The sequence below is a fragment of the Cohnella cellulosilytica genome, assembly GCF_042431195.1.
In the GTDB taxonomy this organism is placed as follows: Bacteria; Bacillota; Bacilli; order Paenibacillales; family Paenibacillaceae; genus Cohnella; species Cohnella cellulosilytica.
In genome coordinates, this window is record NZ_JBHMDN010000011.1 from 77,351 (window position 1) to 135,021 (window position 57,671).

Here is a 57,671-nt window from a genome sequence, read left to right on the forward strand (position 1 = left end):
AGATGAATGGATATTAAACGACATTCCGATTTCGTCCTCTTAGTAAAAGTAAACTCGACCAGCTGTTACATTCGCATGTGGCATGGATTTTATAAGGCTGTTGAAATATCAAGCGCATGATATAGTGCTTCAACTAATGATTCAGTAGTAATAACTTCACCAAGATTATTATTTTATCCTCGTTCACAACAAATCCTGTTTTTCCCTAATAGTTGGAACTATACTATATCCGTTCTTAATGCCTGACCCGAACCGACTTGTGGGCATGTCTTTGATTAAAACGCTATATCCCAATGAGGGGAGTTATATCGATTCCAAAACCTATCATTATTGATTTGAATAACGCAAAGAAAAATAGCAATACAATAGCGATGAAACAATATTTAATTATATGAACACCAGCCTCAGCAATTGTTCGTCTCAGTACAATAACATAGAAACTCGCATTACCTGCGATTAACGAGAATGCCAGTGCAATTACTTTGACTGGAATCAAATACATATAATTAGGGATTCCTGTATTTATTAAAGAGATTGCATAACCAAACAGATAGAAAATCAAATAATATAATGCCTTCTGCTTAAACAAATCGAACCTCCTAACGGTTTTATATCTATAACCATTACTCGAATCAATTGTTATTTTAATGATCTTTGCGTCGCTAGTTGTCTGGCAGACAACTACATCCTCCGAATCCAAAAGACCATCAGGGTGATTTGGCGATTTTTCTTAATCAGTACTCGCTCATTCCTACTGTCGGCACATACCACTTTGACAGGTCGTAGACGACTCTTGGTGTAGAGGGCTACACCTACCAATTTGGCGGTGTGCTCGAATGGCCTCGTGGTAGTTGTAATGGTGGTCAAATAAAATGGAGAAGCATGTAAAGGCAACAATAACCTGGGTCCCTTTTGAATCAAGCAGGAGAAAATCATACCCTTCTGGCAAATACTCAACAGCAGCGCATTTAGAGATTTACCCGCCGGGGAGGCTTGGAGTGTACGACAATAGCTCATAGATGAGGCTCGACATGCGAATTTTTTGGCCTCGAGGTCCAGTTAACCGTCTCGCGCCCGCTGCCTGTTCCATTTTCATCTTTGCACCCATATATCGCCATATTTACATTATACGAAATTCGTTGCGGCAAAAACGTTACAAACAAGCAAAAGCGCCTGCGGCGATCTTCGGACGATGAACGCGTTATTGTCGGAGACCATTCAGATAGGATTAGCGAATTTTATACTTCCTGAAACGTCCAAAAGACCGTTAGGGAGCTTCTCCCTAACGGTCTTTTGTTCTCTCGCTATTGGTTAATTAAATCCGATTTCTGCAGCAGTCGCTGCATCATCGTCGCCACTTCCGCCCGCGTGACGCTAGCTTTCGGTGCGAGTCGACCGTTCGCTCTGCCCGAGACAAGACCTGCGCTTACACTGTCCGCCGCGCCCCTGACTGCCCAATCGGCAACTTGGCCGGCATCCTTGAATAGCTGCAGCTCCTCCACGTTCAAACCGGATGCTCCCGTTTGCAGCCCCGTCAACGCGATAGCTTGGGACAGCATCCGCATCGCCTGCTCCCGTGTAATCGACTCGTTCGGACGGAAGGAGCCGTCCTCATAGCCGTTCAGCAAGCCGTACGCATAGGCCGTACCGATTGCTCCGCTGTACCAATCCGTCGTCTTCACATCGGAGAAGTTCCCTGCGGCGCTGTTCGGCCTCAAACCCAGTCCCCGAATCAGAATCGCCGCAAACTCGGCGCGGGTAATGCTGCGATCCGGACCGAACAGGTTGTCGCCGATTCCGTTCACGACCATCCTCGAGCCCATATCGTTGATCGCTTCCTTGGCCCAGTGCTGCGCGGCGTCCTCGAACTCAAGCGGGTGCCAGATGACGGAGTAGGTGCTGTTCGTCAAGCTGTTGATGATCGCATAATAGGCGTCGTCGATCCTGGTCACCCGGGTCGGCACATGACGCACTGTACCGTCCGGATCGATCACGACCCCAGTCGTAATTCGATTAGGATCAACGCCGTCCGGAATGGCCAGCGTCCGCCGAACGTAAGCGTTAAACGACGCTACTTCCTCCGTTATGCCGTCGTAGACCGCTTTGACGCTGAAATCCAGCGGAGGCGCGACGATCGTCAGTCCCTTCGTGGCAGCGGAGCTCTCGGCCATCTGTACCGTCGCTGCCGAAGGAGCGGCAATCTCGATGCGAAGCTTGATATCTTGCAGCTCCGGATTCGCTCCGAAACGCTTCGCAAGCTCGTCCATATTGATCTGCAGAGCCGGAAGCGTGTAGGAGGCTTGCTTCGTACGGATCTCGATGATTGCCTGGCGCGCTTCCATGTCTTTCACCATGCGTCCGTTTAACTCTCCCACCACCGTCTCGCTGTCCGATTGGATCGGAATGGCGATAACGGCGCGGTCGCCCTCCGCTTCCAGACGCTGCTTCAGCCTGTCCTCGTCCACGGAAATTGTCGTCACGCGCCGCCCTTCCCGCTCCTCGGTCACGGCCGTTCCCGCATTTTCCGGCTTGCCGTTCACCAGCACCTCGACGCTTTCAGGCTTTGCCGGCGCAGTTGGAGAAGGCACGCTCGAATCAGGCGTCGAGCCGCCGTTATTATTGCTCGGAGGCGCGGTGGGCGTCACCGCATTGGACATCATTGAGGCTTCGCTCTTATCCGCTCCGTTAATCGCCTTCACTGTGAACGTGTAGCTTGTTCCGTTCGTCAGGCCTGTAATCGTGATTGGACTGCTTGAGCCGGCAGCCTTTATATTCCCCGGCATCGCGGTCGCTTCATAGCCGGTAATCGGGCTGCCGCCTGTTTCCGTTGGAGCTGTAAACGACACCGTTGCCCTGCCGTTGCCCGCAGTCGCCGATACCCCGGTGGGCGCTCCGGGCGCGATTGCCGGGATCGCTTGAATTTCTCCGGACTCTTCGAGAAGCTGGCCATCGGCAGCTTTGGCTTGAACCTTGAAATAGTAGGGCAGACCGTTAGTCAACCCGGTCATCGTGTAAGTGGCCGACGTTACAGTCGTTTCCGGCAGCGTCCCGTATTGTCCGGGTGCGGCAGCTTTATACACGTCGTATCCGGCTGCCCCGGCTACGGGATTCCACTCGAGCCGTATTTGACCGTTGCCCCCGGTCGCTTGCACGACGAACCCCGCCGGCTGCGCGCTGACCGTCAACGTCGCGACATTCGAAGTCACCGAACCGCCGTCGCCCGTCACGACTGCCCGGAAGCGCTGACCGTTCTGCTGCTCCGTCAGGTTAACGAGCGTCAGAGACGAGTTTGTGGACATCGGCATATTGATGAACGTACCGTTGCCAAGAGCGTCCAACTGCCACTGATACGTCAGATTCGCCCCCGTCGCCTGGACGGAGAAGGTGGCGCTTCCTCCGGGAGCACCCGTCGCGTCAACCGGATGACTTGTGATTGCCAGGATCAGCGAGTTCAGCTTGCCCGTCGCCAGCGAAGGCAGCAGCGATGCGGTCGCGGCGATGCGCACCCGCAAGTCCGCGCCGGACGCGCCGGCATCGATTGTCTCCGTGCCGTCGGCAATCCCGCCTGTCACCGCATGCCAAGTCGTGCCTCCGTCCGGACTGTACTCCATCGCCGTCGTCGCGCCCGTCAGCTTCACTGCGGACAAGCCCCCGCTCAGGTCCGCCCCAACGCTCGGGGCAGGAGCCTGTGCGGGAATGCTGCCGACCTTGCGCATATTGGACGGATTAGTCTTTTCCCTCACATACACATCCTGGCCCGGCCCAAAGGTAACAGACGTGCTATCCGCAGCCCCCGTCAGCCACGTCCCGTCTGTTCCGTCCGTGGAATCCAGACTGTACTCCATCTGCGCGCTCGTTCCCGTCAGCAAACCGGAAACCACATCGATGTCGACCGTGCTCAGATCAACAGGCGAAGCAGCCCGCGAAGATTGGATAATCGCTCCGTACCTGCCCACGGCTACAAAACCGCTGTCGCCATAGACAACTCTCAGCAGCTCCTTGTCGATGCCTGCTGGACGAATCGTCCAGTTGATGCCGTCAGGAGAAGTTGCAACCTGTCCCCTGTACCCGACGACCTGATTTCCTACGACATCGTACTCCGATCCAACGGCCAAGAACGTGTTGTCCGCATAGGTAACGCCGCCCCTGAAATAGACCGAAGCGGACTGAGGATGCAATTGCCAGGTTAAACCGTCCGTCGAAGTGGCGATCTTCCCTTGGCCGCCGACAGCGACGAAGACGCCGTTCGCATAAGCGACGTCGTAGTAATCCTTCATCGACTCGAGCTTCGTCCAGGTGCTTCCTCCATCTTTGGAAACGCCCATGGCAAGAGTACCGACCACGATAAACGTATCGTTGCCAAAGGCTGCGCCGCGATTGTAGTTCGCCACCCCCAACGAATGCTGCGTCCAGTTTGCCCCTTTGTCGTCAGAGACCAGTATGAGGTCGTTGCCGCCGAGTTCGCCTCCCGCTGCGACAAAGGCGCCGTCTCCGTATGTCACATCCAGAACGCTCGCATTGTTGATATTGGCGATATTCGGCAGCTGCATAGTTTGAACCTCGAAAGTCTCCCCGTCCGAAGAGATGACCTGGGTCCCCCTGTAACCGACCGCCATAAAAATGCCGTCGCCGAAAACGACCCCGGTAAGGGTCTGCCCTACGTCCGAAGAGCGAAAGGTCCACTCCTTCCCATCCGAGGAAGTGAGAATAACGCCGTTCTCCCCTACAGTCACGTAGGCTCCGTCATGATACGCCACATCGTTAAGAACATAGCCCGTCCCCTTGTTTCTTTGTATCCAATTTACAGCGTCCGCAGAGGTCACGATCGTGCCCCAGTCCCCCACCGCTGCATATATCCCATTGCCGTAAGCGGCAGCCTGCAAGCTAATCTGACCTTTATAAGGAATATTCAAAACGAGGTCGATCCAGTCTTCTCCGTCCTGAGACTCGACAAGAGTCGCAGCTCCTCCCGATATTAAAAGCTTGCCGTTAACGGAATCCACCCCGTAATAATGACGGACAACGGGAGGCGTCTTGCTTGACCAGCTTACCCCGTCGGCCGAGGCCAGTATCGTGCCGCTTAAACCGACCGCTGTAAAGCCGTAATCTCCGTAGACGACATCCGTAATGCTGAGGTTGGAAGCCACTCCGGAATTCTGAATCGTCCAATCGCTTCCATTGCTCGAGGTTAGTACCGTTCCTTGATATCCGACCGCGACAAATCCGACGTTCGGATTATAGGTCACCCCCATAAGATGGCTTGTCGTCGGCAAGCTCTGAACCTTCGTCCAAGCTTTTCCGTCCGGGGAAATGACGATAGCGCCGCTATCTCCAACGGCAACAAACAGACTGCCTCCGTACGCAACGTCGCGCAAGTAGCCGTTAACGTCGGAGGTACGGGTTGTCCAAACGCTGCCATCCTCCGAGGTCAGAATCGCGCCTTCCTCTCCTACAGCTACCAGGAGATCATCCGAATGTACAAGGGCAGTAAGGAGTTTCGAGACGCCCGAGCTTTGGCTTTGCCACTCGATTCCATCGCTCGAGGTGACAATCGTCCCCTCGCTTCCTGCCGCTATGAAGATTCCATTCGCAAAAATAACGTCCCTCAAGGCATTCGAACTCGGCAGCGGACTCCTGACGCTCCATGTATACGGGGAGTCTGCCGAACCTGCCGATGCGGGTACTGGCGCAATCAGTTCCATAAATAGCAACAACAAGGCCAGTACTCCGGCTGACAAACGTTTAATTGAGCGTGTAATGGGAACATTCTCCTTCCGAAAAAAACTCGTTAAGATTTTTGAATCCATTCGACAAATTTCATCTTGAGTATACAAAAAGCCACTAAACAAATAGTAAACAAATCAAACAACGGATACGGAGCAGACGCAATCGACACAGAAAATAGAGGCTATCTCTTCGTCATCTAAAAAGACGACTTAAGAGACAGCCTCTTCGAATTTAATGCTTACCTCAGCTCCCCGCCCCCCGATACCTTTTCACGCCATAATTCCAGAACGCGACGCCGAGCGTCAAGAAAACGATCCCGACGACCGGAGTCAGCCAAGGCATCCACCATTCCTCCAACCGGCCGAGGAAGAAAGACGCCGGGTACACGCCGACGAACGCGAACGGAAGCAGCCATGTCAGCAGAAACTTGATCGTTTTATTGTAGATTTCCACCGGGTAACGCCCGTAGTTCTGAATATTGTAGATGAGCGGACCGATGCCGGTCGGCGCGTCCGAGTAGAACGAGATCGCCGCCATTGCCGTATAGATGCCCATATAGATGAAGCAGGAGCCGAGCACCATGACGATCAGCACCAGCGGATCGTACCCATGGAACGGCAATCCGAGCGTCGCCCAGGACGAGATCAGAATCGCGAGGCCGACCAGCGAGCCGAAGATCGCAGGAGGGTCCATATTTTCCAGCATGACCTGCGTCAGAGAGTGCGCCGGACGGGTCAGCACCCGGTCCATCTCCCCTTTGACGATATATCGCTCGCTGAAATTCCAGGCGCTGAAGAACGTCGAGAAGATGCCCGAGGCCAGCATGAAATATCCGTAGACGAACACGATCTCCGCCTCGCTCCAGCCGCCGAGAGACGGCGTATGCATGAACACGATGAAGATGAAGACGAGGTTCAACCCGTTGTACAGCAGATCCGACAGCACCTCGATCCAGAAATCGGCGCGGTAGCTCAGCTTCGTCTTCAAATAGTTGGCTAGATAATCCCGATACAAGCCCAACGTAAACGCGAATCGGCTCATTTTCTCCTCAACCCCCTTGCACGAACAGGCGGCGCCGCGCCGCGCGCCACACGAGCATAATCGGCACGATCAGCACGACCGTCCAAGCGACCTGCACGAGCAGCGCGTTCCACACGTCCGCCCCTTGAATACGACCCGTAAACACCGAGCCCGGCAAATACGTAATCGCCTGAAACGGCAGCCAATTCATCACCGAAATCGCCCATCCCGGGAAAAAAGCGATCGGAACGACGACACCGGACAGCAAGTCGACCATAATTCTTTTCATCGACATGATGCCCTGATTGTTCTCGAAGAAGAACGCCCCCAGCCCCGTCAGCAGGTTAAGCTGCGTATTAATCAGAAAGCTGAACCAGATCATCACGAAGAAAACGATCCACTGCACCGGATCGGTCGGCAGTTCCAGCGGAAAAATAAACGAAACGACGATCATCCCCGGAATCATGAACAGCAGCAGACGGAACAGCCCTTCGCCGAAGCCCTGCATCATTTTCACGAACAAATAAGAGTACGGTCGGATAATCTGGATCGCCACGCTGCCGTCGACGATCTCGTTCGAGATTTCCCGGTCCAGGTTGTTAAAATAAAACGCCCGCGCCATCCACGACACGGCCACGTACGTAGACATCTGAATGACGGTAAACCCCTGCAGCGTCTCCGCCTCGCCGAAAATCGCCTTCCACAGAAAATAATACGCCCCGATATTGATCGCATAGATTACAATGCCGCTGTAGTAATTGACCCGGTACGCGAGCATCATCAGGAAGCGGATGCGGACGAAATCCAAGTACATGCTCATCATCGCGCCGCTCCCGCCCCCGTCTTCTCGGTCTCGCTCTTTGTCTCGCGGTCCCCGACGGTTGTCTCCCCTTCGCTCAGGGCGGACAGATCGCGTGGCGCCTCGGCGCTGCCCGACTGGTAAATCTCGCGCACGATCTCGTCGGTGTTCGTCTCGAAAATCTTGATGTCGCTAATATCAAGCCGGCCCACGACGCGGGACAGCACCTCGGATACGTTCATCTCGCGGGGAATCCATACTTTGGCGGTCAAGTCGTTGTCCAGCGACCAGCGAACCTCCAGCTCTCCGGTCAGCGCGGACACCTTCGCCAGCGTCACCGGGTCGGTGAACTGGAACTGCACCTCGCGGCCTTTGCCCCAGCGGGCCTTCAACTCCTCCAGTCCGCCGTCGTAGATGATCCGGCCGTCGTCCAGCATAATGACGCGCGAACAGAGCGCCTCGATGTCCTGCAGATCGTGCGTCGTCAGCAGAATCGTCGTTCCTTGCTCGCGGTTGAGCCGTTTCAGAAACTCGCGGATTTCCGTCTTCACGACAATGTCCAGACCGATCGTCGGCTCGTCCAGAAACAGAATCGAAGGATTGTGCAGCAGCGCCGCCACCAACTCGCAGCGCATCCGCTGCCCGAGGCTCAGCTTGCGGACCGGCCGGTTGAGCAGTTCCTGCAATTGCAGCGTCTCCACCAGCTCGTCCAATCTTTTGCGGAAATCCGCCTCGTCCACCCGGTACACTTTTCTCAGCAGGCGAAAAGATTCGATCACCCCGATATCCCACCACAGCTGGCTTCTCTGTCCGAACACGACGCCGATGCCCTGCACGAACTTCTCGCGGTCCTTGTGCGGAACGAAGCCGTTCACGAGCAGCTTGCCGGAGGTCGGCACGAGAATGCCCGTGAGCATTTTGATTGTCGTCGACTTGCCCGCACCGTTCTCTCCGATGTAACCGCAAATTTCCCCCTGAGGAATTTGAAAGCTGATGTCCTTGACCGCCGTCACCTCGGTATGCTCGCGCTTGAACAAGTCATGGAGCGCTCCCTTGAGTCCTTCGCGGTTTTTCTGGACCTTGAACTGCTTGCGCAGCTGATGTACGTCTATGGCTAACATGATGAACCTCCTGTGATCAAGTCGCGTTCATTCGATTTTTCACATGAACTTGCTTATTCCGTCGTCGAAACTTTATAATTTTAGCATACTGTCAACTGAGAGGACTATCGGAATGAGTAAAAAGTGGAAGATCACACTGTTTTCCATACTGGGATTGGCTTTTATTTGTTTGTGTGCAGTCGGCTGGTGGGCATGGGCAAGCGTTAATGAAATTGACAAGGCACAGAAGCCCAAGGAAGAATCGCGGTTCGGCCAATTCGAGGAAAAAGAGGAGTACAAGCCGCCGGAATGGGAAGGCTCGGAACGAGTCAACGTACTGCTCATGGGCGGCGACGCCAGAGGCTTACAAGAAGGCGAAGTCCCGAGGTCCGACACGATGCTGGTCGCTTCGTTCGACCCTGTATCGAAGAAAATTCATTTGTTCTCCGTGCTGCGCGACACCCGCGTGGAGATTCCGGGATTCAAGGACAACCGCGCCAATACGGCTCTCTCGCTGGGCGGTCCCGACCTGGCGATGAAGACGATCGGCAATCTGATGGGGCTGGACGTCCAGTATTACGTATACGCCGATTTCCAGGGCTTTATCAAGCTGGTGGACGCGCTCGGCGGCGTCGACTTCTATGTGGAAAAGGATATGAAATGGACGGACAACGCGGACGGCAACCGGTACGATATCGATCTCAAGCAGGGACAGCAGCATCTCGACGGCGATAAAGCGCTGCAGTACGTGCGCTTCCGGCACGACAAGCTGTCCGACTTCACCCGGACCGAGCGGCAGCGCGAGTTCCTGAAAGCCGTCGCCGCCAGGCTGAAGAACGGCTGGAATCTGATCAAGCTGCCCGAAATTCTCAGCGAGGTCGTTCCCTACGTGGAGACGAACATGTCGACCGGCGACATGCTGAAGCTGGGAACGCTGGGCTACAGCTCGCACCAGGCCGGCTCCGCGCAAATTCCTCCGATGGACCTCGTCTTCGACGAGAACGTCGGCGGTTCGGCGATGCTCGGAGTCAAGGACCGCGACAAGCTGAAGGAATACGTGCAGGAAGTGCTGAGCCAGGACGATACGGCTGCGGAAACGCCGGATCCGAGCGCTTCTTCCAGTTCGGCGGCGGCACAGTAGCTTCTTCGGCGGCTCGGGGGAACGTCGACTGGCGAGGTCCGGTCGGCCGAGCCGAGCTCATTCATGAGCATGGCACCAAGCGGAACATAGCCCCAAGATCCCTTGCGGGCATTCGCATGCGGAGGGTTGGAGAACAATGAATCAACGCGTACGTTCGGCGCAACTGTACGAAGAGGCGCAGCGTCATATCGTGGGAGGGGTCAACAGCCCTTCCCGTTCTTTCAAGGCTGTCGGAGGCGGCGCCCCCGTGTTCATGGAACGCGCGGAGGGCGCTTATTTCTGGGACGTCGACGGCAACCGGTACATTGATTACTTGGCAGCGTTCGGCCCGATTATTACGGGACATGCGCATCCCAAGGTGACCGAAGCGATCGTCCGCGCGGCGCATAACGGCACGCTCTACGGCACGGCGACGGAGCACGAGATCCGGCTTGCGGAGGTTTTGAAGGCCGCGATTCCGTCGATGGACAAAGTGCGCTTCGTCAACTCCGGTACGGAGGCGGTCATGACGACGATTCGCGTTGCCCGGGCGTTCACCGGCCGCAACAAAATCATCAAGTTCGCCGGCTGCTACCACGGCCACGCCGATCTGGTGCTCGTCGCCGCCGGCTCCGGACCGTCGACGCTCGGCATTCCCGACAGCGCGGGCATTCCGCCGAGCATCGCGAGCGAGGTCATCACCGTGCCGTTTAACGAGCTGGACGGGCTGCGCGCGGCGCTGGAGCATTGGGGCGACCAGGTGGCCGCGGTGATGGTCGAGCCGATCGTCGGCAACTTCGGCATGGTGATGCCGAAGCCGGGCTTCCTGGAGGGCCTGTGCAAGCTGGCCCGGGACGCGGGGGCGCTCGTCATCTACGACGAGGTCATCAGCGCGTTCCGGTTCCACTACGGCTCGGCCCAGACGTTCCCGGCGTTCGCCGATCAAGAGGCGATCCGGCCGGACTTGACCGCCCTTGGCAAAATCATCGGCGGAGGCCTGCCGATCGGCGCCTACGGCGGACGCGCCGATCTGATGGAGATGATCGCCCCGCTGGGCCCCGCCTATCAGGCGGGCACGATGGCCGGCAACCCGGCGTCGGTGCTGGCCGGATTGGCCTGCCTGGAGGCGCTGCGCGAGCCGGGCGTCTACGCGCGCATGGAAGCGCAGGCGGCGCGGCTGTGCGACGGCCTGCAGGCCTCGGCGGATCGGCACGGCGTGCCGCTGACGATCAACCGGATCGTCGGGGCGTTCTCGACGCATTTCTGCTCCGGCCCGGTCACGAACTACGAGGAGGCGCAGCGCTCCGACGGCGAGCAATTCGGCCGCTTCTTCCGCCTCATGCTGGAACGCGGCGTCTACCTCGCCCCGTCCAAGTACGAGGCCTGGTTCCTGACGACCGCCCACACCGACGCCGACATCGACGCCACTTTGACCGCGGCGGAGGAAGCCTTCTCCGAGATGGGACGGGAAGGTTAGGGAGTGTTCGTTTCTAAACCATTCAAAAAAATCGCAATAGCCGGAACTCTGTTCCTTTGGCTCTTGCGATTTTTTTATTTTAAATTTGAAAATCGAACTTTTTATTCGAAAAATGATTTTAATTTTGATGTTAGTGCTATAATTATAACATTGAGATGAAGGGTGGCAAAAACCGATGCAGCCGATCATTCGAATGAATCGAGTCGAAATTATAAACATCAAAAATGTCAAATACGGCGAATTTACAGGGAATCAGATCTATGATCATGTTGCTAATCATTTACCTAAGCGGGAATCTGACAAGGATGCAGGCTCCGCAGCCTTCAAAGACAAGTTTGACAGCCAATTCAATCAGTATGTCAACGACGAAAGTCAGAATGCCGATATTCTGGGCTTCTACGGGCAGAACGGATCAGGGAAAACCGCTGTATTCGAAAGCTTTCGAATTCTAGGAGGTTTGCTGGGCAAGGAGCCTCTTCCGAGCAGATCGGAAAATTTAATTTTTGACGGGCAAGACTCGTGTACATTAATATTCGAATTTGCAGCGGTAGCTGACTACAAGCCTTTCCTAATCAAATACGAAGTGAAATTAATGTATGGCGATGAGTCCATGAAAGTGGTTCAAGAGAATTTGTTCTATAAAGAAAATATCCTCAAAGTACGGTATAAAAACATCTTTAGCTATCGGGAGAAGGAGCTATATCGAAACACAAAAGCTATTTTCAACAGTAAGAATCAGAACGGGTTAATTAGCAAAGGCATTGCCATCCACTCCCAGAGATCGGTTCTCTTCCATAAGGAAATTCAAAATCAATATGAAAAAATACTGAATACGGAAGAACAGATGATCCTGCACCTCCTAACCGAAACACTCGCGGAAAATCTTATCGTGATTCCGAATATTCAGCACGGCGAGTTCAGTTCCAAATATTTCATGCCTTCTTCCAAACGAATCGCCGAATACAACTTTAACGTACTTCGACCGTTTGTTATCCCCTTGGATATTCTCGACGAACTGAAGAAAGCCGTTAGCTTAAAAAATGAAGTATTCAGTTGTTTGATTCCAGGGGCTGAAGTCGTTGTAAAGGAATTGCACAGCGAAACTTTAGATGACGGCAAATTCGGTAAGCGAATCGAATTGCTGATTAAGAAGGAAGGCCGGCTGCTGCCATTGCGAGCAGAATCGGCCGGTACGCTTAAAATATTCGCAATTACCAGCGCTCTGATTGCTTTTAACATAAACAGAAGCACTTGCGTCGTCATTGACGAGTTGGATTCCGGGGTATTTGAATTCCTTCTGGGAGAAATCCTTAATATTTTCAGTGAGACGGGCAAAGGACAACTCATCTTTACGTCTCATAATCTTCGGGCGCTTGAGGTCCTTCCCGTTCAGAACATCTGGTTCACAACGACAAATCCCGTGAAACGCTACATTCAGATGAAATATACTAGCACGACGAACAACATTCGAAGAAAATACTATGAAGCTATACAACTAGGCGGAATGGCTGAATCCGTGTATACGGAAACCAATAAAACGACAATCAAGAAGGCTTTCCGGAAAGCGGGGCGATTGTTTGAGTAAGAAGAAAACAAAAGCCCTTCTCTTGATCGTCGAGGGAACGACCGATGAAGCATTATTTTCGGCATTACTGCAAGATCATTTAGAGCCAAAGGGCATCAAAATATTTCCCTATCGATCGGATATCTTTGTTCCCCAGCGTGGAGACGACCCACGTAAAGAGATTAGGGAGAAAATTCGGGAGTTCGTTGTCCATGAATTGGAGAAACAACAGATTAGCGTCGCCAATGTTCTGGGAATTATTCATATTGGCGATATGGATGGGACCTTTATTCCAGACGATCATATTCTAGTAAGCGGTGAGGCCTCACAAATCGAAAAAACTCGATATTCCGACAGCCATATTCTAGTAGTGAATGAAGATCAAAGAGAGAATATCAAACTCAGAAATCGCTTAAAGTCCGATAATCATCGGAAAATGATCCGTATTAATAGAATCACTATAAATAGGAAAGAAATTCCGTACGAACATTATTTCATGTCCTGCGATACGGATCATCTCGTCTTCAACCTGCGCAATTTGACTCAGGAAGAGAAGGAAAGTCTGATGGATCATTTTACCGATAACAACAATTCGCAAACGATTCGCGAGCTGTTGGAACTGCACATGGATTCTTGTCCTGAAGGAATTGATCCTTTCAAATATACTTGGGAGCAGATTCAACAGGGAATCCATTCGTTAAGCAGAAAGACAAACTCTCTTCTAATGTTTCGGTTCATTGATCATTTGCTCTCGACAAGCAGCGATCCCATCCGAGCGGATTAGAAGGATTGCACGACTCCCGTCATTGCGCAGCATGGGTAAAACGCACTTCGATCAAGAAAATAGAGGCTATCCCCTGCTCATCATCTATCTGGATGATTCAGGGAATAGCCTCTTTCGCTGCTGCATGCGCTGATTTCACTCCGCTCGCAGCTCCCGGCGCGCAGGTGTTCGCTGCATCGCGAGGATCGTTCATATGCCCGCCTCCCGGCCAATGCGATGCCGCGCTCCGGACATTTCCCCCCACGAGCCCGTCTCCGGTGCAGTCGAGAAACAGCTTGCTCTCGAAGCGGATGCGCCGCTCCGATCCCATCATCCACCCCGTAACCGAGCGGATTGACCGTTCCTCCTCTAGGCCTTCGACTTCCACTTCGTGTACGTCGGTATTCAGGAACAACCGGATACTCGGCTACGCCCATACCGCTTCGAGCATGACCAGATCCCAGTAATACGGGTTGCCGTCGGGATTGCGCAACCGGTTTTCCACGAAAAGCTCCCCCATAATGCCCGTCTCGCGGGCATAACGGTTAGTCCCGTGTGCCGTGGCGCCGCATACCCAGACCCGCATCTCGCTGCTGGAGTTTCCGCCCAACACCGGACGGTTCTGCACCAGTGCCACCGTACGGCCCGGCCTCGCCGCCGCACTGGCCGCATTAACGCCCGCCAATCCCCCGCCGATAACGGTAGGATTCCGACCGCCTCGCCTCCACCTACCTTCGCTTGCGCAAATGGACTTCGGCTTACTGCGATACCTTTCGCCTTCCTCATTCGTAGTTTCGGTGTACGGCAATGTATACCGCTTATGAAAGGGGAAAAGAAATATGATTTCCAGCAAAAAAACAGCCGCCGCTCTCCTCGCCTTGACGCTTGCGCTGGCGGGATGCGGCAGTTCGCCGGATTCTAACGGAGGGGCGGCAAGCGCGGATTCCGGAAACGGACCGCAATCGGCCTCGAACGGTCAAGCCCAGAACGGCCCGGGAGACTGGCAAGGAGGTCCGATGATGGAATCCGGCCTGTTCGGCAAGGTTAAGAGCGTGAACGGGAACACCATCACCCTGTACAAATCCTCCTTCCAACCCGGCGCTCGGGGGGGCGGTCAAGGCCGGGATGGGAATCCGCCCGGCGGAAGCCGCGATCGGGGACAGTCGAGGGAAGTACCGAATCAAGACGGCGAGCCTCCCTTCACCGAGCCGCCTGCCAGCGGCGACGGTTCTGCGGGTCCGCAAGGGGAAAACCGACAGCGTCCGGACATGGGCGATATGTTCTCCGAGGAAACCGTCGACATTAACGTTACGGCGGATACCAAGATCGTAAAGATCTCGTTCGCGAATGAAGAGCGTGTGGAAACCGCGCTGACGATAACGGACCTGCAAGCTGACGACATCGTCAGCGTCGATCTGGAGGAAGGCTCGCAAAATGCCATAACGATTACACTAAACGATGGCGGCTTCGGCGGCATGGGGATGGGCATGGACGGAGGACGCAGAGGACAGCCCCAGGACGCGCAGCAATAGCAAAAAAAACGGCTGCAATGTCCCCAGCGGGGCATATGCAGCCGTCAGCCTGTTGATGAACAAAGCTTTGCAGATGTTCGAATTGTCGATCAGCCTCTCCGCTACGATCGTTTTATACGCTGCCAACTCCACTAATCTGGACATCTGATCCTCCTTGTATAATCGTATCGGTAAGATCATTTCGCTCTTTTTCCAGCTGATCCGGACAGCCGAGAAAGGACGAAGAGAATTTCCAGTTGGTGCACCGGTGGAGGTGGTAGCCGAACCCGCACCACAGCCCGAAGGGTGAGGAACGGAAGCCGGACGAGCATTTTATCCCCAGTGCGCTGCCGCCGTTGTTCGATCAACGACCGGACCTTCTTAGGAACACCAGCACCGACGGAAACGAGCTCCGGCTCCTTCATTCCGCTTTACCTGTTTTACCCGCTTGGCCCGTTCACTCGAATGAGGGAGCCGGAGTAAAATACCGCTTATTACTCGTAGCCGTTTGTCGTCTGCACTTCTTTGCCATGCGTTCTTACACTTGTATACAATGGGATCAACAAGCACTTCTCAGGGTATTTTTTTCTCTCCTTGCTGGCCGTAAGGTACTGCTGTGAAAGCCTGCTACCCGTGATCCATAACTTATGCTGGATGCGCTTTTGTTTGCGTCCGGGGAGTAGCCCCCCTCAATTGTCTAACGCTTGCGGGTGAGTGCCAATGACGAGGCTGAATCGGTGGTTTCCGCGGACGTAAGCTTGAGATCCCATCACGTACAATTCATGAATGGGGCCGGGACTTCCCTTGCTTCCTTCGCTGTGCCTAACGATCGCGCAGGGGTTTTCCTTAAATAAAGGACGGTATCCTCACTCCCCGCGAAGGTTTAAGAATTATACCGTCCCTTTATTTTTTCTGATTGTTGTTTTCTTTTTCTTCATCATTAAGGATCGGAATCTTTCCTCTTACTGTTGCAACGAATTTACTAAGAAATCCTAACTTCAATCCCATCTTGTTACCATTCTCTATGATGCTCACTAACTCAATAAGGATGAACGTAGAAGATATGCCATCAGTCACGACACCATTTGATTCCAAGACAGAAATTTCGACCAATAAGATTGCGCCCAACAAGAGCAGAGTATAGATTTTCTTAAATAACCCCTTATAACCTTTGACTGATTCCATTCCCTCTCCGCTAACAATAGCAGCCATACAACCACTGATAAAATCGATTGCCATCATCCCTATTAAGATAGTAAAAAACATACCGAACAGCCCCATTGAAATGGAGACGATACTTCCCAAAAATCCAACAATCGCTTTTACAATGAAATCTGATCTATCCAAAACTAACACGCTCCTAATCGTTGGAAATAAAAAAGAGAGCGAATGTGTATTTCCGCTCTCTTTTAGGTTTATCTTTCTTTTTAATCATTTTGGAATGTTTATACTAATTTATTAACAACACCATTTTTTCTTGCTATAAACCCAATCTTCGAAAGGTATCATGTGCGATTACCCGCCGTAGTTACGGTTCCTGTTCCGCTGTTTTGAAGCTTGGTCCCCGTAGTCGATTCATATAGGTCGTTATTCGTTACAAGGTTATTCGTGGCTCCGGATGCAACTGCGATACCAACGTCAGGCTTGGAAGGTGCGAAGCTGTATGTCCTGCTATTACGCAGGGTGTTACCTTGAACGTTGTTGTAGCTTCCAGCAATATTTATTCCTGCATCGAAGTAGTTTCTGCAATGGTTGTTTGTAACGGTATTATGGCTGCCCAAAATGTGGATGCTGCAACATCCACTGCCGAAAGCGCCGTGGTCATAACAGTCTATGATGTTGTTTGCAGTTACTAAGTTATGGCCGGCGCTGGCCTCTATCCGAATACCCGACCCTTTAATTAAATTGTAAGGAGTAACGTACTCTACTACGTTGTCCGTTATAACGCAGCCGTTCGTTGTACCGGACAATACGATCCCATAACCGCCAACAAAATCCAGTATCTCCATATTCCATGCACCGATACCATTCAAAGTGCAGGCATCGACAATGCAAGTTGTGCAGTTGTTGAATCTAATGCCATTCCCCCGTATTTGTCCAACGTACACATTACTAATAGTTACCGATTTTGAAGCGGTTATGTCTATAGCATATCCACCCGTCGCCGGATTCGTTGTTAAGCACATGTCCTTTATATACAGGTTGTTCGCTGCGCTTCCTGTTATCTGCCCTTTAACGTTTGTTCCGTGCCCCATACCCCTTAAGTTAACTCTCTGCCATAGCGTTATAGCAGCGCTACAAACATACTCCCCTTCAAGCAAAATTACCGTACCGCCAGTAGAAGCTACACTGTTAATTGCGGCATTGATTTCCACTTGGTCTGCTGTACCGCCACAGACGTAATCGGCTGATGCCTTGCTGGACGCGCTGCTGTTGTGGGCAGCTACAACGATGGACGAGCTGCGCGAGGATTTGGCCTGTGCCGCAATAGCCTGAAATGTCCGTAAAGGTGTCATGAACTTGTTGTTTACTGTCCCAATTTCTGCTTCCGTTTGAGATGCTGTAGTGTAATTGTCAACACTTCCAAGACCAACATCATTTTTCGTTAGGTTTACATATCCTGTTTTTCCTGCTACAGATTTCACAAGCACCTGGGACTCTATAGCTTGTTTTGTCCGCAAAGGCGTCATGTATTTGTCATTTGTTATCCCTGCTTCTGCTTCTGCTCTACTTGCTGGATTTGTTCTATCTGTATTGTAGAATCCTGATGTTAAAATAGTACTTGCAAAAGGTGCTATAGCTACAAACAAATCATTCCCATAGCAGATATATTCATAACTTGAGTTCGTAGGCAATATTTTTTGATTCCAATCAACTCCATTTGATGAAATGGCAATTTTATTATCTTGAGTACATCCGACAAACAGACCGTTTCCATAGGTTATAGATTTAAAACCTATTCCAATTGTGCTTACTGTCCAATTGACCCCATCAGGAGAAATCATTACTTTATTATTTGAAGCACTAGCTGTCACAGCTACAAATAATCCATTTCCATAACTAACATGACTCCAGCCGCCGCTAGTGCCTGATTTGAGAGTCCAGTAAGTTCCGTCTGTTGAGGTCATTAATCCTGCGCTACTACTAGTTGCAATAAACATACCATTTCCATAACACATCGAAGTTTTATAGTAACTACTTGAAAGCATAGTTCGTTCTATCCAAGTAACTCCATTAAGAGAGGTCAAAGCATAATATCCACCTCCCGCTTTCTCTGCGGTTATCACAAATGTTCCATTTCCGTAGTAAATAGAATCCGTTAAATAATTCCCTACAACATTCGGAGTACTCCAAATAATTCCATCCAATGAAGTCATGGACACACCCATAGACACGCCTTCGAAATCGATCATTCCTACAGCTACGAATTGCCCGTTTCCATAGCAGACAGAATACCACGTTCCTCCATAACCCAATGTCGATTGTGTCCAATTTCTACCGTCAGAAGATATTATAAATTCGCTTGTATCACTAAGAGCGACGAATTTACCATCCCCATAACATATTGATTTCCACTGGTATAAATAGGGATTAGGTCTTGTTGTCCATTCAATTCCAGCAATAGCTCCATGCATATTTTTTGTAATGGCCTGCGCTGTCCTCTCAGGAGTCATATAGCGATCTGTTGTGACTCCTGCTTCCGCTTCTGCTTGCGAAGCAATTGCATAGTTTTCAACATTCGATAGGCCAACATCCGATTTAGACAGAATTACATCTCCGCTACGGCCAGCTACAGTATCTACTTTGCCATTCCAAATAGCTTTCTCTGCATCTGCCACAAATTTATTTTCAGAATCTTGAACAATCATAGACGCAGGATGGTTTTCAGGATGAACATAGTTATTCGCACTTTCATCAATTCCATCCAATTTGGTTTTATCATTAACAGAGATAAATCCAGCCTCTGATTGTGATGCAAGGGCATGTGCATCTCCACCAGAACCGACATGTTCTGAAGGTACAGCGTCTGTAATGCCGTAACCAGATAGCGTTGTTGGCTTTCCACTCAGATTCTCCCAAGAAACATCCTCAATAACGGGTAACTGTTCAGATAGCACTTTCCCATCATTGCCAAGCCCGGCATAGCCCCCGGGTTGATTTTTGTTCGCAATATTTTCAGGCGTAAATCCTAAAGCGTCCTGTTTACCGCTCCACTCCGCCTTGAGCACGGGAGAAATCGAAACATCGGCATTCGTTGTAGGATTGATAACTACAAGATCGTTGCTTGTAGATAGTACCTCCGACAAACTGCCTGCACCATCTACACCACGACGAGCAAACAAATCCCAGTACAAGGTGTTGGTTGGCGCATGACCTGTGGATTCGAGAATATTAATATAGGAGGAACCATTAAATTCAACAATGTCCCTCGGAACATAGGTAGTGGCCGCTTGATAAGTCCCCAGCCATTTTACATCGTCACCTTTGTCGCCCTTATCTCCATTGTCTCCCTGGTCGCCTTTCTCGCCTTGAATACCTTGTTCTCCTGGGTCACCTTTATCGCCCTTTTCGCCTTTCTCCCCCTGAATACCTTGCTCTCCCTGTTCTCCTTGAAGGCCGGTATCCCCTTTGTCGCCTTGATCGCCCTTATCCCCTTTTTCCCCTGTTAGCCCTTGGATACCTTGTTCGCCTTGTTCGCCTTGTTCGCCCTGATCTCCCTTCTCGCCTCGGTCTCCTTTTAGCCCTTGTTCTCCTGTATCCCCTTTCTCGCCTTGAATGCCTTGTTCACCGGTATCTCCCTTTTCACCCTTTTCGCCTTGGATTCCTTGATCGCCTTTTCGGGCAATTAAGCTCCAATAAGCAGGTTCAAGATCAGGCTGCTTATTGGCGGAATTCTGAATAGAAATATACGTAGATCCATTAAAGTGAATTTGGTTATTAGTTTCATAGGATGCTGCAGGGTTATATTCCCCCATGAACGACCATGAATCTTTGTGAGACTCGCGAGCTAATTCGTTTGCCTGTCTGATACTCTCAGCCTGCTGGATAGAATTATTAACTTCATTGGCCTCTTGAATCGCCTCGTTAGCGGCTTGAATCGCAATCTGCGCGTCATCCAGGGCTTGCTCGATTTCTTCCAGATGACCAACTGCCGTTTCCCCTTTCTCAATAACGTCCTCCAGGATTTCAACGACATCGTCGCCGCTTCTTTTTGTCCAAATCCGTTTGCTGCTTACAAAATGATTTCCGCGTCCGACATACGCAATTGTGACCGTGTTTCCCTCTTGCTCAGGCGCAAAAGTAACGATTCCCTCGTTATAGTCCACAATAAAACCTGTTGACGGTAACCCGGTTTCCGGCATTTCCTTACATTCAAAATAACCCGTAATCGTCACTCCGTTAAGACGAACTGGAATTTCAGCAAGGACAATATGGTTATTGCTTACTTTTCCGGCCTCGGTAATCGGAATATAAGGATCTTCGGACGTACCAGCTCTGTATTTGGTAATGGTGCTCAAATCATAATCGAATGATGACATTGTAAACCCTCCTTAGGATAATAAAAAAAGAACTCTGCCGAGTCCTCTTCAAAGTTTTTATTGTAACGTGCTTTGCCGTTATTTTATGAGAATCTATTTACGATTACTGCTGCGCCTCCAGGGATACAAGCTCCTTTTTCAGTTCCTCTAATTTCTTCTCGTTTTCCTCTATACTCTTGGTTAGCGTTAGATACATCATTGATGTTTCGTATATAGTCAAATCCCCGCCAAGTTCAATATAAATTTCTTTATCATTAATCAGTTTTCTCTTCTCGCTCGCAATTACATTCTCGGTCTCTTGTATTTGCTCCTTAACGATTCTTATTCTACCCTCTGTCACTGCTTTTGTATCTGCGGCTTTTTGCGCTTCTTCGGCTTCCCGATTAAAGCGCTCTTGTTCAATTCTCGCTTTCTCGCTCATTTCATATTCACTTTGGGTATCTGATTGTTGTTCCAATTTTATGCCCCCCTTTGGATCAAAATTAACTTTATATCCCACACTATTCCCAAATTCTCTGACTGGAAGAAAACTTGTTCCATTTACTACAATTGCGGGAGTACTTAGCTTTTTTCCATTAACCGATACTTCATATTGCCCCTTAACCTTCTCGCCAATTAGTTTCTTTACGGCAGATTCAGCAAACACCGAGCCACAGGTAGCAAAAATGATACCACACAATAGGCCTATTATAAATTTCTTCACATTGTCACTCTCCCACTTTAGATTCTAAAATCAATATAACATAATCAGGTTTGGACATGTCTATGGGATGGAATATTTATCCCTCTCCACTCTACCGATCCTCCGCCTGAAATGAGTAATCTTGTGCCAACTGCAATTCCACCATTTAACAGCACATCTCCTGCGCTTTGTGTAGATGAGCCTGAGTTAGCTTTATTAGATAATGCTAATGATAATCCACTGATATCGTTCATACTCAGTGTAATTCCAGAAACTGAAGCAGAAGAAAAATCTATAAATCCAGAAAAAGTTAGATAACTTGTCAAAGATCTAAAGCTTATAGCCTGCTGCCCTACTATCCCAAAATGAGCACTATTCGAAAATATGTGCCCTTTAGGTGACCATGCATTTACTCCAAACTCTATTCCACTTAACCCATATGTTGAAGTAAATGGCGAAATAGAAATAACGCGATTACCGCTCGAATCGTAAGTTGAAAAATCACTACTATTCATAACGATTCTGGCTCCACTGCTAGATGTTTGAATCGTATTCCCTGTCAGTGTAGTTCCCGTAATGTTCCCACCACTAATATTCGGAGCCTGAATAAACGATCCAGCAACAAGCGCATTCGCCGTAATATTCCCGGAAGCCGTAAGATTGCCGGAGCTATCAACAATAAATCTATTATTGATATTCATAGTGCCGCCAGTTAGATTAAATCTACTTGCGGTAACCGTACCATTCAAATCCACCCGAAAAGGAGCATTAGCGAAAGCCGATGCCCCGATCCATAGTCCCGTATTGCCATCGGCTTTGACTACGGTACCGCCGCTGCCTATGCTAAGAACACCGCCGAACAAGGCATCGCCGTTGCTGTCTAAGGATATCTGATCCGACCACACCGGAGCGCCCGTTGTTCCGGTGTTTTTCTGCACCTTCAGCCCGTCGTTCGGATTGATCAGCACTTTGGATTTGATCGTAGAATTGATCAGGGTAAGGCTCATATCCGTAACCGTCATCCCATTGGCATTGATGTTAACCGAGCCGCTGCTGTTGCTGATGCTCAAATCTGTTCCGACCAGAATCTGCCCGACCAGTCTCTCGGCAAATACGCCGTTCGCGTTAATCGCCGTCGACCAAGTGTCGCCTCCGTTGCGACTGATCGCCAATAGTCCCTTCTGCAAAATCAGAATGTCGTCCGGCGTGTTCGGGTCGCTGACAATGACGCCTTTACGATCGATCGTTACCGTATTGTCCACGGAAGCTTGAATGCTTCTAGCTGTCGCATCCCATACGCCGTTCAAAATCCGCTGAGCTTCGGACGCCTCCTCGGACGCTTGGTTCCACACTCCGCTGTTGCTGATCACGTTCTGCGAAGCCGTTCGCGAATTATATAGCTCTCTGAGAAAACGCTCCTCGTCGCTTAACAGCTCCCTAACATTGCTAATCACAACGCCGATGTCGCCGGATTCAAAATCGTAGTTGAGCTCAATGATTTTGGCCTGTACATTCAGCCCGATGCCGGCATTTCGGATCGTCAGCACGTCTCCGAGTCGGAGCTTGTCCCATTTGTCCTGTTCCTCAACGACCTCCAACAGATTAACCATGCTGATTTCCACGACAAGCTTCGGCTGCTTGACCTTATCGAACTCTTTCTTCAGCACCTCGTAGAGCTGCTCTGGATGGGTAATATTCGTGTTCTCGTAAGTACCCTCGATAATATACGGATTCAATTCCTCAAGCTGCCCGACTGTAAAATTGGAACTTAAAGACAATACCTGTTGCAGCGCAGCAATCTGAGCGTTCACGTTGTCCATTCCGGTCTCGACGCTTGCAATTTCGTTGTTTTTGGCCGCAATCTGCGAATTCTTGGTATTCTTCTGAGTAACCAGAGAACTTGTACTCTGCTTGTTATAGTTAGCTACAGCAATCTGATCCTCGATAATCGTCAACTCGTTCTTCAGATCATACAGTTCATTGGTTCGATCTGTTAGGGCAGTCTGCAAAGCTTGCAGCGAACTAAGATACCCCTGGTAGATGCCCTGCTTCGATTCCAGCAGTTCCCGATAATCCAGCAGAGCATGACATAAACCATCGCTCATATAATCGCTATGCGCCAGCACATTTCTCTGCTCATCCCTGGAAAAAGGGTACATGAAGTAAGAGACGTCCAGCAAATAGTTGCTTCCTGTCGCGTTTACGCTTTGGATACCGATTCCGTCGGCGCCGAACCCTTTGAACAACGTGAAAAACTCGTCTGTGCTTTCGCTCTTGGTGGCACTCTTGAGCAGGCTGCCGTATGCGACCTCCAACCCTTTGTTCATCCCGTATTCATCAAATTGAACGAGATTAATCGTTCGCTGCTCCGAATCGAAAGTAACCAGTGCGCCAAACGCAGCCGCAACATCGAACACGACGTCAAGCGCATTCGAGTCCGACACCGACAGGGAGCGGTACATGATATCGAAGTCCGCATCAACTACCCCAAGCTCCCACAGGCTCGATTCCAGCATCGTAGACAAAATTTGCGTCGCGTTCTTGCTGGTCGCTTCGTATTTTCGCACATTTTTGTCGGCAAGCTCGTACGCCAGTCCGAAGCATTGAATATCCTTTCGATCCGTGTCCTCCATCACGTCGGAGGGAGATTTGATCATAAACCATTCCGCTTCGGTTCCGTAAACGTATTTGATCAGATAGCGATTTTTCGTCTTTCTGATATTCGGATTGTCCAATTGTTTGTTCATTCGAGCAATGCGATACGGCAGCGAGAAATTCAACGTCGGAACGTTGCCCAGCTTTGTGTTCAGCTTAATATTGTAGGCTTCGGGAAGCTCGCCGACTATCGTTCTGTTCGGGGTCGCCACATACAGTCGCGGTCGCTCCGGCTCTGTGTACTCGTTCGCATTCAGGATCATCGCTAATCGCCTCCTTTACTGCAATCTTTTAAACTGATAGATGAACTTTAATCTGCAACGCCCTTGTACTAGCAGCTTGTTGTCGAAAATTGGAAGACTTAAGTAATCGCCTCTTAAGTTGTCGTACCGATACGTGAGCGGAAGGTCGGTCTTAATGAGACGATTCTCGCAATCGATGTCCACTGTCTCCCCATCGGCCAATTGCACCAGAGTCATTTCTGCATTGCCATTAGACTGATTCCAAATCTTAATATCGCCGCTACCGACTTTATAGATGGAGATGATTGGTTTGCATTCCGCATCTCCGATATTTTCAAGCTCGACAGTTGTTCCGCCGGCAAGGTTATTAGACAGATCGAATACCCGCTCATAGACAGGCGTATAAGCATAGGCGTCGCAGCATTCAAAATTTAGCCGAACATAACCCTGTTTCAAGGAATTGTGAATCAGCTCGGGGCTGTCTACACACAGACAGTAATAGATTTTGTCAGGCTCATCCGCAAACACCATTGGCGCATAATATTTCGGAGACAGCAGCCATCTCGCCACTTCCCGGAGCTTGTCCTCGTTCTCCCAGCCATTTTTCCAGGCGAACGTTACCGTAAATTTGAGTTCTTCAAGCTCAATTTCCTGAAAATATCCCCGGTCCCTTCCCCTGACCCGCTGCTTGCGGATCGATCTCCCGGCAGCAAAAGGCTCGCTCAGCATACCGGATTCCATATTGACGTTAACGATACCGAAATCGTCCGATCTCTGCCCGTTAAAGGTAAAATAAATGCTAGATCGCATAGTCACAGTCGATTCACCCCCTTATATCCGATTGCCTCGCTGAGATTGTGTCTTTATATGCTTGAACAGCGCCTTGGCTCCGGCTTCCCCGCCCTCCAAGCGCTCGATTCGAATATCGTATTCATAATGATTGGTGATCGGGCCGGAAGTACCCGCTTCCGACAACGCAAAGCTCGGACCGGCATTCATTCGCTGTGCTACGCTGGCTACCATCTGCTGAACGAACGCTCCCGGTTTTTTAATAACCGCTTCTCCCTTGCGAAGCACAGACAGCACCTCATCGGATTTCAGCATGCCCTGCCACCATTTCACAGTGGTCGTTCCTTCGACCCCGACCTCTCCTCCTTCGTGGAAAAACTTAAGATCCTTAAGCTGGCTGTAGCTTCCGTCGGGAAACTTCCATTCTTCTCTGAGCTTATTGTTTAGAGTGTTTAGACTCTGCCAGACAGGATCGGAATTTTTAAGTTTCTCCGCCTTCTCCTTATTCTCCAAATACTTATCCCAATCCAGATCCCTGGCGGTTTTTGTCGCTTCAGCTCTGCTGCTACTATTCGGCGATGTTGGAGGAGGAGTCGGTACGTTCAAATTAGGAATGCCCATAATCGTATTCGCAAGATTTTGAAATCTCTGTGTATCCTCCAGCTTTTCGACGAGATTACGATCGATGCTTGCCCCGATGGCATCCATATAAACCTGAACATTGTTCGAGAAATTAAGCATGGCATCTTGCATTTTGGCTGTGTTGTTTTCAAGCATCGCTTGCTTTAAGGCGGAATAATGCTGGTCCGCTGCAAGATCCTGCTGCCATTTTGTATCCGCAGCTTCTTTGGCCGTTTTTATCTCGTCTTCCTTATTGCGTAGGAGATCGTCGTAATCCTGCTCCCGCAAGCTTCTGCTCCGATCCAACTCCAGCTTGCGGATCTCTTCAAGCTTATCGGCCAATTCCTGTTCCAACTGCTCTCTCTTGTACTGTCCCTCAATGGAATTGTCTAAGGAAAGAACGGCGATCTGCTTCCGAAGTTCCGCCTCTTCCTTTTGCAGCTTGGATCGGTTGTCGTTAAAATCCACTTTCTCGTCTTCACGCTTAAACAACTTTTTACGTTCCTCAATGAACCTTCTGTAATCCTCCAGTTGGTCGTCGAGAAGCTTCTGCGCTTCTTTTCCCTGTTTGGCATAAAAGTCTTCCAAAGCTGACATAGCGTCTTTTGCCGAAGATTTGACCGAATTTTCCCAAGCGGAAACCGCCTGAGCCTGCTCCAAGGTGTAATTCTTGACATACTCCCGAAGCACTTCAAGCTTGGCTTGCGCCCGATGTCTCTCTTCGTCGGTCAACTCGGTCGAGAGTTTGCGTTCCAACTCGACAATATCCTGGTTGTATCTGTCGATGCCCTTCGTCAACGTGTCATAAATCTGCTGATCGAGCTCGGCAGCCTTTTTCTTTTCTTCCTCCGAATCGATGCTGCCCAAGAGAGACTTCTCGTATTTAAGTTCCTCTAATGTCTTGTCGTACCCGAAAGCCAGAGCTTCCGCCAGGGACTTTCCGTACTGCTCGGATTCCTGTATTAAGCTCTCGTCCGCCTGTTTCTTCGATTGCTTTAGATTTTCGAGGAGAACTCGATAAGCTTCCTTCTCTTGCTTGCTGCTGTCCTTGTTTTGAATGACCGCATTGGCCTCTGCAATCTTATCGTCAATCTCGCGGCTCTCTTGCGCCAACGCATTTACAATCTCAGCGGAATACTGCGCGAGCAGTTTCTTCTCTTCTTCCGTATTGATCTCGCCTAGCAGTGCAATTTTATGGTTCGCTTTGTCCTGCTTGCGAGTGGATGCCGCCGTAATCTTGTCCAGACCGATCTGGAGGGCATCGGCTAAATCGTTAGTTGCCGCTCTCAATTGCGAAGCAGTGTCTGCGATCTCACCCGCAAGCTCCAAATAACGCTCTACGAATTGTTCCAATTCCTCTGCGCTATAGCCTAATCGGGCAGCAGCCTTTCCTTTGGAAAGAGCGAGCAGTCGCTTCTCGACATCGGCGACAACCTCTCCGGCGCTGTCTACAAGCCCGGTCTTGGTCAGCTTCGTTCTTAGTCCGCCCCGCTCCTTTTCCTGTTCTTTCCCAAGAGTATTCAGCGACTTCGCAAGATCCGAATACAAGGAGATTCGATTGGCCAGACGCTTATCGTACAAGCCTCCTTGAGCAATCGCCAGTTGGATCTCATCGTTATTCTTCTCGAGCAGGCGATTGTAATTTTCAACCTCCAACTGCGCTTTGGAGAAGTTAAGATTGGGTTCGTATTTCTCTTTTGAAGTGGACGAACCTTTTGAGGTTCCTGTGGTTCCGTTGATGTTGATCGGTTGTTTAAGCAGTGCAAGAGAAGCTTCCTTCTCTGCGATCAGACGATCCAATTCCTCCTTCTCTTTCTGCTCCTCTGGAGACAGAACCCGATCCTTGTCCACATTGAATTTGATTCCGAGTACAGCACTGAATCCCTTGATGATCGCCGAAAAGTACTGCTCATGCATTTTGCGCTTATTTTCCAATTCGTCCCGCTTTGCTTTGGTCGACTCGATGGACGCTTCCAGTTCCTCGATCCGCTGTTGACGTTGGTCTTCCATTACCTGCTTAATCAGTTCCCCTTTTTGGAACGTAAAATCGTTCGTTTCCGCCAGATATTGAGACAGCTTCGGATATTGAGCAATCAAATCCGTCACTGTATCTGAAGACAGCTTTTCGCCTCGACTCAGCTTCTGATAGGAATCCTCCAGCGAGGTCAGTTCCTTAATCGAATTTTTAACAAACTGTTCGACTTCGTCCGAAGACATCGAAGCTTTCTTGGCCGTTGTGTCGAACATGGCAAGAAACGATTCTCTGAAAGAATCCGTTACTGGGGTAAAGTGATTAAAATCATCCATCATCCGCAAGGCTGAGGCTCTTACTTTTTCCATACCTTCTATATCCTTGGCCTTTTTTGCTTCATTAAAGTCCGCCAGAAGCCAATCCAGCCCCATACCTCTCAGACGGCCAAAAGCCGACTTCATGTCGGCAACCTGCGAATCGATATCTTTGCCGTTGCGGGCAATCGAATCGAGCATCCCTTCCATAAATGCTCGTTGCGTATCGGATACGCGACCTCCGTCGGTTTCTATTGCGGACATATAGGTATCTAATTCGGTTCTTAAAACATCAGTCGTCTCGGATAAAGCGGTCTTAAGATTTCCTCTCTTAGTTTCAATACCTTGGGCTAGTTCAGCTATATCGTCTAGCATACCTTGAGAGGCAATGGAGAAGCGTATAGAGTCAAAACCTTTGGTATTTTCAGCCAATTCCTGATATTTATCCGCACCCATTTGAAGCTTCTTGATTTTCGCCTCATCCTTGAGAATCGATCCCTCGGTATTCTGAATCGTATCCGTACGCTCATTATCTTTGGCTTTTAGCTTCAACTTGTCCAGTTCATGCTGAGCGGCGATTTCCTCGTTCAAAGCATCGATTCGCATTTGAATGAGCGCGCCAGTAGTCCCAAACGTGTCTCCTTCCGCGCTAATTGCGCTTGCTGATACGCCATAAGATTCGACGAGTTGCGTCTGAAGCGAGAGCAATTTTTGTTTTTGTTCGATCGTAGCATATCCAGCCTCTTGCGCAGCCTGCAAGGTTTCATACTCTCCCGCCAGTTGCCGCAGCTCGTCTCTTTGCTGTTTCAACGAGTTGATATGATCCAGGTTAATCCGTTCCGCTTCTTTTGTTTTTTCATTCGTTCCTGAGAAGGCCTTGTATAGTTCGCTCAAACCCCAGATCACGCCGCTTATGAGCGCTACTGGCCATAATGCCTTCCCCAACATGACGAAAGAGTATGAAAGAGCTAATGTACCTGCTCTGAGTACGCCCTGAATTGCAGCTAAACGCATAAACTCGCTACCAATAAAAATTAGTTCTTTCTTAAGAGGGCCAAGAATATCCTTGTTAAAAGTAGCTATTGTTACTATTGCCGCCATAAAAGTAATTCCATCGCTCAAAGCCCCCGACAGCCCGCCAGAAGCAGCTTCACTAGAAACCGCCTTCTCCGAACGCGCGCCGGCTTCGGATGCAAGCGATTGAATTCGCAGCAGCTGCTCACCCAAGGCATTCCATTCTGCGTAAGCTGTAGCAGCAGCCGTTCTTGCAGCCTCTCCCAATTGCTGCATGCCTGAGGCAGCCAGTTCCGCTTGTACGAAAATATCCTTCATCGCCTCTTTTGCGTCGCTAAGGCTCGCCAAAATACCGACCATTTTTTTATCCAGATCTATTTTTAACGTCAACGACTTAAACGCGGGATGCTTTTCCAACTGCTTCATAGCCTTATTTATATCCCGTACAGCCGCTTCCTGATTCAACGACACAGACAACGTCGCCCTCAAATCATTCCCATTTGCCAACTTAGACTCTCCTCTCTCCGCCAGGCTAAGGTTGACTTATTCATCTTGATAAATCCCCTCGAACAGTCGGCATACCGCTTCATATTCCAGCGCAGCTTTGCCCGACCAAGCTTCCGGACATTCGTCGATGCATTCCTGCAATACGAGCAGCATTTCCCGATTCGTTTCGTTCTCTTCCACAACGAACTCCTCCAGCAACAGCTCCTGCAGATCGCTGCGAAAGGCTTCAGGATCAATGATATCCGCCTGGCCGCTGCCGTTCTCATCGGGCTCAACGATAACAATATCCCCGTGCTCGTCCAATCTCGCATGCTCCTTGATCAGATCCATTCTGAATTTCTCGAATTTCGCCTGATGCTCCCCCAACATTTCAATCCATCGAACTCTCATGCGCGATTTCTTGCCGGCCAGGGCGAGATGCTCCAGCAGCCATTTCGAATAAAACTCGATTTCTCCGTATTTAATCTTCATTGTCCGCTCTCCTTGCCCTTTTCGTTAGGCCAGGCTTCAAGCTGAGTCTGCATATTTCGATTCACCTCTTGAATGGCCGCATTCAGCTTGTCCAACTCCTGCTCGGGAAACTCATTCATAATTTGCTCCAGAACGCCCAAGTCAAGCAGTTTCTCGCCCACGCCGATCATCTGTCCCAAATCCCCGGGAATGACACTGCCGAGTGTCGTGAAGTGCTTGAGCAGCAGCATGTAATATACGAATACCATCGCTCCGCTCCCCAGCTTCTGGCCGCCTTCCTTCATCGCGTTCAAAATATCCATATAGTCCAGCACCAGCTTCTGGATCGATGTTTTTCTGAATCGTTGGTAGATCTCCGTATAGTCCCCCGTGCTCAGATCTACCCGCTTAAGCGAGCCGAACTCCTTATTATGCTTCCGGTTAATGCCGGCCACAGTCAGTTTTGTTTGTTTTGCTGCCATATCCGTATCCTCTCTCCTTCGTTATTGGATGTTATCTTAAAGCCCACAATGCCGGATCATGAGCTTTAAGATAAATATAAAGGAGGAGCCAAGCTCCCCCTTTATATTCAAATTGCCTATTAAACCATTTCATCCTGATCGTAGATCAGCATGCTCCACAGATCGCTGGACACAGGGTCCTTCAGCGCCTCAAGGTTCAAATCCAGTACCGCAGGATCGCCCTCAACGGCGAGATTCAGGTTAAACGCATCCTCGAACTTGGCGTTCGGAATCGTAATTTGCGCAGCGAAATCCTTCTTCGTGAACTCGTCGCGCACGAGGCAATCGAGAACGACCTTGAATGTGCCGCCGAAAGCATCGGACGTCACCTTCAGCATCTTGGCGGAAGCATCGGAGGTGGCGCCGTAGTAGACCGACAGCACTTTACCGTCCGTGAAGTCGCCGGCATAGAAGGTGAGATTTTTGCCGGAAATCGCATATTCGCCCGTAGCCGGAGTGCCGCTGGCCTGAACAACCTCGTCGCCCAATGTGCCGTCCGGGTTTAGCTCGAACACGCCGATTGGTGCGCCGACAGGGGTTTTATCCAAAACGGCCGCATCGGACGCGACTTTGACATTCTCGATAACGTGAACCGGGGCAGCGCCCTCGGACAGCACGTTGCCGGTCAGCATGGCCAAAGCCTTATTGTCGAAAATCGCATCTTGAAGCTTGATCTTGGATTCCCGGTTGCCCGAAAAGCCTACCAGTTTCGGATTGCCGAAGCCGCCTCGCGAGTATACCGTTTCGCCGGTCGTTTCGAGTCCGGACGTTTTCAGCGTGCGAAGCGTCGTTACCGGTTTGCCGGTCACAAGATTATAAAAAGTTGCGATGCCTGCATCGCGAATTGCCCAACGGTTAGGTGTTGCCATCGTTCATCATTCTCCTCAAGGTTTGTATTTTTTGCTCCAATGGATATTGGATAAGTTGATTTTCTGGCCATCCACATGGCCGGAGTAAATGCCTTGCAAAGTAAATAAGTAGTAATCCACCTGTTCGAGCCTGTTCAGCGCATCGTAAAACTGGAAAATCGTCAGATCGAAGACGTTAAAAATGTTCACGCCGCTCGACTTCCAGGCGACTCCCGAGATTTTGCTGGCCAGGTCGAAGATTTGCTCTTTGCGGCTTAAGATTTCCTGTTTGCCCTTTTGCAGCTTCTCGATCAGCGCTTTGGCTTTGGCGTTCCCCGGGCTGAACTGCTCGCGCTGGAACTGGATATTATGGGAATACATGATCAGACTTTGAAAATAGTCAAAGCTGCCGTCATCCAGCCGCATTTCGGGATCGTCCTGAAAATAAATAAGAGCCCCGTCAGGACTTTCCTGCAGTGTCGGCTCCATCCCGAGGAACAGTTTCAGCCCCTGCTTCGCCTTTCTCCAGAACTCCTCGTTCAACATACAATTGAGCGCAAAAAGCTCGAAGTTGGTCACCCGGCTAGCCGTCAGTTCCTCTAATGAGGCTTTATTGACCAACAGCACCGAAATCAACGCATCGTATTTCCGGCTCCCGATATCCGCGATCGCGCGCAACGTCGGAACGCTGAACGACAATTGGTTGCCCAGATCTACAGACAACCCTACGAGCAGCTTTAACTCAATGTCATGATCCATTCTCATTCACCGCAATCCGTTAGCCGAAGTCGACAGGACGATACTTCAGGACAACCCCGTAGTGGTTTGCATTCAGACTGATTTCGTTCATCCCGGCAAATTGCAGACGGCCGATTCCGATGCTTCGTCCCCCGCTCAGCATCCCGTCGATTTCCGCGGCGATGTCGTCTGTTCTCAGCAGCTCATAGTCCGTACGCAGCAATTCCTTGTGCGCCAGCACCTCGATGACGAGAAATCCGGCTCTCATTACGGAACTGCCGACTCCGTTAAAATCGTTCAGCGAAACCGTAATCCACGTTCGAGCCCCGTTCTCGATCCCCGATTCATCCGGCTTGTAGGGATACAAGTAAATACAATCATGCAGCAACTGCTCGGGGTTCGTCACATCCGGCTGATCGAGATAATCGCCGTCCGAATAAAACAAAGCCTTGCAGATGTTCGAATTGTCGATCAGCCTCTCCGCTACGATCGTTTTATACGCTGCCAACTCCGCTAATCTGGACATCTAATCCTCCTTTCCTCAGTCGCCCATCTGAACATGATTCGTTAAGCGAATCGTCAGCCCGATGCTCTCCGGGTAACTTGATTGGTTGTTTCAACTACAGGTGGCAATCGTACGACAAGCCCCCAACCCCCACTATTGTGCGAGCCAAATCGGAAAAACAGCATTATCGTTTATTCACAAAACCGGAGCTTATCCCTTATACTCAGTTTTGTTGATAATGATTATCACTGTCATATTGAAAGGGGATTATCATGCTTTTACAGAAAAAAAGAGCCGTCAAACGACCTCTATCCATCCTCCTTGGATGTTTGCTGGCTGTATCGTTGACGCTGGCCGGCTGCGGCGCGTCCGACCAGCAATTCTCAGGCAAGCTCGTCCGCTTCGTCTTCGTCTTCGTCACAGGCTTCTTCTCCCGACAGCTCGCCTTCCGCCGAATCCCCTGCCCCATCGGAGCAGCCCGGACCGCGTACGCTCCAGGACGCGATGGGCAACGAAGTGCAGATTCCGGCCGAGCCGCAGCGGATTATCGCTCCGTTCCTGGAAGATCCGTTGACCGCGCTCGGCGTCCTGCCGGTCGCCCAATGGTCGGCGGGCGGGGACCCGCAGGCCTACTTGAAGGACAAGCTTCAGGACGTCCCGCCATTGCATATGGACACCGGATTGCAGATGGAAGAAGTACTCGGATTCAACCCCGATCTTATCATTTTGTCGAATTCGTCCTACCTCAAGACGGCGAGCTACGAGGAGTTCTCCCGGATCGCTCCGACCTTCGTGCTCTCCGCCGATACGCAAGACTGGCGCGACGTCGTTCTGGGGCTGGGAGAATTGTTGGGCAAACAGACCGAAGCGGAGCAGGCGCTGCAGGATCACGACCGCAAGCTCGCCGAAGCCAAGCAGCAGATCCAGGCCGCCGTAGGCGACAAGACGGCCGTGCTGCTTCAAGGGAACGACGAGAAGGAGTACAAGCTGTTCGGAACCCATTTTTACGGCGGAGCCGTTCTGTACGGGGAACTGGGCTTTAAGCCGCCCGAGCTGTTGAAAGGCGATTACGATACGTATTCCGTGGAGACGCTGCCGGAGCTGCAGGAGGTCGATTACATCTTTGTGTTGTCGGGTCCGGGCAGAGCAAAGCCTCCGGAGGAGAATTCGCTGTGGCAAAACCTGCCGGCCGTCAAGGAAGGACGCGTATTCCCGATCGATTCCGGACATTGGTTTAATCAGAACGTCATCGCCGACGAGAAAATCGCCGAGGACGTGCTGCGTTATGTCGTCCAATAATCGGAACAACCCGGGCGACTCGTTGTTATTCGGGGCGGCATCCGGAACGACGTTTAAGCTGCTCTCGATCGAGCGGGTTTGCGAAAGCCCGCCGGAGATTCGCGGAGAGAGAACGTTCCTCGTCCCGGACAGCCTGGTGCTCGTCATCGCCGAAGCCAGCGAGGGAAGGCTCGTGCTGGACGGCCGATACTATCCGCTCAAGGCCGGCTCGGTATTCCTGGGCCGTCCCGGACAGCTGCTGGAGCTCGGCCTGCATGAAGAACGCGGTCTCGGCGTATACGTGCTTCGGCTTCAAGCTGCGGATCTGTCCATTTTCCCGGCGCAGGGCGATATTTGCCTTGCGCCGTCTGCCGTTGCGATCGGTCTGTGCGAGAAAATGGCCGGCTGCCTGAAAGACGGAAGCATGGCCGAACGGCTGCGGGGCGAGGCCGCCTTTTACGAGCTGCTGTCCCTGATCGCCCGGCAGCGGGAGCACGAAACCGCAGTCGCTCTGGAATGCGCGAGAAGGGAGCTGGAGAATCACTTTACCGAGGAAATTACAGTCAAGCGATTGGCAGATACGGCCGGACTGAGCCGTTACCATTTCATGCGGCTGTTCAAGGAAAAATTCGGCAAGGGCGTCATCGATTATTTGACCGACCTGCGGCTTGCGCAAGCCAAGAAGTGGATGGAAGCCGAGCCCGGCTTGTCCCTGCGGCAAATTTCACATCGGGTTGGCTACAAGAACGAGTCCTATTTCAGCAGCATTTTCAAAAAGAAGACCGGATTCTCGGCCGCCGTCTACATCCAAAACCGGCAGATGAAAGTCGCGGCTTACAGTTGGGTGAACATCGGCCAGCTGTTGGCGCTTCAAGTCATCCCGTTCGCGGCGCCGACCGATCACTATTGGACCGACGAATATCGGCAGAAGTTTGCCTTCGAGGTCAAAATCGTGCTCAGCCACCAATACGACTATAATCGTGAAGCGCTGAGGCAGGCGCGTCCCGACCGCATCGTCGCGATCGAAGGACTGATCGAGGAAGAGGAACGCGCGCGTCTGCGGGACATCGCTCCCTCTCTTTTCCTGCCGATGGAACTGTCCTGGCGCGAGCATCTGCGGCTGACGGCCGAGTTTCTGGATATGCCCGCCGCTGCCGAACGCTGGCTGGAGCACTATGAGAGAAGGCTGGAGGAATTCGGAAGAAAATCTTCTTTCTCCGGCGATCGGGTGCTGGCTTTCGGAGTCTGCCGTCACAAGCTGCTCGTGTGGGGGCGAAGGGCGGGGTCGCTGCTGTACGACGATCTGAAGTGGAGACCGGCTTTGCGGATCGACGAGTTCCCTTCCTGGACGAAGGAAGTCGATGCGAACCGCCTCTCCGAATTCGAAGCCGATCGGCTGCTGCTTCACGTCGGAGAAGACGCCGTCTCGCAGCAAACCTGGCGGCTCCTGGAACGCTCGGCGGAGTGGAACGGGCTGAAGGCCGTGCAGAACGGCAGCGTCCAGCCGCTGAAAAATTGCAGCTGGTTCGACTGCCCCTGGAACGAATACAACGCTTATCGATTCGGCCAATGGCTGGACGAGATGTTATAGAAAAAAAAGAACACTCCGATCACTCGGAATGCTCTTCCTCCCTGCTTACTCGCTTGCTGCCATCCGTCTCGGCGCTATTCGACTTGGCGGCGCTATCCGAGTTGATGCGATCTGCACTGGCGCTATCCGCTCTGATGCCACCCGACTTGGCGGCGCTATCCGCCCTGACGCCCTCCGTCTTAACGCCGTCGTACCTGCCGTCTACTTCGCGAGCGAGGTGGCGGTAGGCGATCGTCTCCTCGACGATCGGATCGACGTTCGCCGGGATGCGAATTTCCCATTTCGGATGAAGCCGCTTGGCGGCTTTGGCGCCGGCTTCTTCCTCGTCCGTCTCCGCAGGCTCCTCGCCAAGCTGGCGAGCCAACAGCTCTTCTGCTTCGTCGCGCTCCACTTCGTTCGCCTCCTTCCCCGTTAGGGTGGTCAAACGCGTCTCATCTCATGTGCTCGCCGACGCCTGCAGCTCCCGGCTCAGCTCGTCGTGAACGCGGCCGTTCGTGGCCAGTACGTTGCGCACCGCAAGATGATACGGTTCGCCGCCGAAGTCGGACATGCGGCCTCCCGCTTCTTGCACGAGCAGAGATCCCGCCGCGACATCCCAGGCGCTCAGATTATGCTCCCAGAAGCCGGACAGCCTCCCCGCGGCGACGTATGCGAGATGCAGCGCAGCCGAGCCGGCCACGCGAAGGTTGCGGACTTTGGGCGCGATGTGCCGGATGTTCGCCAGGTTCGCGGGCAGCGCGACCTGCGGATCGGGCGGGAATCCCGTCGCAATCAAGCTTTCGGCCAGCTTCTCCTCCGCGGATATGCTCATCTTGCGTCCGTGCACGTATGCGCCCTTGCCCCGTTCGGCGACGAACAGCTCGTCCCGGGACGGATCGTATACGACGCCGACGATCACTTCTCCCCGATAGGCAAGCGCGATGGATACCGAATAGAACGGAAATCCGTGCACGTAATTCGTCGTTCCGTCCACCGGGTCGACGATCCACAAATACTCGGCGCCGCTCACCTTCGCCAGCGCCGTGGCCGACGCCTTGGGCCCCGGCTCCACGCCTTCCTCTCCCAGAAACGCATGGTCCGGAAAATGGGTGGCGATCAAATTGCGAATCATTCTCTCCGCGCCCTTGTCCACTTCCGTGACCAAATCCTGGGCCGAATATTTGGTATCCAATTGGGTGATCGTGCCGCTCTTGCTCTTGATCCACTCCCCGGCTTTCGCCGCGCAATTGACGGCTACCGCGGTGAAGCTCTTGCCGCCGATGACGCTGTCCGGTTGATTGGCGTTCATGATTTCATCCCTCTAATCTTCGAAATCGGTTGCATGGACCTGGTTGTCCTTCTTCTAATCATATACGAAAACAGCGCAGAGCGGTTGCGGCATTCGCTTGCCGATCGCCTTATTTTCCGCCCGACTTTTCCTTATCATAGCTTATTGTCCCCGGTTCTACAAAGTTTTATAGGAAAGAAGCTGTCCCATAAGCCAACCAAGTTGTCCTGAAAAATAATCGATGAACAAGGGCAAGGGATATGTACCCTCCTTCCGATGCTATACGCTCTTGAAATGGGAATGGTTAACCCGTGATAAGGTGATTTCAAGAGCGTATGAGGCTTCTCCAGGAGGTACATACCCCTATTTTGTCTATCGATTATCTTAAGCAACTCTGCTTATGGCACAGCCTCTTCGTCCGGTTCAAGCCTATTAGCCTACGATATTGTAGCCGTTGTCGACGTGAATGATTTCTCCGGTAACGCCTCTCGCCCACGGGCTCATGAGGAACAACGCCGCATCGCCGACGTCGGCGGCTTCCGTGTTGCGGCGCAGCGGGGCCTTCTCTTCGACGTGCTTCAGAATCGTATTGAAGCCGGCGATTCCTTTGGCCGCGAGCGTGCGGATCGGTCCGGCGGAAATCGCGTTCACCCGAATACCGCTCGGTCCGAGATCGCTGGCCAGATAGCGTACCGACGCTTCGAGGGCCGCTTTCGCGACGCCCATGACGTTGTAATTCTGCAGCGTGCGCTCCGCGCCCAGGTAGGTCAGCGTGACGACGCTGCCGCCTTCGGTCATGAGCGGATACAGCCTCTGCGCCACCGCGGTCAGCGAGTAGACGCTGACGTCGTGCGCGAGGGCGAATCCGGCGCGCGACGTGTTGACGTACATGCCGTCCAGCTCTTCCGCCTTGGCGAAAGCGATGCAGTGCGCCAATCCGTGGACGACGCCGACCTCTTCCTTCAAGCGCGCGGCCAGCGTCTCGATCTCCTCGTCGGAGGATACGTTGCACTGCAGCGTCAGCGAGCCTTCGATCGTACCCGACAACCGTTTGACCCGTTCTTCCACCCGTTCGTTCTCGTATGTAAAAATCAATCTGGCTCCTTGCGATGCAAGCGCTTGCGCGATGGCCCAGGCAATGCTGCGCTCGTTGGCGACGCCCATGACCACGATATTTTTCCCCTCAAGCAAACCGTTCATTTCGCGGAAATCCCCCTCTTCGCAAGTAAGAACGCCCATCGTCATCGTACGGCCGGACAAGCGTCCTTCATTTTCCAACGTACCTTATTTCCCATGGGAATGCAATATCGAAAATAAGAAAGCCTTATGCGTGTTTCACGCGAGCTTGCACCCATTCAAGCCCGGATCTCGATAGCGCCCCCGTCCAATACCCGAACAGGCAGTCCGCCGGCCTCCAACGTCCGAAAATGCTCCATCAGCCTCAACAGCGCATCATCCTTTTTCTTAGCCTCGATCATCACGTCCAGGGCCGGCGTCGTCTCCGCGATCCGATACAGGAAATCCAGCAGCGGCTCCGGATCGACGTAATCGGCGTGTCCGCGGGGGTCGGAGACGCTTTTGGGGCTGGAGACGTGGATTTTCGGCGGAAGCTTCAGGACAGGATCCGCGGCATGGACGACGTTCCATTCGAGCCGATCCCAGGTCCGCATAATTCTCGGCCACAGCTCCAAGGCACTCTCGCCGCCCCGGTTCACCGCATCGTGATGGATATCGAGCACCATCGGAACTCCGACTTTCTCGGCGATAGCCAGCGTCTCCTCGGCGGTGAACGTTTTATCGTCGTTTTCCAGCGTGATGCGCTCGGTGATTCCGGATTCGATGCGGCTGAACTGCTCGACGAACCTTTTGGCCGCCGCCTCCTTGTCCCCGTAGCTGCCGCCGACATGAATATTGTTGAGCGCCCGTCCGTCCAGTCCCATCGCTTCCAGCATCCGGACATGATGCTCCAGATCGCGGACCGATTTCTCGAACACGTCCTCCCGCGGCGTATTCAGCACCGTAAAATGATCCGGATGAAAAGACACGCGCATCCCATGCTCACGCACGAAAGCCCCAACCTCCGCGAACGGAGTCGCAAGAGCCGGGTACGGGTCCCAATCCCGCAAATCCTCGTGGGTAGCCAGCGGGATCAGCTTCGAGGTCAGACGGTACACGCGAACGCCCAAATATCGGTTATGCTTCAGCAGCCGCAGCGTATTGCGCAAATTTTCTTCGGCGATTCTTTCGAGCCTGCGCAGTCCCGCTTCCCGATCCGCCAGCTTGGAGAAGCTCGCCATCGTCATCGTTCTCGAAGGAGAAGCATTCTCCAGATGCACGGACATCGCGACATAACCGAAACGAACGATCATGCTCGTTCACACCCCCGAAATTGGCCTGAGGGTTCTAGGATTGCTCTCCGAAGAACATTTCATGTGCGAGTGCCGTCTGGACTCTCGCTTCCTCCTCCGTCAGGCGGCGGACAAGCTCCATCTCCACCTGGGTGATTTCCTCGCCCTGGAAGTTGATCTCTGCAATCGACACTAGAATGCGCACGATCGCCACCGCTTGATTGTCGGGCGTATAGGCGATGACTTTCTGCCCCGTCGGGTATACGCGGAACTGCTTTTTGACCATTTTGCCCCGGCCGTATTCCAGCAATTCGTACAATTCCTGCTCGGATTTGAACTTGCACACTGAATTAAACTCCGTCTGAAAACCCATGGCTTTCCCTCCTGTCTCAATAGCGCGCCTTATCTAATTTGCGGTCGTGCGCGCTATTCCCTGCCCCTCATTATACCCTCCCGAAGGGACGCAGGGAAAGAGAACGGCTGATAAGGTCCCCGCGATTGTCGCGCATCCCGGAAGCTCCCGATTATCCACCTGTGCATAACCCATCCCCACTCCACTTACTCACAGTTGGCAGTCGGTTTATTCACAATATTCAGGCTTTTTTCCACAATGCACCCCCAAGTTATCCACTTTTGTCGAAAATGTTCCGGCAATTTCGGGGCACACGCCCCTTTTTCCACAGGTGGATGAGCTGCCGTGCTTCCTCCGGTTTGCGAAGTTGTGGATATGGGTTCAGTGACATTTCATTCCAACTGGAGTAAAATGGGGATATCGCGCGTGAAGCACACCGCTCTGATCCTTTTTGGATTGGGGCGGTTATTTTTTGACGAGGAGCGGATGAACGTGGATGAACGATTCGAAACGGAATACAGCGCCTGGCTGGCCAAGCATATTAGAGAAAGCCGCGGCGAGAGACTGCGGCGGCTCAAAACGCGTCATGGCTTCGGAGAAAAGCTGCTCCTTCAGCAAGCTTGGTGGCCAATCGTCGCAAATCTGGATTTCCTTTACCCCGAGTACGAGGTGATTGCCCCCGACGGCAAGTACTATTATCCGGATTTTGTCTACCTTCGCTCCCCTCAACCTACATGTCTCGAAGCGGATAGCTTCAGCTCTCATGCACGGGACGCCGATCGCCATACTTTCTCTCGGGGGCTCGATAGACAGAATGAGATCGAATTTGCTAACTGCCACATCTTGCGTTTCTCCATCGACAAGCTCAAAGAAGACCCGCTCTCTTGCCAACAGCATATCCGACGTATGATGGAGCAGTGGTACGGAGAGGAACAACCGGATTTGCTCGCTCTCCCCCTCTATCAACGAGAAATCGTCCGTCTGGCCATCCGTTCCATCGCTCCAATCACAATTGCGATGGCTTGCGAATGCCTGGGGAAAAAGCGCAACTTCGTATACCCACAAATCAACGAACTGGTAAAAAAGAATTGGCTGGAGCCAGCCAGCGGCACGCATCGGATCAGAAGTTATAGATTAGTTAGTCGAAGGTTTGTGCATTGAGTTTCTTTAAGCGTGTATAGCAGGCTTATCCTCCGCTCCCGCGGTCCGGCCGGCCCTTTAAGCCCGCACCTCGGGCTTATTCGCCGCTTTCGTGGTCCGCCGAGGGATGTAAAATAGTCTGTGCACCATGAACATAAAAAAGTAGGGTATCCTCGGGATTGCGACACCACCAAGGAGGAACCCTACACAATGACTACTATACCTGATAATGCGTTTAATGAGCTACTTGAAAATACTGTTACCACCCTGCTTCAGGACAAACTGGAACTATTGCTCCGTGAGGAGATCAAGACGATCTGGCCGTGGAGCAGCCGAAACAACCTACCGCTCACGTGGAAAGCCATCTACACGACGAATCCGATTGAACGGATGAACAAAGAAATTCGGAAACGGTTGAAGCCGATGAACAGTCTGACGAACATCGAGGCAGCGGAGAAAATCATCTACTTGCAAGTGACGGACTATAACGAAGCGTGGTATGGCAGAGCGATTCGCGGGTTTGCAGATCCGGAAACCAAAGAAGCCTTTGAAAAGATGTACAATGAGCGGTATCCAGACAACCCGAAGAACGAACTTTAAGCTCCCGCGCCTTCGCTTGGGCTACGCTTCCCTAGCCCGTTAACCTAATCATTCTTTATCCATCACCCCGATGGATAATCTTACTACACAGAATAGTTTGCACTACCCCCGGCCGAGCTTTAAGCCCTCACTGTGGGCTTATCCGTCGCTCCCGCGGTCCGGCCGACCTCTTAAGCCCTCACCACGGGCTTATTCGCCGCTTCCGCGCTCCGGCCGAGCCTTTAGCCCTCACCTCGGGCTTATTCGCCGCTCACGCAGGCCGGCCGAGCCTTTAAGCCCTCACCTCGGGCTTATACGCAGCTCTCGCGACCCGGCCGGCCTCTTAAGCCCTCACCGCGGGCTTATCCGCCGTTTCCGCGCTCCGGCTGGCCTCCTAAGCCCTCACCACGGGCTTATTCGCCGCCCACGCAGCCCGGCCGCCCCCTTAAGCCCTCACCACGGGCTTATTCGCCGCTCACGCGACCCGGCCGCCCCCTTAAGCCCTCACCGCGGGCTTATCCGCCGTTCCCGCAACCCGGCCGACCTCTTAAGCCCTCACCACGGGCTTATTCGCCGCTCATGCAGGCCGGCCGAGCCTTTAAGCCCCCACTGTGGGCTTATCCGCCGCTCACGCGGTCAGGCCGAGCCTTTAAGCCCTTACCCCGGGCTTATTCGCCGTTTCCGCGCTCCGGCTGGCCTCCTAAGCCCTCACTGTGGGCTTATACGTAGCTCACGCGACCCGGCCGACCTCTTAAGCCCGCACCACGGGCTTATTCGCCGCTCACGCAGCCCGACCGAGCCTTTAAGCCCTCACCGCGGGCTTATTCTCCGTTCCCGCGGCCTGGCCGTCCCCTTAAGCCCGCACCACAGGCTTATTCGCCGTTCCCGCGACCCGGCCGAGCCTTTAAGCCCTCACCGCGGGCTTATCCCGCCGCCCCCTTAAGCCCTCACTGGGGGCTTATCTGCCGCTCACGCGGTCCGGCCGAGCCTTTAAGCCCTCACCTCGGGCTTATTCGCCGCTTCCGCGCTCCGGCTGACCTCCTAAGCCCTCACCGCGGGCTTATTCCCCGTTCCCGCAGCCCGGCCGCCCCCTTAAGCCCTCACCACGGGCTTATTCGCCGCTCACGCGACCCGGCCGAGCCTTTAAGCCCTCACTGTGGGCTTATTCGCAGCTCACGCGACCCGGCCGCCCCCTTAAGCCCTCACCGCGGGCTTATCCCGCCGCCCCGCAGCCCGGCCGAGCCTTTAAGCCCTCACCACGGCCTTATCCGCCGCTCCCACGGTCGGGCCGGCCCTTCCCCAACGCCCGCTCCCTCCGGGACTGCCGCATCCGGCCCTTAACCGTCTCCACCACCCCAGCCGGCACAGCAAAGGCAGCGAACAATATCCGTCCGCTGCCTCACGAAATTTACTCTCCGCCGCCGTAGTCGATGGATTGGCGCTCCTCGAAGCGCTCCAGCGCAAGTTGGATCAGCGTGTCGAGCAGCTCGCGGTAGGAGACGCCCGATTCCTTCCACATGAGCGGATACATGCTGTACGGGGTGAAGCCCGGCAGCGTGTTCACCTCGTTGATGAACAGCCGGCCGTCGCTGCGCCGCAGGAAGAAGTCGGCGCGGCATAGGCCGGAGCCGTCGATCGAGCGAAAAGCGCGAACGGCCATGTCGCGCACCGCGTCCGCCGTCTCCTGCGGAATTTCCGCCGGAATGACCATGATCGATTTGCCGTCGATATATTTCGCCTTATAATCGTAGAATTCGTTCGAGCTGACGATTTCGCCCGGCACCGATGCCCGCGGGTCGTCGTTGCCCAGCACGCTCACCTCGATCTCGCGCGCGTCGACGAACTCCTCGACGATCACTTTGCGGTCATATCGCAGCGCTTCCTCGATTGCCGAGACCAGCTCCGCGCGATCCCGCGCCTTGGACACGCCGACGCTCGACCCGAGGTTGGCCGGCTTGACGAAACAAGGATATCCGAGCTCCTCTACGTTCTCCAGCACCGCATCGCGGTCTTTGTTCCATTGATGCCGGATAAAATGGCGATAGCCCACCTGCGGCAGACCCGCTTGAGCGAACATTGTCTTCATCGCAACCTTGTCCATTCCGACGGAGGAAGCGAGAACGCCCGCGCCAACGTAAGGCAGGCCCGCCATCTCGAACAGCCCTTGGATCGTACCGTCCTCCCCGAACGTTCCGTGAAGCAGCGGCAGCATGACGTCGATCGCCTTGCCGTCTCCGGCCGGCGCCCCCTCCTGCAGCACTCTCTCCGACATTCCTTGCAGCACGGGCAGCAGCGCCAACGTCCCTCCGGTGCTCTCCGAAGCCGCTTCCTCTTCGGTCTTGAATTGCAGCTCCGTCACGGCGGACGGAGGCGCGTCGAGGAGCGATCCCGATCTCCACTGGCCTTTAGGCGTAATATAAAAAGGAATCAGTTCGTACTTGTCGTAGTCGAACGCCTTTAATACGGCGAGGGCGGTCTGCAGCGACACCTGATGCTCGCCCGAACGCCCCCCGTATACGAGTCCGACGCGTATTTTATTCCCCATAGCTTCGAATACCTCCGGCTTGTCGGCGTTTGCGCCCTTCGAATCCCCCGGGCCAACGGAGGAGCTTCATGCGCAAACCCGGCTTTCTGTTCGTCAAAATTCATCCGCGATGCGATAAAAATGATAGCGGGTTTTATCCGTCCAGGCATACGAATCCTTGTAGTCCCAGTAACGGTGGCGGCTGCTTACCGTATTCGCGTTCACAAGGGGCATGCCGTCCGGCGTAAAAGCGGTCACGATCGTATTGTGTCCGACCCGGCCGTTGCCCTCCCAATCGTAGCAGATCACGTCTCCGAGCTTAAGCTGTTGCGGCTCGTATACGGCTTCCGCCCTGAGACCGAGCCCGCGCGGAGTCGCCAAATACTGCTGCAGCCCGGCCGCGACCGCCCAGCTGAAGCTCCACGATTCCTCCTTGCCGGAATAGCCCTTATACCACCAGCCCGACGATCTTCTCCCAGTATAATTCATCGGCGCCGCCCCTGCAAAGAGACACTGGGAGACGTAATTCGTACAGTTGACCTCGAAATTTTCATAGGCGGGATTCGGCTCGTTCCACCATCTCTCGGCGTAAGCGACCGCTTCCTCGCGCAAATACGGGGTGCCCCTTCCGACGTAGCCCCAGCCTTCGTCTCCCAGAGCGTAAGCTCCCGCGTACACCTTGGATTTGAAGCCGTACAGCGCGTTCGGACTCAAATAGGGGGCGGAAGGAACCGGCGTTCTTTTCTCTCCGTCCCACGGATCGTGGACTTCGTCCAATTCCTCCGGCGCGAGCTCCCCGGTCCGTTCTCCCGGAAGCGGCCTCGCCGAATCCAGACGCCATATCTTGCCCGTTCTAATAAAACGAAGCCTTTCCCGTTCCACGCGCTCTTCCGACCACGCCACGCTTCGCTGCTCCATCATACGCACGAGATGAATCGACAGATCGGCCGCAACTTCCCCGCGCGCCGACTGGTAACGCTCGATCCTGACCCTCATTTCGCTGCGGACCGTACGAATGGCCGTTTTCGCGTCCCTGCGAGACGCCAGCAGCATTCGTTCGTTCAGCCGCTCGCGATGCTCCCTGTCCGGGATGGCCCGCAGCTTGCGGGCATCCGTGCCAAGAGCGGCCTCGTTGATCGCATTCACGTACTCGAACAGCGCCTGCTTCCAGTCCGTATCCTCGCCGGGCATGGAGACCACCTCCGAATCCAATTGTCGACAAGCCGTCGTCAGATTGCGCCACTTCATCCTTATGCCGAAAACCAGCAAACCATTCCGTTTCCTTCGACGCATACCGCCTGGCGCAAGCGGAAGAATCAATCCCGACCCGACTTCGGATGGCGGCAGCTCAAATGCGGCATTCTATATAGAAGCCAAAAGCGATCATCGGGCATCGCTCCGCTTCTTCGATCGAACAAACGCATCTGCGAAATTGCTTGTTAAGGCGGTTTCCGACAGTTCCTCTTGCGGTCACGAAGTCTGCCGGGAAACCTAATCGACGCGGCACCGGGAAGGACACCGCAACCTCGGCCCTCCCCCGTTCCCGCCAAGCTCGCTCCTTCATTTTCCTGCTTTTTCAACATCTTGATACCGCGGGCCGGACTTTTGGCACGCAGGCATAAAGATGGACTGAAATGACTTTACGGAGCAGCTTCGACAAGGTATACTGGTTGCATAGAGTATTTTTGAAATCGCGTTTCACAGAATGAAACTCATTCTCAATTAGACGGCGATTGCGCAAAAATACGGACTGCCCCACAGATTTCGAATCAAGGAGGTATTACACTTGTCTAAAATTCCTTACCAAGTGCAAGCTCAACTGCAATCATCCGGCAAATCCTACCGTTACTTCAGCTTGCCGGCCCTCGAAGAGCAAGGCGCGGGCCCGGTCTCCAAGCTTCCGTTCTCCATCAAGGTGCTGCTCGAAGCGGCGGTTCGCCAATTCGACGGACGCGGCATCACGGAAGAACACGTCAAGCAATTGGCCACATGGACGGAAGGCCGCGAGGACAAAGAAATTCCTTTTATCCCGGCTCGTATCGTCCTTCAAGACTTCACCGGCGTTCCCGTCGTCGTCGACTTGGCGGCCATGCGCGAAACCGTTAAGCAAGCGGGCGGTGATCCAAAACAGATCAACCCGCTCGTACCGGTCGATCTCGTTATCGACCACTCCGTTATGGTCGACGCGTTCGGCAGCCCGGACGCTCTGCAATTCAACATGGACGTCGAGTTCGAGCGCAACGAGGAGCGTTATCGGTTCCTTCGCTGGGCGCAAACGGCGTTCGATAACTTCCGCGCCGTTCCTCCGGCGACGGGGATCGTTCACCAGGTCAACCTGGAGTATCTGGCTTCCGTTGCCGCTACGAAAACGAAAGATGGCGTAACCGACGTCTATCCCGACTCGCTCGTCGGCACCGATTCCCATACGACGATGATCAACGGTCTTGGCGTCGTGGGCTGGGGCGTCGGCGGCATCGAGGCGGAAGCCGGCATGCTCGGCCAGCCGCTCTACTTCGTTATGCCGGAAGTCGTCGGCTTCAAGCTGACCGGCAAGCTGGCGGAAGGCGCGACGGCAACCGACCTTGCGCTGACTGTAACGCAAATTCTTCGTAAAAAAGGCGTTGTCGGCAAGTTCGTCGAGTTTTTCGGCTCGGGCCTGTCCAACATCAGCCTTGCGGACCGTGCGACGGTGGCCAACATGGCTCCGGAATACGGCGCAACGATCGGTTTCTTCCCGGTAGACATCGAAACGCTGAACTACCTGAGACTGACCGGACGCGAAGAAGATCAAATCGCACTCGTCGAAAACTATTATAAAGCGCAAGGCATGTTCCGCACCGACGACACGCCGGACCCGGTGTTCACCGAAGTGCTTGAGCTTGACCTGTCCACGATCGTGCCAAGCTTGGCCGGACCCAAGCGTCCGCAAGACCGCGTAGAGCTCACGTCGATGAAGCAGGCGTTTAACGAGAGCATTCGCACGCCAATCGACAAGGGCGGCTTCGGCTTGAGCGACGCCCAGATCGAGCAGAAAGCGGCCGTCAAGCATCCGAACGGCAAGACAAGCGAGCTCAGCACGGGCGCCGTCGTAATCGCGGCGATCACGAGCTGTACGAACACGTCCAACCCGAGCGTTATGATCGGTGCCGGCCTTGTCGCCAAGAAGGCGGTCGAGCGCGGCCTGACGAAGCCCGAATACGTCAAGAGCTCCCTTACTCCGGGTTCGCTTGTCGTAACCGACTACCTGAAGAACGCCGGCCTGCTGCCTTATCTCGAGAAGCTCGGCTTCTACGTCGCCGGCTACGGCTGCGCGACCTGTATCGGCAACTCCGGCCCGCTTCCGGACGAAGTCAGCGCCGCGATCGCCGACAACGATCTGACGGTCGCCGCCGTGCTGTCCGGCAATCGGAACTTCGAAGGCCGCGTGCACGCGCAAGTTAAAGCGAACTACCTGGCCTCTCCTCCGCTTGTCGTCGCTTACGCGCTGGCAGGCAACGTCAACGTCGACCTGACGAAGGAACCGATCGGCTACGACAACGACAACAAGCCGGTCTACCTGAAGGACATCTGGCCGACGAACGAGGAGATCCAACAGGCGGTTGCCGCTTCGCTTAACCCGTCTATGTTCCGCGCCAAATACGCGAACGTATTTACGCAGAACGAGCAATGGAACCAAATTCCCGTTCCGCAAGGCGAACTGTACGAATGGGACGAGAAATCCACCTATATCGCCAACCCGCCGTTCTTCAAGGACCTTGCTCCGGAAGCCGGCGACATTCATGACATCAAAACCGCTCGCGTCATGGCGCTGATGGGCGACTCCGTGACGACGGACCACATCTCTCCGGCGGGCAACATCAAAGCCGACAGCCCTGCGGGCAAGTACCTGCTCGACCATGGCGTAGAGAGAAAAGATTTCAACTCGTACGGCTCCCGCCGCGGTCATCATGAAGTCATGATGAGAGGCACGTTCGCCAACATCCGCATTCGGAACCAAGTGGCTCCGGGCACGGAAGGCGGCGTTACGACTTACCTGCCTACGGACGAAGTGATGTCCATCTACGACGCTTCGATGAAGTATCAAGACAACGGCACGAACCTGATCGTTATCGCGGGCAAAGAATACGGAACCGGAAGCTCCCGCGACTGGGCGGCCAAAGGCACGTTCCTGCTCGGCGTTAAAGCCGTCATCGCCGAAAGCTTCGAGCGGATTCACCGCTCCAACCTCGTCGGCATGGGCGTTCTTCCGCTGCAATTCCCTGCCGGACAAGGCTGGAAAACGCTCGGCATTACCGGACGCGAGACGTTCGACATCTCCGGCCTGAGCAACGACGTTACTCCGGGCCAGACGGTCACCGTAACCGCGACTCGCGAAGACGGAACCACGTTCTTGTTCGACGCAATCGTTCGTCTGGATTCGATGGTCGACGTCGACTACTACCGCAACAGCGGCATTCTGCAAACGGTGCTGCGTCAGATGATGGCTCAATAAATTGGAAAAAGGGGCTGTCCCCTAAGCAGAGTTGCTTTGAGACGATCGATAGACAAAGAAAGGGGATGTGTCTCCTGGAGACTGCCTCATACGCTCCTGAAATCACCCTATCACGGGTTAATTATTCCCATTTCAGGAGCGTATAGCAGCGGAAGGAGACACATACCCCTTGTACCTTGTTCATCGATTATCTTTGAAAGCAACTTGATTCGCTTAGGGGCACAGCCCCTTTTTTATACGTAAACGTTGATTTCGCGAATCGACCACCAGTTGGAGGCCGTTCCGGTCTGTACGATCTTGAAGTAACGAGCGTTCTGATCGGCGAATTGCGCGGTCACGACAGGCCCCGAGCCGCTGCCGCTGGCCACGGCTCCGGACCAATTCACGCCGTCGTTCGAGACGTACACCTCGTACCCGCGGGCGTAATCGTCGTTGCTGCCGGTCGAATCCATCACGATTTTGTTGAAGCTCCGGGCGGCGGCCATATCGATGACAAGCTCCTGCCCCGGCGTCATCGCCGTCCCCGTGCTCCATCTTGTCGCCATGCTGCCGTCCAGCAGATTGGCCGCGACGTCGCCGCTGGAAGGATTCGATGCCGCCATCCACCCGGTGCGGTCAAGCTGCGTCGTACCGCTCGGAGGCGGCGTTCCGCCCCCGCCGGATCCCGTCGAGCCATACACATTCAGCTCGCGGGCGGACCACCAGTTCGACGCCGTTCCCGTCTGCACGAGGCGAATGTATTGGGCGTTCCGCTCCGCGAACGTAATTGTCAGTACCGGCCCCGGCCCCGTACCGGAGGCTGCCGCACTGCCCCAATTGATGCCGTCCGTCGAGACGTACAGCTCGTAGCCCCGCGCGTAGTCGTCGTTGCTGCCGGTCGAATCGAGCACCACCTTGGAAATGGGATGGCTCGCTTTCATATCGACCGTCAGCGTCTGTCCCGGCTGCATGGCAGTGCCGGTGCTCCAGCGGGTAGCCATGCTCCCGTCGAACAAGTTGGCGGCAGCGTCGCCGCTGGCCGGAGAAGAGACGGCCGTCCAGCCGGTACGGTCGAGAGCCGCCGCCGTGCCTCCGCCGCCCGTACCGCTTCCAACGAACTCCGTCAACGTCTGGCGCATCGCTTCCGCCCGCGAATTGGCGGTTACGGCGCCTCCAAGGTTATTGATAATATGGGTGATCTCGCTTCCGCTCGTGCCGGCCAGCCAGATCGTCGTCGCATGATGAATCTTGATGCCCGGCAGATCAGGCACCTCGATCGCACTTCCCAGCTTCACCGGCGCGTCGCGGAAGTACGAGTAGATACCCAGGCCCCAGGCCTCGTGATTCGTAACCGTGTCCGCAACCTTATAAGAAGCGTAGCCGTTTACCGTTCCTCCCTGACTCATCCAAGCGGACTGGTTCGGGACGTCGTACGGAATTTCCGACTGGTAGAAGTAAAGGCGGCCATTATTGCCGTTCCATACCGTCTGGTATTCATTGTGATGCTCGTTAAACAAGCCGTACAAGGTCACGTTGCTGCCGTTGACGACCAGGCCATTCTTGGACACGTTCGTCGTCCAGGCCGCTCCCGCGCCGTGATCGGCCCGCCACAGCCAGAAATGGTCGCCGATCGTATCGTTGCTGTTGATCTCCACGCCGACATCGTTCCGCCCGGCAACGGCGCCGCCGGTTCGAACCGTAATATCGTGCAGAGAGACCGGGTTGGCCGCATGCGATACGGAGCTGCCCGCCGTGCCGACCTTAAGCAGCACCGAAGAATTGACCGGCCCGGCGTCGATCATCAGACCGGCCAGCTTCACCCCGTCGACGTCGGCGACTTGAATCGCCGCGGTCCCTTGATCCGGAATCAGCGTCGGCATGCCGATTCCCAGGATGACCGTATTCGGGTTATGCACCTGGATCGCCTCGCTCAGATGGTAAACCCCCGGCGTGAACAGCACGTGCTTGCCCTGCGCCAGCGCGGTGTTGATCGTCGCCGCGGTCGATTGATCCGAACGGGCGATATAGAACTGGTCGATCGGCAGCGATTGGCCCGGCGTCGCCCCCGACGCCCAGCTGACGCCTTGCGTATTCGTCGTCAGGGCGGGCACGAACACGCGGTAAGCGCCGGCGTTATCCGCATAGAGATAGGGCTTCTCACGCATAACCGGCGTTCGCTCCACGACCGTATACGGAGGATTGGGGAAATTGCCGGTCGGCGCGTTCACGCTGCCGACGAACACCATGTTCCAGACGCCGTTCGTCCAATTGCCCCACTGGCTGTTGCGGGAGAACCATTGCTGCTGCGAGGCCGGCACGATCGCTCCGTCGACGACGGAATCGGCGAGGAAGCCGCCGCTTGCCCAGCCTGCGTTAAAGTTGTTATCGAAGTCGAACAGCTGCAATTGCCCTTGCACATGCAGCCGGCGCAGCGGAGCGGCTTGCGAGACCGCGATCTGCGTCGTGCCGCTGGACGGCGTGATCGTCAAGTTCTCGATGCTCCGCCAGAAGTTGCGGGTCGCGTTGCCGTTGTCCCAGTCCGCGTTCACGTTAAGGCCGCCGGTAATGTTGACGTCTCCCGGATTTTGGCCGAGACCGGCCACCGCCGTATAATAGCCGACATTAAAATTTACGTTATACGTACCCGGTTTAAACAAGAAGGCATACCGGTCGCCGGAAAACTCGTTCGACTCCAGCGAGGCGAACGCCGCCCCCGTAACGCTCTGAATGTCCGCGGCGGACATGGACGGATCGAAGATATAGACGTTCGGTCCGAAAATCGTCTGATTGGCCGCTGAAGGCGGCAGCGCAGCCTCCGCTTTCGGCGCTGGGGCAGCAACCAGTCCAACCGCAGCGACCGCGACCGATAGCAAAGCGATGAACTTATTCCTCTTGATTAACATCTCGTCATTAACCTCCTCACGAATAATAGCGGAACCTCTCGTTTGTGAGACCTGTTTTCCCACCGTCTGCTTTGCCGATACGCTCGTTTTGTGCTCCTCCCGTTCGGACACGTCCCCCTGAATAGAGACAGGGCCCTTTTACAAGGATGCTTGGACGGACTTTACCGGAACGCCGCTTCGCCCCTTCCCGGCTTGAATTTCGCTGCGCATCGGACGTTTTCGCGCATCCGGCGTCAGCGTCACGCTGCAATCGCTTACATAAAAAGCATAGAAGATTTTCCCGACCGCCGTTATGGAACTATTTAAGGATTTTTGTTTATTTATTATAGGAGCCGGGCTATTCTCGCCAAAAGCGCATCGTCCAGGGACTCAATCCCGCTCCGGTTCAGGCGGCCAACTCCAGGGCGAGAAGCGAATTTTCTTATCCCCCGGCCGTTTTCGTTTTTTGTTTCCCGGACGCCGCATAAGGTATAATAGGGAAACATGAACGATTACGGAGGCGAACCCGGCTTGGACACTTACAAGAAACCCTCATGGATACGAAAATACCGGACAGCCCTTATTCTACTGGCCGTCCTTTTTTTGTTTCTTTTCTCCCTCCTCAAGTCGTGGCCTTACATGCTTTACGGCCCGGGATCGGCGGAATCCGTCCATTCCCGCGTAGACACGGGCCATCAGCTGGAGGAGAAAGGCGAGCTGTTGTTCACAACCGTCGCCACCTATTCGAAGCCGCACGTCTTTGACCTCATCTATGCGTGGCTGAATCCGCGGATGGACATCGAGAAGCTGGAGGTCGCCACGGGAGGAGTGACCAACCTCGCGGCCTACCGCAACCTGATGGCCTACATGCGCGACAGCTCGGAGGCGAGCGCGCTGATGGCCGCCTACGCGGCGATGGACAAACCGATCGACGTCGAGTCGCAGGGCGTCATCGTGACCGCGCTGCTTCCGGAATCCAAGGCTCGCGAGAACGGCCTGCAGGAAGGCGACATCATCACCCAAGCGGACGATCTGGCGATTACCAACGGCACGGAGCTTTCCGAATATTTGACCGCCAAGCACGTCGGAGACCTCGTCAAAATCTCCGGCACAAGAGGCAAAGAGACGTTCGAAGCGACGGTGCCCCTCATCTCCATGGCCCCGGACAACCGGTCCGGAATCGGCTTCCAGATGAACAACGTGCTGAAGGCGACGCCTCCCGATACGGTAAAATTCGACTTCGCGGACACCGGAGGCCCTTCCGCCGGTCTGATGATGACGCTGGAAATCATCGCCCAGTTGACAGGCGAAGATCTGACCCGCGGGTACACCATCGCCGGCACCGGCACGATCAGCGCGGACGGAACGGTCGGCCTGATCGGGGGCATCAACTACAAGCTGATGGCCGCGGACAAGGAGCAGGCCGATTATTTCCTTGTCCCCTACAACGCCCAGAACGAATCGAATTGGACGCTTGCCCGGGAGACGGTCGAGAAGCTGAAGCTTAAGCCTAAGCTCGTGAAGGTGTCGACGCTTAAGGAAGCGGTGGATTTTCTGTCCGGTTTGGAACCGAAAAAGACTGCCCCGTAAGCCAGGGCAACCAACATGATCTTCAATCGAGAAAGGGGAAAAGGTATGAAAAACAAGTATAAGCGGCTCCTGATCGCCGCGCTGGCCCTTCTGATCGCGCTGGGAGGGCTCCCGCAGGCTCCCTACGCCGGAGCCGCGGACAGCGGCGCCTTCGAGCCGACAACGTTAGCGGAGCTGGAGAACGGAGAGGAGCTTTACGGGAGCATAGAGCCGTTCATCGCGGACCAGCTCGAGCTGAGCGAGGAAGATGAGGAGGCCGTCACGGCCGACAGCATCTACGAGGTGGATCTGAGCAATTATCCTAAAGGCTATACGCGGCAATTTATTTCTTTTATTTTCAATTACGATTGGATTGAGCTCGTACTGGTAGCCACGAATGAAGACGCGTCGAAAATAGCGCTGCTCGATCGGGCGGTAAGCAGCGACGGCGGCGACATGTTCCTGAATACCGCAAAGCTGGACTTTATGACGGAGGACAATCAAATCTACATATGGACCCAGGCGCCATACAGCGCCTACGAATCCCGGGTTCAGCTCGAATGGGCGGGCGACAGCTTCTACGTCGTCGAGCACGAGTTCGACGATCCGACGGAGAACTACTACGCGGAGATGGCAGCGCTGATCGAAGCGAAGGACATAGAAGGCTTGATCGAGCTCTCCGAGCTCGATTACCCCCAGTACCCCGGAGCCTACGAAGCTGCCTATACGCTGGCCGCTCCGGCGCTTAAGCTGGCCCATCAGAAAGCTCTGGCAGCGAACAAGGCCAACAGCACCCGAGCCGCGGTAAAGTATCTCGAATACGGCCTCGCGCAATACGCCTCGGCCTTCGATATCGAGGGCTACGCGGAAGGCGATCTGACGAAAGCGGATATTACAGGCACCGCCGATTCCCTGTACGCCGAGTCCCGTTTGACTCTCTCCGCGTACGCCGGGATCCTGAACGATTACGGCTACTTCCTGTCCGTGATCGGACAGAACAAAAAGGCGAAGCCCGTGCTCGCCAACGTCGTTCAACTCGTCCCTTCCCGCACCGTCGCCTACCTGAACCTGGCCGATGTCGAATGGGCGCTCGGACAGCGTTCGGCCGCCAAGTCGCACTACAAGATCTACTGGAAGCAGCTCGGCTCCAAAGCGTCCTCCGTCGCGCCCAAGCGGGTGCAGGAACGCATCAACGCCAAGTAATCCGGCAAACGGGACCGATCCATAGACCAAGGCGTACAAGATAATCGATAGGAAAAAAAGAGCCGTCTATCTCCTGGAGACTGCCTCATACGGTCCTGAAATCACCGATTAACGGGTTTATCGTTTCAGATTTCAGGATCGTATAGCAGCGGAAGGAGATAGATGCCCATGACCATCATACATCGATAATTGTCCGGTACGCCTTATCCCAGAATCGTGCCCATGCGATGCGCCGATTCGATAATCGCCGGAGCGAACTCGTGCATCCGTTCCGGCGTCAGACGGTTGGAAGGCCCCGATACGGACAAGGCCGCCACGAGCTTGCCGGAGCGATTGAAGATCGGCGCGGACACCGCGGCCGCTCCGGGCTCGCGCTCTTCGAAGCTGGTCGCGTATCCGGCGGCAAGAATGTCGTCCAATTGTTTCACGAAGATTTCCCGGTCAAGCTGCGCCGGCCAGGCCGGGTCCGACAGAACCGCGTCCCGCACGCCCGGATCGGCGAAGGCGAGCAGCACTTTGCTCGACGCGCCTACCGACAGCGGCAGGCGGGCCCCTACCGTCGCCACCCGGCGAATCGCCTGCGTGCTCTGCACCGCCTGAATTCTTACCCGCTCCGACCGGTCCCGGACATACAGGCTGACCGTCTCGCTCAACTCATCCCGCAGCCGTTCCATCTCGGGAAGCAGCACGACGGACGGATCGTCCGAGCGCGACAGATTCGCGGACAATTCGAGCACGCTCAGGCCAAGCCGGTATTTTTCCGTTGAGGGGTCCCGCGTCACGAAGCCTCTGTCTTCCAAAGTCGCCAGCAAGCGATGGATCGTGCTCTTGTGAAGGCCGACCTTGACCGCGATTTCCGTAAGCCCCCACTCGTGTCCCGAAGCGAAACATAACAGTACGTCCAACGCTCTCTCCACGGCACGGACCGTTTTTTTCTCCTCTTCCATGGTCGTGTCCCTCCTGAATCCGTTTCACTCTATGAAACCCTGTTACATTCACTATAACCCAAACTTGCATTCTCGTAAATATTGGAAGCGCTTTATTACAATTTGATTACGTAACATTTACAACTCGCGCGTACGCATTGACGGTGTATTCGGACCATTCTACGATAAAATGAGAACAATTTCAGAATGCTCATTTAAGCGAGGCGATCCCCATGACAGCTTTGTCGACTCCGCTTCACTACCCGGGATCGGATACCGCCATCCCCATTCCCGGCCCGATTTACGACCGTTCGGCCGGCTTCAAAATAACTCGCCTGGCGCTGCATCTCTTCGTCGCGGCTTCCTGTCTGCTGGCCGGACTGTTCGTCGCCTTTCATGCCTATGCCGCTTATCTTTTTTCTTATCCGCCCATCGTGTCGCTCGGGAGCAATCCGCAGCTTGCCGCTCATCTCGCTTATTCCGACGTCGTCTTTCCGAGCGCGGACGGCAAATCCCAGGTGGAGGGCTGGTGGATTCCCGCGGCCGACAGCCGGAAGACGGTCGTGCTCAGCCACGGCTACGGCACGAACCGGGAAGAGCCCTGGGTGCCGATGTACGATCTGGCCGGCCTGCTGAACGGCATGCACTATAACGTGCTGATGTTCGACTACGGCTATGCCGATCCCGTCAACCGGATCGCGGCGACGGGGGGCGTCGCCGAATCGCAGCAATTGATCGGCGCTCTGCGGTACGCCCGCGAGCAAGGCAGCGACGAGCTGGTCGTCTGGGGCTTCTCGATGGGGGCCGGAACCGCGCTGCAGGCCGCCCTGCAAGCCGAGCAGGTCGACGCCATGATTCTCGACAGCACCTTCTTGCCCGACGAGAATACCGTGTACGCCAACATTAGAAATTACGTCCAACTGCCCAAATATCCCACCGTATCGCTGCTTCGCTTGTTCTTGCCGCTGATGGCCGGAGCCGGCCTCGACGAGGTGCCTTCCTCCCAAGTCCAGGAGACGGCTTACCCCTTCCCGATCTTCCTGATCCATGGAACGGCGGACGACAAAGCTCCCGTGTCCATCGCCGAGAACGTCGCGAGCGCCCAGACGAACGAATTGTCCCGGCTGTGGGTCGTCCCCGACGCGATTCACGAGATGATCTACCGCACGCATACGGAAGAATACGTCGCTCGCGCGACCGCCTTCCTGGAGAGCGTTCGCAAGGCATGATTTTTGTCCCTCCCGCATACGTTGGGTACGAAGCTTGCTTCGGATACCAACGAATACAGGGAGGCTAACGAACGATGTCATTCATCCGGTCCGTACGCGGTTTAACCGACCCCCTCCGTCTTCCGGAGGAGATTGCTATCTGGAAAGCCCGTGAACGGGAAAACGCAACGGCGATCCGCTCGGCCGTTCCCGAGCTGGAACCCGTCTACGTCCACTGGCTAGCCGACTGGGAACGAGTGCTCGATCAGACCCGGAAATACGCGCTGGAGCTGCAGCGGCAGCTCTCGCAGCGGGAGGAGGACGCGGGAGCGGGCGGTCAGGAGCTTGGCGCCCGTTTGCTTGAGGAGGCGTCGAACCAATCGCGGGAGCTCGGCCGCCAGCTGCCGCTGCTCCGGCAGCACAGCGAAGCCGTCAAGAACGCCGAACCCGATCACCTCGTCTTCGCCTGCCTGGATCGCCAAGCGGATTTCGCGGAGGAAGCGCTCGTCCGGCTGCAGCCTGCGGATGCCGAGCAGACCGAGAACCGGCCCAGCCCGGAGGAGGAGGACCCCGAAGGCTACGACGGCGGCCCCGAGCCTGCGGACGGCGCGGCAGGCAAGCTGCGGCAGGCCGATAAGCCCGTTTCGGAAGTCGGCTGGTCCGCGCCGACGAGCGCAGCCGAGCCTGCGTCCGCGGCTTCCGTACCGATCGGCGGACATACGCTGCCCCCGCTTCCGTACACCTACAACGCTCTGGAGCCGTACATCGACGAGAAGACGATGCGGATCCATCACGACAAGCACCACTTAAGCTATGTCGAGGGCTTGAACACGGCCGAGAAGAAGCTGGAGGAAGCCCGGAAAACCGGCAATTTCGAGCTCGTCAAGCACTGGGAACGGGAGCTGGCGTTTAACGGCGCGGGACACTATCTGCATACCCTGTTCTGGAATGTCATGTCTCCCAAGGGCGGCGGAAAGCCGACAGGCGCGCTGCTGGACGAGATCAACCGCAGCTTTGGCAGCTACGACGCGTTCAAACGGCAGTTCTCGGAAGCCGCGGGCAAGGTCGAAGGCGGGGGCTGGGCCATCCTCGTATGGAGCCCGCGCAGCCGCCGATTGGAAATCCTGACGGCCGAGAAGCACCAGAACTTGTCGCAATGGGACGTCATCCCCTTGCTGCCGCTCGACGTATGGGAGCATGCCTACTATCTCAAGCATCAGAACGATCGTGCGGCTTACGTCAAAGATTGGTGGAACGTCGTCAACTGGCCGTATGTCGCGGAACGGTTCGCCAAGGCCAGCACAGTAACCTGGGCTCCCTACTGACGCCTGGCTCTTTTTTCGGACGAAGGTCATAGCGCTCCTCCCTCGGCTATGGCCTTCGCGTTCAGACCAGCTTGCTGTAGAGCCAATTTCCCACGAACAAGCCGACTCCCGACACCAGATTTAACCATCCGAGCGCCCTTGCGAACTTTTTTTCCTTCTTCATTTTCATCTTCCCGTACATGACGACATCCCATCGGAGAATCAGAATTCCCGACAGGATACACAGGGGAACAATGTATCCGAGCGATCCGGCGTAGCCGCTGCCTCTCATCATTCGCTTTCCCTCCCTTCCTTAAAGTCCGTTTTACTGCGCCTTCATTCCGATTCTGCGAAGCTTGGAATTGACCTCGACCTCGATCCGAACGTCTTTGAAAGCCTGCTGCCACTTTTCCTTCGTGCCGATACGAGCGTTCCAGTAAGCCGGCTTTTTCGCCCGAATATATTCGCCGAATCCGAAAATATCGGTGCCCTGCGCCTGCATTTCCCGAATCAGATTTTCCGCCTCGTTGCGCAGCGAGCTTCTGTTATG

General features: G+C 54.0%; 41 protein-coding genes and 3 pseudogenes (1 of these 44 cut by a window edge). 14 read left to right on the forward strand and 30 right to left on the reverse strand.

The genetic code is table 11. The features are described from left to right. Positions 1 to 283 precede the first annotated feature (283 nt). The 6 genes and pseudogenes from ACFFT4_RS07980 to ACFFT4_RS08000 form a co-directional block, all read right to left on the reverse strand. Entirely contained in the window at positions 284 to 589 is a 306-nt protein-coding gene (locus ACFFT4_RS07980) for a hypothetical protein (RefSeq protein ID WP_378046556.1), read from the reverse strand. A 715-nt stretch (positions 590 to 1,304) separates the two neighbouring features. Continuing rightward, positions 1,305 to 5,273, reverse strand: a complete 3,969-nt coding sequence (locus ACFFT4_RS07985) for an S-layer homology domain-containing protein (protein ID WP_378046558.1) — start codon at positions 5,271 to 5,273, stop codon at positions 1,305 to 1,307. 129 nt (positions 5,274 to 5,402) lie between these two features. After that, positions 5,403 to 5,807: pseudogene (locus ACFFT4_RS35420) on the reverse strand (WD40/YVTN/BNR-like repeat-containing protein); the annotation flags it as partial. Between the two features lie 163 nt (positions 5,808 to 5,970). Further along, the gene (locus tag ACFFT4_RS07990) at positions 5,971 to 6,768 is read right to left on the reverse strand and encodes an ABC transporter permease (RefSeq protein WP_378046559.1); all 798 of its coding nucleotides are present in this window, start codon (positions 6,766 to 6,768) and stop codon (positions 5,971 to 5,973) included. Positions 6,769 to 6,775: 7 nt separating this feature from the next. After that, the gene (locus ACFFT4_RS07995; protein WP_378046561.1) at positions 6,776 to 7,570 is read right to left on the reverse strand and encodes an ABC transporter permease; all 795 of its coding nucleotides are present in this window, start codon (positions 7,568 to 7,570) and stop codon (positions 6,776 to 6,778) included. Continuing rightward, positions 7,567 to 8,667, reverse strand: a complete 1,101-nt coding sequence (locus ACFFT4_RS08000; RefSeq protein ID WP_378046563.1) for an ABC transporter ATP-binding protein — start codon at positions 8,665 to 8,667, stop codon at positions 7,567 to 7,569. The genes ACFFT4_RS07995 and ACFFT4_RS08000 overlap by 4 nt, the downstream gene beginning before the upstream one ends. 112 nt (positions 8,668 to 8,779) lie before the next feature. Between ACFFT4_RS08000 and ACFFT4_RS08005 the strand changes: the two genes are divergently transcribed. The 4 genes from ACFFT4_RS08005 (at position 8,780) to ACFFT4_RS08020 (ending at position 13,591) form a co-directional block, all read left to right on the forward strand. After that, on the forward strand, positions 8,780 to 9,787 hold the full coding sequence (locus ACFFT4_RS08005; RefSeq protein WP_378046565.1) for an LCP family protein: 1,008 nt from the start codon (positions 8,780 to 8,782) through the stop codon (positions 9,785 to 9,787). 136 nt (positions 9,788 to 9,923) lie between these two features. Further along, positions 9,924 to 11,243: a glutamate-1-semialdehyde 2,1-aminomutase gene (locus tag ACFFT4_RS08010; protein ID WP_378046566.1), complete on the forward strand. Its 1,320-nt coding sequence runs from the start codon at positions 9,924 to 9,926 to the stop codon at positions 11,241 to 11,243. 175 nt (positions 11,244 to 11,418) lie between these two features. Beyond that, positions 11,419 to 12,828, forward strand: coding sequence for an AAA family ATPase (locus ACFFT4_RS08015; RefSeq protein WP_378046567.1), 1,410 nt, complete (start codon positions 11,419 to 11,421; stop codon positions 12,826 to 12,828). Continuing rightward, positions 12,821 to 13,591, forward strand: coding sequence for a hypothetical protein (locus ACFFT4_RS08020; protein ID WP_378046569.1), 771 nt, complete (start codon positions 12,821 to 12,823; stop codon positions 13,589 to 13,591). The genes ACFFT4_RS08015 and ACFFT4_RS08020 overlap by 8 nt, the downstream gene beginning before the upstream one ends. 198 nt (positions 13,592 to 13,789) lie before the next feature. On the opposite strand, the pseudogene ACFFT4_RS08025 reads toward ACFFT4_RS08020, so the two are convergent. Continuing rightward, positions 13,790 to 14,318: pseudogene (locus tag ACFFT4_RS08025) on the reverse strand (FAD-dependent oxidoreductase); the annotation flags it as partial. A gap of 91 nt (positions 14,319 to 14,409) precedes the next feature. On the opposite strand from ACFFT4_RS08025, the gene ACFFT4_RS08030 reads away from it, so the two are divergent. Further along, the gene (locus tag ACFFT4_RS08030; protein ID WP_378046571.1) at positions 14,410 to 15,102 is read left to right on the forward strand and encodes a hypothetical protein; all 693 of its coding nucleotides are present in this window, start codon (positions 14,410 to 14,412) and stop codon (positions 15,100 to 15,102) included. An 882-nt stretch (positions 15,103 to 15,984) separates the two neighbouring features. Here ACFFT4_RS08030 and ACFFT4_RS08035 read toward each other — a convergent pair. The 12 genes from ACFFT4_RS08035 to ACFFT4_RS08090 form a co-directional block, all read right to left on the reverse strand. Next, positions 15,985 to 16,428 (reverse strand): phage holin family protein, encoded by a 444-nt coding sequence (locus ACFFT4_RS08035; RefSeq protein ID WP_378046572.1) that lies wholly within the window; start codon positions 16,426 to 16,428, stop codon positions 15,985 to 15,987. Between the two features lie 158 nt (positions 16,429 to 16,586). Next, a complete protein-coding gene (locus tag ACFFT4_RS08040) occupies positions 16,587 to 20,621 on the reverse strand; it encodes a right-handed parallel beta-helix repeat-containing protein (RefSeq protein WP_378046573.1) in 4,035 nt (1,344 codons plus the stop codon). A gap of 103 nt (positions 20,622 to 20,724) precedes the next feature. Continuing rightward, positions 20,725 to 21,324, reverse strand: a complete 600-nt coding sequence (locus ACFFT4_RS08045; protein WP_378046574.1) for a stalk domain-containing protein — start codon at positions 21,322 to 21,324, stop codon at positions 20,725 to 20,727. A gap of 44 nt (positions 21,325 to 21,368) precedes the next feature. After that, on the reverse strand, positions 21,369 to 24,221 hold the full coding sequence (locus ACFFT4_RS08050) for a phage tail protein (RefSeq protein WP_378046576.1): 2,853 nt from the start codon (positions 24,219 to 24,221) through the stop codon (positions 21,369 to 21,371). A gap of 15 nt (positions 24,222 to 24,236) precedes the next feature. Next, on the reverse strand, positions 24,237 to 25,010 hold the full coding sequence (locus tag ACFFT4_RS08055; RefSeq protein WP_378046696.1) for a distal tail protein Dit: 774 nt from the start codon (positions 25,008 to 25,010) through the stop codon (positions 24,237 to 24,239). A gap of 21 nt (positions 25,011 to 25,031) precedes the next feature. Further along, positions 25,032 to 29,417, reverse strand: coding sequence for a hypothetical protein (locus ACFFT4_RS08060; RefSeq protein WP_378046578.1), 4,386 nt, complete (start codon positions 29,415 to 29,417; stop codon positions 25,032 to 25,034). Between the two features lie 36 nt (positions 29,418 to 29,453). Beyond that, positions 29,454 to 29,888, reverse strand: a complete 435-nt coding sequence (locus tag ACFFT4_RS08065) for a hypothetical protein (RefSeq protein WP_378046579.1) — start codon at positions 29,886 to 29,888, stop codon at positions 29,454 to 29,456. Further along, positions 29,885 to 30,349: a YomO family phage-derived protein gene (locus tag ACFFT4_RS08070; RefSeq protein WP_378046581.1), complete on the reverse strand. Its 465-nt coding sequence runs from the start codon at positions 30,347 to 30,349 to the stop codon at positions 29,885 to 29,887. Before ACFFT4_RS08070 ends, ACFFT4_RS08065 begins: the two co-directional genes overlap by 4 nt. 119 nt (positions 30,350 to 30,468) lie before the next feature. Continuing rightward, entirely contained in the window at positions 30,469 to 31,257 is a 789-nt protein-coding gene (locus ACFFT4_RS08075; RefSeq protein WP_378046583.1) for a YomU family phage tail tube protein, read from the reverse strand. A gap of 15 nt (positions 31,258 to 31,272) precedes the next feature. Continuing rightward, positions 31,273 to 32,001, reverse strand: coding sequence for a hypothetical protein (locus tag ACFFT4_RS08080; RefSeq protein WP_378046585.1), 729 nt, complete (start codon positions 31,999 to 32,001; stop codon positions 31,273 to 31,275). Positions 32,002 to 32,014: 13 nt separating this feature from the next. Next, a complete protein-coding gene (locus ACFFT4_RS08085; RefSeq protein ID WP_378046587.1) occupies positions 32,015 to 32,500 on the reverse strand; it encodes a YomW family phage-derived protein in 486 nt (161 codons plus the stop codon). A 362-nt stretch (positions 32,501 to 32,862) separates the two neighbouring features. Further along, positions 32,863 to 32,991 (reverse strand): hypothetical protein, encoded by a 129-nt coding sequence (locus ACFFT4_RS08090; protein WP_378046589.1) that lies wholly within the window; start codon positions 32,989 to 32,991, stop codon positions 32,863 to 32,865. Between ACFFT4_RS08090 and ACFFT4_RS08095 the strand changes: the two genes are divergently transcribed. Then, positions 32,984 to 33,778: an ABC transporter substrate-binding protein gene (locus ACFFT4_RS08095; RefSeq protein WP_378046591.1), complete on the forward strand. Its 795-nt coding sequence runs from the start codon at positions 32,984 to 32,986 to the stop codon at positions 33,776 to 33,778. The genes ACFFT4_RS08090 and ACFFT4_RS08095 overlap by 8 nt on opposite strands. Further along, positions 33,765 to 35,348: an AraC family transcriptional regulator gene (locus ACFFT4_RS08100; RefSeq protein ID WP_378046593.1), complete on the forward strand. Its 1,584-nt coding sequence runs from the start codon at positions 33,765 to 33,767 to the stop codon at positions 35,346 to 35,348. The genes ACFFT4_RS08095 and ACFFT4_RS08100 overlap by 14 nt, the downstream gene beginning before the upstream one ends. Positions 35,349 to 35,367: 19 nt before the next feature. On the opposite strand, the gene ACFFT4_RS08105 is transcribed toward ACFFT4_RS08100, so the two are convergent. From ACFFT4_RS08105 to ACFFT4_RS08125, 5 genes are all read right to left on the reverse strand, one after another. After that, positions 35,368 to 35,739 carry a hypothetical protein gene (locus ACFFT4_RS08105; protein ID WP_378046594.1) on the reverse strand — a complete coding sequence of 124 codons (372 nt, stop codon included), beginning with the start codon at positions 35,737 to 35,739 and terminating at the stop codon, positions 35,368 to 35,370. A 45-nt stretch (positions 35,740 to 35,784) separates the two neighbouring features. Continuing rightward, positions 35,785 to 36,636 carry an inositol monophosphatase family protein gene (locus ACFFT4_RS08110; RefSeq protein WP_378046596.1) on the reverse strand — a complete coding sequence of 284 codons (852 nt, stop codon included), beginning with the start codon at positions 36,634 to 36,636 and terminating at the stop codon, positions 35,785 to 35,787. A 411-nt stretch (positions 36,637 to 37,047) separates the two neighbouring features. Next, positions 37,048 to 37,815, reverse strand: a complete 768-nt coding sequence (fabI, locus tag ACFFT4_RS08115) for an enoyl-ACP reductase FabI (protein WP_378046597.1) — start codon at positions 37,813 to 37,815, stop codon at positions 37,048 to 37,050. A gap of 155 nt (positions 37,816 to 37,970) precedes the next feature. Further along, the gene (gene uvsE, locus ACFFT4_RS08120; RefSeq protein ID WP_378046598.1) at positions 37,971 to 38,984 is read right to left on the reverse strand and encodes a UV DNA damage repair endonuclease UvsE; all 1,014 of its coding nucleotides are present in this window, start codon (positions 38,982 to 38,984) and stop codon (positions 37,971 to 37,973) included. Between the two features lie 34 nt (positions 38,985 to 39,018). Further along, positions 39,019 to 39,336, reverse strand: a complete 318-nt coding sequence (locus ACFFT4_RS08125; protein WP_378046600.1) for a hypothetical protein — start codon at positions 39,334 to 39,336, stop codon at positions 39,019 to 39,021. Positions 39,337 to 39,741: 405 nt separating this feature from the next. On the opposite strand from ACFFT4_RS08125, the gene ACFFT4_RS08130 reads away from it, so the two are divergent. Both ACFFT4_RS08130 and ACFFT4_RS08135 read left to right on the forward strand, forming a co-directional pair. Beyond that, complete coding sequence (locus ACFFT4_RS08130) at positions 39,742 to 40,476, forward strand: DNA-binding response regulator (protein ID WP_378046602.1); 735 nt, start codon at positions 39,742 to 39,744, stop codon at positions 40,474 to 40,476. 327 nt (positions 40,477 to 40,803) lie between these two features. After that, positions 40,804 to 41,055: pseudogene (locus ACFFT4_RS08135) on the forward strand (transposase); the annotation flags it as partial. A 1,387-nt stretch (positions 41,056 to 42,442) separates the two neighbouring features. On the opposite strand, the gene ACFFT4_RS08140 reads toward ACFFT4_RS08135, so the two are convergent. After that, the gene (locus tag ACFFT4_RS08140) at positions 42,443 to 43,579 is read right to left on the reverse strand and encodes a D-alanine--D-alanine ligase (protein WP_378046604.1); all 1,137 of its coding nucleotides are present in this window, start codon (positions 43,577 to 43,579) and stop codon (positions 42,443 to 42,445) included. A gap of 93 nt (positions 43,580 to 43,672) precedes the next feature. Then, positions 43,673 to 44,749 carry an amidase domain-containing protein gene (locus ACFFT4_RS08145; protein WP_378046606.1) on the reverse strand — a complete coding sequence of 359 codons (1,077 nt, stop codon included), beginning with the start codon at positions 44,747 to 44,749 and terminating at the stop codon, positions 43,673 to 43,675. A gap of 595 nt (positions 44,750 to 45,344) precedes the next feature. On the opposite strand from ACFFT4_RS08145, the gene acnA reads away from it, so the two are divergent. Next, positions 45,345 to 48,050, forward strand: coding sequence for an aconitate hydratase AcnA (gene acnA / locus ACFFT4_RS08150; protein WP_378046608.1), 2,706 nt, complete (start codon positions 45,345 to 45,347; stop codon positions 48,048 to 48,050). A gap of 233 nt (positions 48,051 to 48,283) precedes the next feature. Here acnA and ACFFT4_RS08155 read toward each other — a convergent pair whose 3' ends face one another. Next, complete coding sequence (locus tag ACFFT4_RS08155) at positions 48,284 to 50,932, reverse strand: pectate lyase-like domain-containing protein (protein WP_378046609.1); 2,649 nt, start codon at positions 50,930 to 50,932, stop codon at positions 48,284 to 48,286. 618 nt (positions 50,933 to 51,550) lie between these two features. Between ACFFT4_RS08155 and ACFFT4_RS08160 the strand changes: the two genes are divergently transcribed. Both ACFFT4_RS08160 and ACFFT4_RS08165 read left to right on the forward strand, forming a co-directional pair. Beyond that, positions 51,551 to 52,501 carry a PDZ domain-containing protein gene (locus tag ACFFT4_RS08160; protein WP_378046611.1) on the forward strand — a complete coding sequence of 317 codons (951 nt, stop codon included), beginning with the start codon at positions 51,551 to 51,553 and terminating at the stop codon, positions 52,499 to 52,501. Positions 52,502 to 52,546: 45 nt separating this feature from the next. Continuing rightward, entirely contained in the window at positions 52,547 to 53,683 is a 1,137-nt protein-coding gene (locus tag ACFFT4_RS08165) for a tetratricopeptide repeat protein (protein WP_378046614.1), read from the forward strand. 203 nt (positions 53,684 to 53,886) lie between these two features. Here the strand turns inward: ACFFT4_RS08165 and ACFFT4_RS08170 are convergent, their stop codons facing one another. Then, positions 53,887 to 54,630 (reverse strand): IclR family transcriptional regulator, encoded by a 744-nt coding sequence (locus ACFFT4_RS08170; RefSeq protein ID WP_378046615.1) that lies wholly within the window; start codon positions 54,628 to 54,630, stop codon positions 53,887 to 53,889. 212 nt (positions 54,631 to 54,842) lie between these two features. Between ACFFT4_RS08170 and ACFFT4_RS08175 the strand changes: the two genes are divergently transcribed. Continuing rightward, positions 54,843 to 55,838 carry an alpha/beta hydrolase gene (locus tag ACFFT4_RS08175; protein ID WP_378046617.1) on the forward strand — a complete coding sequence of 332 codons (996 nt, stop codon included), beginning with the start codon at positions 54,843 to 54,845 and terminating at the stop codon, positions 55,836 to 55,838. A gap of 74 nt (positions 55,839 to 55,912) precedes the next feature. Continuing rightward, positions 55,913 to 57,142, forward strand: coding sequence for a superoxide dismutase (locus ACFFT4_RS08180; RefSeq protein WP_378046619.1), 1,230 nt, complete (start codon positions 55,913 to 55,915; stop codon positions 57,140 to 57,142). A 61-nt stretch (positions 57,143 to 57,203) separates the two neighbouring features. Here the strand turns inward: ACFFT4_RS08180 and ACFFT4_RS08185 are convergent, their stop codons facing one another. Then, the gene (locus ACFFT4_RS08185) at positions 57,204 to 57,416 is read right to left on the reverse strand and encodes a CLC_0170 family protein (RefSeq protein WP_378046621.1); all 213 of its coding nucleotides are present in this window, start codon (positions 57,414 to 57,416) and stop codon (positions 57,204 to 57,206) included. 30 nt (positions 57,417 to 57,446) lie between these two features. Then, a protein-coding gene (locus tag ACFFT4_RS08190) for a Ger(x)C family spore germination protein (RefSeq protein ID WP_378046623.1) crosses the window boundary here: on the reverse strand, positions 57,447 to 57,671 show its 3' end. It continues 1,011 nt past the right edge of the window; only the last 225 of its 1,236 coding nucleotides appear in the window; its start codon lies beyond the right edge, outside the window; it ends in the stop codon at positions 57,447 to 57,449.

Bases quoted from the DNA above. Each gene is read 5' to 3' on its own strand.
- ACFFT4_RS08110 (WP_378046596.1), bottom strand. From the start codon at position 36,636: ATGAACGCCAATCAACCGGACAGCGTCATCGGCGGCAAGAGCTTCACC.
- ACFFT4_RS07995 (WP_378046561.1), bottom strand. From the start codon at position 7,570: ATGATGAGCATGTACTTGGATTTCGTCCGCATCCGCTTCCTGATGATG.
- ACFFT4_RS08155 (WP_378046609.1), bottom strand. From the start codon at position 50,932: ATGTTAATCAAGAGGAATAAGTTCATCGCTTTGCTATCGGTCGCGGTC.
- ACFFT4_RS08170 (WP_378046615.1), bottom strand. From the start codon at position 54,630: ATGGAAGAGGAGAAAAAAACGGTCCGTGCCGTGGAGAGAGCGTTGGAC.
- ACFFT4_RS08175 (WP_378046617.1), top strand. From the start codon at position 54,843: ATGACAGCTTTGTCGACTCCGCTTCACTACCCGGGATCGGATACCGCC.
- uvsE (WP_378046598.1), bottom strand. From the start codon at position 38,984: ATGATCGTTCGTTTCGGTTATGTCGCGATGTCCGTGCATCTGGAGAAT.
- ACFFT4_RS08070 (WP_378046581.1), bottom strand. From the start codon at position 30,349: ATGGCAGCAAAACAAACAAAACTGACTGTGGCCGGCATTAACCGGAAG.
- ACFFT4_RS08165 (WP_378046614.1), top strand. From the start codon at position 52,547: ATGAAAAACAAGTATAAGCGGCTCCTGATCGCCGCGCTGGCCCTTCTG.
- ACFFT4_RS08050 (WP_378046576.1), bottom strand. From the start codon at position 24,221: ATGATCCTGAATGCGAACGAGTACACAGAGCCGGAGCGACCGCGACTG.
- ACFFT4_RS08080 (WP_378046585.1), bottom strand. From the start codon at position 32,001: ATGAGAATGGATCATGACATTGAGTTAAAGCTGCTCGTAGGGTTGTCT.
- ACFFT4_RS08100 (WP_378046593.1), top strand. From the start codon at position 33,765: ATGTCGTCCAATAATCGGAACAACCCGGGCGACTCGTTGTTATTCGGG.
- ACFFT4_RS08095 (WP_378046591.1), top strand. From the start codon at position 32,984: ATGGGCAACGAAGTGCAGATTCCGGCCGAGCCGCAGCGGATTATCGCT.
- ACFFT4_RS08160 (WP_378046611.1), top strand. From the start codon at position 51,551: ATGCTTTACGGCCCGGGATCGGCGGAATCCGTCCATTCCCGCGTAGAC.
- ACFFT4_RS08065 (WP_378046579.1), bottom strand. From the start codon at position 29,888: ATGAAGATTAAATACGGAGAAATCGAGTTTTATTCGAAATGGCTGCTG.
- fabI (WP_378046597.1), bottom strand. From the start codon at position 37,815: ATGAACGGTTTGCTTGAGGGGAAAAATATCGTGGTCATGGGCGTCGCC.
- ACFFT4_RS08055 (WP_378046696.1), bottom strand. From the start codon at position 25,010: ATGCGATCTAGCATTTATTTTACCTTTAACGGGCAGAGATCGGACGAT.
- ACFFT4_RS08015 (WP_378046567.1), top strand. From the start codon at position 11,419: ATGCAGCCGATCATTCGAATGAATCGAGTCGAAATTATAAACATCAAA.
- ACFFT4_RS08040 (WP_378046573.1), bottom strand. From the start codon at position 20,621: ATGTCATCATTCGATTATGATTTGAGCACCATTACCAAATACAGAGCT.
- ACFFT4_RS08085 (WP_378046587.1), bottom strand. From the start codon at position 32,500: ATGTCCAGATTAGCGGAGTTGGCAGCGTATAAAACGATCGTAGCGGAG.
- ACFFT4_RS07990 (WP_378046559.1), bottom strand. From the start codon at position 6,768: ATGAGCCGATTCGCGTTTACGTTGGGCTTGTATCGGGATTATCTAGCC.
- ACFFT4_RS08185 (WP_378046621.1), bottom strand. From the start codon at position 57,416: ATGATGAGAGGCAGCGGCTACGCCGGATCGCTCGGATACATTGTTCCC.
- ACFFT4_RS08010 (WP_378046566.1), top strand. From the start codon at position 9,924: ATGAATCAACGCGTACGTTCGGCGCAACTGTACGAAGAGGCGCAGCGT.
- ACFFT4_RS08140 (WP_378046604.1), bottom strand. From the start codon at position 43,579: ATGGGGAATAAAATACGCGTCGGACTCGTATACGGGGGGCGTTCGGGC.
- ACFFT4_RS08030 (WP_378046571.1), top strand. From the start codon at position 14,410: ATGATTTCCAGCAAAAAAACAGCCGCCGCTCTCCTCGCCTTGACGCTT.
- ACFFT4_RS08125 (WP_378046600.1), bottom strand. From the start codon at position 39,336: ATGGGTTTTCAGACGGAGTTTAATTCAGTGTGCAAGTTCAAATCCGAG.
- ACFFT4_RS08000 (WP_378046563.1), bottom strand. From the start codon at position 8,667: ATGTTAGCCATAGACGTACATCAGCTGCGCAAGCAGTTCAAGGTCCAG.
- ACFFT4_RS08075 (WP_378046583.1), bottom strand. From the start codon at position 31,257: ATGGCAACACCTAACCGTTGGGCAATTCGCGATGCAGGCATCGCAACT.
- ACFFT4_RS08145 (WP_378046606.1), bottom strand. From the start codon at position 44,749: ATGCCCGGCGAGGATACGGACTGGAAGCAGGCGCTGTTCGAGTACGTG.
- ACFFT4_RS08180 (WP_378046619.1), top strand. From the start codon at position 55,913: ATGTCATTCATCCGGTCCGTACGCGGTTTAACCGACCCCCTCCGTCTT.
- ACFFT4_RS08005 (WP_378046565.1), top strand. From the start codon at position 8,780: ATGAGTAAAAAGTGGAAGATCACACTGTTTTCCATACTGGGATTGGCT.